Annotated in this window: 59 protein-coding genes, 1 tRNA gene, 1 pseudogene and 1 other annotated feature (1 of these 62 running past the window's edge); of the genes and pseudogenes, 9 read left to right on the top strand and 52 right to left on the bottom strand. The window is 36.4% G+C overall.

The genetic code is table 11. The features are described 5' to 3' along the window. The 3 genes from efaR to BCR22_RS12960 all read left to right on the top strand — a co-directional run. Positions 1-211, top strand: the end of a protein-coding gene (efaR, locus tag BCR22_RS12970) for a transcriptional regulator EfaR (RefSeq protein WP_069655301.1). Its footprint begins 437 nt before the window's first position; the window shows 211 of its 648 coding nt (coding positions 438-648); its start codon lies off the left edge, out of view; its stop codon occupies positions 209-211. A 72-nt stretch (positions 212-283) separates the two neighbouring features. Further along, a complete protein-coding gene (gene zwf, locus BCR22_RS12965) occupies positions 284-1,801 on the top strand; it encodes a glucose-6-phosphate dehydrogenase (RefSeq protein ID WP_069655300.1) in 1,518 nt (505 codons plus the stop codon). 16 nt (positions 1,802-1,817) lie between these two features. Next, positions 1,818-4,016, top strand: coding sequence for a GH25 family lysozyme (locus BCR22_RS12960; RefSeq protein WP_167351536.1), 2,199 nt, complete (start codon positions 1,818-1,820; stop codon positions 4,014-4,016). A gap of 92 nt (positions 4,017-4,108) precedes the next feature. Here the strand turns inward: BCR22_RS12960 and ileS are convergent, their stop codons facing one another. The 17 genes from ileS to BCR22_RS12875 all read right to left on the bottom strand — a co-directional run bounded on the left by ileS (position 4,109) and on the right by BCR22_RS12875 (position 22,170). Beyond that, on the bottom strand, positions 4,109-6,898 hold the full coding sequence (ileS, locus tag BCR22_RS12955) for an isoleucine--tRNA ligase (RefSeq protein WP_069655299.1): 2,790 nt from the start codon (positions 6,896-6,898) through the stop codon (positions 4,109-4,111). Positions 6,899-7,318: 420 nt separating this feature from the next. Further along, positions 7,319-8,023: a DivIVA domain-containing protein gene (locus BCR22_RS12950; protein ID WP_069655298.1), complete on the bottom strand. Its 705-nt coding sequence runs from the start codon at positions 8,021-8,023 to the stop codon at positions 7,319-7,321. Between the two features lie 19 nt (positions 8,024-8,042). Continuing rightward, complete coding sequence (locus tag BCR22_RS12945) at positions 8,043-8,825, bottom strand: YlmH family RNA-binding protein (protein WP_069655297.1); 783 nt, start codon at positions 8,823-8,825, stop codon at positions 8,043-8,045. A gap of 22 nt (positions 8,826-8,847) precedes the next feature. Continuing rightward, a complete protein-coding gene (locus BCR22_RS12940; RefSeq protein WP_069655296.1) occupies positions 8,848-9,120 on the bottom strand; it encodes a YggT family protein in 273 nt (90 codons plus the stop codon). A 10-nt stretch (positions 9,121-9,130) separates the two neighbouring features. Beyond that, a complete protein-coding gene (locus BCR22_RS12935) occupies positions 9,131-9,736 on the bottom strand; it encodes a cell division protein SepF (protein WP_069655295.1) in 606 nt (201 codons plus the stop codon). A 13-nt stretch (positions 9,737-9,749) separates the two neighbouring features. After that, positions 9,750-10,427: a YggS family pyridoxal phosphate-dependent enzyme gene (locus BCR22_RS12930; RefSeq protein ID WP_069655294.1), complete on the bottom strand. Its 678-nt coding sequence runs from the start codon at positions 10,425-10,427 to the stop codon at positions 9,750-9,752. A 15-nt stretch (positions 10,428-10,442) separates the two neighbouring features. After that, positions 10,443-11,693 carry a cell division protein FtsZ gene (gene ftsZ, locus BCR22_RS12925; protein WP_069655293.1) on the bottom strand — a complete coding sequence of 417 codons (1,251 nt, stop codon included), beginning with the start codon at positions 11,691-11,693 and terminating at the stop codon, positions 10,443-10,445. A gap of 26 nt (positions 11,694-11,719) precedes the next feature. Beyond that, entirely contained in the window at positions 11,720-13,042 is a 1,323-nt protein-coding gene (gene ftsA / locus BCR22_RS12920; protein ID WP_069655292.1) for a cell division protein FtsA, read from the bottom strand. A 161-nt stretch (positions 13,043-13,203) separates the two neighbouring features. Beyond that, positions 13,204-14,157, bottom strand: a complete 954-nt coding sequence (locus BCR22_RS12915; protein WP_069655291.1) for a cell division protein FtsQ/DivIB — start codon at positions 14,155-14,157, stop codon at positions 13,204-13,206. Positions 14,158-14,250: 93 nt separating this feature from the next. After that, complete coding sequence (murG, locus tag BCR22_RS12910; RefSeq protein ID WP_069655290.1) at positions 14,251-15,342, bottom strand: undecaprenyldiphospho-muramoylpentapeptide beta-N-acetylglucosaminyltransferase; 1,092 nt, start codon at positions 15,340-15,342, stop codon at positions 14,251-14,253. Positions 15,343-15,349: 7 nt separating this feature from the next. Further along, on the bottom strand, positions 15,350-16,720 hold the full coding sequence (murD, locus tag BCR22_RS12905) for a UDP-N-acetylmuramoyl-L-alanine--D-glutamate ligase (RefSeq protein ID WP_069655289.1): 1,371 nt from the start codon (positions 16,718-16,720) through the stop codon (positions 15,350-15,352). 76 nt (positions 16,721-16,796) lie between these two features. Then, complete coding sequence (gene mraY, locus BCR22_RS12900; protein WP_069655288.1) at positions 16,797-17,762, bottom strand: phospho-N-acetylmuramoyl-pentapeptide-transferase; 966 nt, start codon at positions 17,760-17,762, stop codon at positions 16,797-16,799. A 45-nt stretch (positions 17,763-17,807) separates the two neighbouring features. Further along, the gene (locus BCR22_RS12895; protein ID WP_069655287.1) at positions 17,808-19,673 is read right to left on the bottom strand and encodes a peptidoglycan D,D-transpeptidase FtsI family protein; all 1,866 of its coding nucleotides are present in this window, start codon (positions 19,671-19,673) and stop codon (positions 17,808-17,810) included. Between the two features lie 24 nt (positions 19,674-19,697). Then, positions 19,698-20,099 carry a cell division protein FtsL gene (gene ftsL / locus BCR22_RS12890; protein WP_069655286.1) on the bottom strand — a complete coding sequence of 134 codons (402 nt, stop codon included), beginning with the start codon at positions 20,097-20,099 and terminating at the stop codon, positions 19,698-19,700. A 16-nt stretch (positions 20,100-20,115) separates the two neighbouring features. Next, complete coding sequence (gene rsmH, locus BCR22_RS12885; protein WP_069655285.1) at positions 20,116-21,075, bottom strand: 16S rRNA (cytosine(1402)-N(4))-methyltransferase RsmH; 960 nt, start codon at positions 21,073-21,075, stop codon at positions 20,116-20,118. 13 nt (positions 21,076-21,088) lie between these two features. Then, on the bottom strand, positions 21,089-21,520 hold the full coding sequence (gene mraZ, locus BCR22_RS12880; protein ID WP_069655284.1) for a division/cell wall cluster transcriptional repressor MraZ: 432 nt from the start codon (positions 21,518-21,520) through the stop codon (positions 21,089-21,091). A 278-nt stretch (positions 21,521-21,798) separates the two neighbouring features. Continuing rightward, positions 21,799-22,170 carry a DUF3397 domain-containing protein gene (locus BCR22_RS12875; RefSeq protein ID WP_069655283.1) on the bottom strand — a complete coding sequence of 124 codons (372 nt, stop codon included), beginning with the start codon at positions 22,168-22,170 and terminating at the stop codon, positions 21,799-21,801. Positions 22,171-22,354: 184 nt separating this feature from the next. Between BCR22_RS12875 and BCR22_RS12870 the strand changes: the two genes are divergently transcribed. Next, the gene (locus BCR22_RS12870; RefSeq protein WP_069655282.1) at positions 22,355-23,311 is read left to right on the top strand and encodes a magnesium transporter CorA family protein; all 957 of its coding nucleotides are present in this window, start codon (positions 22,355-22,357) and stop codon (positions 23,309-23,311) included. 70 nt (positions 23,312-23,381) lie between these two features. Then, positions 23,382-23,495 carry a DUF4044 domain-containing protein gene (locus BCR22_RS15110; RefSeq protein ID WP_071868151.1) on the top strand — a complete coding sequence of 38 codons (114 nt, stop codon included), beginning with the start codon at positions 23,382-23,384 and terminating at the stop codon, positions 23,493-23,495. A gap of 228 nt (positions 23,496-23,723) precedes the next feature. Here the strand turns inward: BCR22_RS15110 and recN are convergent, their stop codons facing one another. The 10 genes from recN to BCR22_RS12820 all read right to left on the bottom strand — a co-directional run bounded on the left by recN (position 23,724) and on the right by BCR22_RS12820 (position 32,669). Continuing rightward, positions 23,724-25,415, bottom strand: coding sequence for a DNA repair protein RecN (gene recN / locus BCR22_RS12865; protein ID WP_069655281.1), 1,692 nt, complete (start codon positions 25,413-25,415; stop codon positions 23,724-23,726). 17 nt (positions 25,416-25,432) lie between these two features. Further along, positions 25,433-25,882, bottom strand: a complete 450-nt coding sequence (locus BCR22_RS12860) for an arginine repressor (RefSeq protein ID WP_069655280.1) — start codon at positions 25,880-25,882, stop codon at positions 25,433-25,435. A 277-nt stretch (positions 25,883-26,159) separates the two neighbouring features. Further along, positions 26,160-26,975: a TlyA family RNA methyltransferase gene (locus tag BCR22_RS12855; protein WP_069655279.1), complete on the bottom strand. Its 816-nt coding sequence runs from the start codon at positions 26,973-26,975 to the stop codon at positions 26,160-26,162. Between the two features lie 16 nt (positions 26,976-26,991). Continuing rightward, entirely contained in the window at positions 26,992-27,879 is an 888-nt protein-coding gene (locus tag BCR22_RS12850) for a polyprenyl synthetase family protein (RefSeq protein ID WP_069655278.1), read from the bottom strand. Then, positions 27,879-28,118, bottom strand: a complete 240-nt coding sequence (locus BCR22_RS12845; RefSeq protein WP_069655277.1) for an exodeoxyribonuclease VII small subunit — start codon at positions 28,116-28,118, stop codon at positions 27,879-27,881. The genes BCR22_RS12850 and BCR22_RS12845 overlap by 1 nt, the downstream gene beginning before the upstream one ends. A 4-nt stretch (positions 28,119-28,122) precedes the next feature. Then, complete coding sequence (gene xseA / locus BCR22_RS12840) at positions 28,123-29,466, bottom strand: exodeoxyribonuclease VII large subunit (protein WP_069655276.1); 1,344 nt, start codon at positions 29,464-29,466, stop codon at positions 28,123-28,125. A 9-nt stretch (positions 29,467-29,475) separates the two neighbouring features. Beyond that, positions 29,476-30,321 carry a bifunctional methylenetetrahydrofolate dehydrogenase/methenyltetrahydrofolate cyclohydrolase gene (locus BCR22_RS12835; protein ID WP_069655275.1) on the bottom strand — a complete coding sequence of 282 codons (846 nt, stop codon included), beginning with the start codon at positions 30,319-30,321 and terminating at the stop codon, positions 29,476-29,478. A 99-nt stretch (positions 30,322-30,420) separates the two neighbouring features. Continuing rightward, positions 30,421-30,870 carry a transcription antitermination factor NusB gene (gene nusB / locus BCR22_RS12830; protein WP_069655274.1) on the bottom strand — a complete coding sequence of 150 codons (450 nt, stop codon included), beginning with the start codon at positions 30,868-30,870 and terminating at the stop codon, positions 30,421-30,423. After that, positions 30,863-31,288: an Asp23/Gls24 family envelope stress response protein gene (locus tag BCR22_RS12825; protein ID WP_069655273.1), complete on the bottom strand. Its 426-nt coding sequence runs from the start codon at positions 31,286-31,288 to the stop codon at positions 30,863-30,865. The genes nusB and BCR22_RS12825 overlap by 8 nt, the downstream gene beginning before the upstream one ends. Positions 31,289-31,604: 316 nt before the next feature. Next, positions 31,605-32,669: a M24 family metallopeptidase gene (locus BCR22_RS12820; RefSeq protein ID WP_141706580.1), complete on the bottom strand. Its 1,065-nt coding sequence runs from the start codon at positions 32,667-32,669 to the stop codon at positions 31,605-31,607. Positions 32,670-32,840: 171 nt separating this feature from the next. Here BCR22_RS12820 and BCR22_RS12815 point away from each other — a divergent pair, with 171 nt between their 5' ends. Continuing rightward, complete coding sequence (locus tag BCR22_RS12815) at positions 32,841-33,650, top strand: metallophosphoesterase (protein ID WP_069655272.1); 810 nt, start codon at positions 32,841-32,843, stop codon at positions 33,648-33,650. A gap of 68 nt (positions 33,651-33,718) precedes the next feature. On the opposite strand, the gene BCR22_RS15495 is transcribed toward BCR22_RS12815, so the two are convergent. The 9 genes from BCR22_RS15495 to rplU all read right to left on the bottom strand — a co-directional run bounded on the left by BCR22_RS15495 (position 33,719) and on the right by rplU (position 39,407). Next, entirely contained in the window at positions 33,719-33,865 is a 147-nt protein-coding gene (locus BCR22_RS15495; RefSeq protein WP_167351535.1) for a hypothetical protein, read from the bottom strand. Between the two features lie 265 nt (positions 33,866-34,130). Beyond that, on the bottom strand, positions 34,131-34,535 hold the full coding sequence (locus BCR22_RS12810) for a pyridoxamine 5'-phosphate oxidase family protein (protein ID WP_069655271.1): 405 nt from the start codon (positions 34,533-34,535) through the stop codon (positions 34,131-34,133). Between the two features lie 160 nt (positions 34,536-34,695). Then, entirely contained in the window at positions 34,696-35,163 is a 468-nt protein-coding gene (locus BCR22_RS12805) for a DUF2798 domain-containing protein (protein ID WP_069655270.1), read from the bottom strand. Between the two features lie 178 nt (positions 35,164-35,341). Next, positions 35,342-37,117, bottom strand: coding sequence for a hypothetical protein (locus tag BCR22_RS12800; protein ID WP_083241839.1), 1,776 nt, complete (start codon positions 37,115-37,117; stop codon positions 35,342-35,344). Between the two features lie 124 nt (positions 37,118-37,241). Then, positions 37,242-37,460, bottom strand: a complete 219-nt coding sequence (locus BCR22_RS12795; protein WP_240485888.1) for a hypothetical protein — start codon at positions 37,458-37,460, stop codon at positions 37,242-37,244. A 12-nt stretch (positions 37,461-37,472) separates the two neighbouring features. Further along, positions 37,473-38,111 (bottom strand): hypothetical protein, encoded by a 639-nt coding sequence (locus BCR22_RS12790; RefSeq protein WP_069655269.1) that lies wholly within the window; start codon positions 38,109-38,111, stop codon positions 37,473-37,475. A gap of 308 nt (positions 38,112-38,419) precedes the next feature. Next, positions 38,420-38,707, bottom strand: a complete 288-nt coding sequence (gene rpmA / locus BCR22_RS12785; RefSeq protein ID WP_010762831.1) for a 50S ribosomal protein L27 — start codon at positions 38,705-38,707, stop codon at positions 38,420-38,422. A 12-nt stretch (positions 38,708-38,719) separates the two neighbouring features. Beyond that, positions 38,720-39,064, bottom strand: coding sequence for a ribosomal-processing cysteine protease Prp (locus BCR22_RS12780; protein ID WP_025873320.1), 345 nt, complete (start codon positions 39,062-39,064; stop codon positions 38,720-38,722). Between the two features lie 34 nt (positions 39,065-39,098). Further along, positions 39,099-39,407, bottom strand: a complete 309-nt coding sequence (rplU, locus tag BCR22_RS12775; protein WP_010762829.1) for a 50S ribosomal protein L21 — start codon at positions 39,405-39,407, stop codon at positions 39,099-39,101. A gap of 19 nt (positions 39,408-39,426) precedes the next feature. Beyond that, positions 39,427-39,504: a sequence feature (ribosomal protein L21 leader region), on the bottom strand. A gap of 171 nt (positions 39,505-39,675) precedes the next feature. On the opposite strand from rplU, the gene BCR22_RS12770 reads away from it, so the two are divergent. After that, a tRNA-Arg gene (locus BCR22_RS12770) sits at positions 39,676-39,749 on the top strand. Positions 39,750-39,811: 62 nt separating this feature from the next. Here the strand turns inward: BCR22_RS12770 and BCR22_RS12765 are convergent. The 15 genes and pseudogenes from BCR22_RS12765 to BCR22_RS12695 form a co-directional block, all read right to left on the bottom strand. Beyond that, complete coding sequence (locus BCR22_RS12765; RefSeq protein WP_069655268.1) at positions 39,812-41,701, bottom strand: ABC transporter ATP-binding protein; 1,890 nt, start codon at positions 41,699-41,701, stop codon at positions 39,812-39,814. Then, positions 41,694-43,430, bottom strand: a complete 1,737-nt coding sequence (locus BCR22_RS12760) for an ABC transporter ATP-binding protein (RefSeq protein ID WP_069655267.1) — start codon at positions 43,428-43,430, stop codon at positions 41,694-41,696. The genes BCR22_RS12765 and BCR22_RS12760 overlap by 8 nt, the downstream gene beginning before the upstream one ends. Next, positions 43,427-43,891: a MarR family winged helix-turn-helix transcriptional regulator gene (locus BCR22_RS12755; RefSeq protein WP_069655266.1), complete on the bottom strand. Its 465-nt coding sequence runs from the start codon at positions 43,889-43,891 to the stop codon at positions 43,427-43,429. The genes BCR22_RS12760 and BCR22_RS12755 overlap by 4 nt, the downstream gene beginning before the upstream one ends. A 235-nt stretch (positions 43,892-44,126) precedes the next feature. Further along, a pseudogene (tnpA, locus tag BCR22_RS12750) lies at positions 44,127-44,600 on the bottom strand (IS200/IS605 family transposase). Between the two features lie 230 nt (positions 44,601-44,830). After that, entirely contained in the window at positions 44,831-45,349 is a 519-nt protein-coding gene (locus BCR22_RS12745; RefSeq protein ID WP_069655264.1) for a hypothetical protein, read from the bottom strand. Then, positions 45,349-45,615: a hypothetical protein gene (locus BCR22_RS12740; RefSeq protein ID WP_069655263.1), complete on the bottom strand. Its 267-nt coding sequence runs from the start codon at positions 45,613-45,615 to the stop codon at positions 45,349-45,351. The genes BCR22_RS12745 and BCR22_RS12740 overlap by 1 nt, the downstream gene beginning before the upstream one ends. Continuing rightward, positions 45,612-45,842, bottom strand: a complete 231-nt coding sequence (locus BCR22_RS12735; RefSeq protein ID WP_069655262.1) for a hypothetical protein — start codon at positions 45,840-45,842, stop codon at positions 45,612-45,614. The genes BCR22_RS12740 and BCR22_RS12735 overlap by 4 nt, the downstream gene beginning before the upstream one ends. Further along, positions 45,842-46,717, bottom strand: coding sequence for a phage baseplate upper protein (locus BCR22_RS12730; protein WP_069655261.1), 876 nt, complete (start codon positions 46,715-46,717; stop codon positions 45,842-45,844). The genes BCR22_RS12735 and BCR22_RS12730 overlap by 1 nt, the downstream gene beginning before the upstream one ends. Positions 46,718-46,742: 25 nt before the next feature. Then, positions 46,743-49,595 carry a phage tail spike protein gene (locus BCR22_RS12725; RefSeq protein WP_069655260.1) on the bottom strand — a complete coding sequence of 951 codons (2,853 nt, stop codon included), beginning with the start codon at positions 49,593-49,595 and terminating at the stop codon, positions 46,743-46,745. Next, positions 49,592-50,359, bottom strand: coding sequence for a distal tail protein Dit (locus BCR22_RS12720; RefSeq protein WP_069655259.1), 768 nt, complete (start codon positions 50,357-50,359; stop codon positions 49,592-49,594). Before BCR22_RS12720 ends, BCR22_RS12725 begins: the two co-directional genes overlap by 4 nt. A 13-nt stretch (positions 50,360-50,372) precedes the next feature. Continuing rightward, entirely contained in the window at positions 50,373-52,673 is a 2,301-nt protein-coding gene (locus BCR22_RS12715; protein ID WP_069655258.1) for a phage tail protein, read from the bottom strand. Positions 52,674-52,688: 15 nt separating this feature from the next. Then, on the bottom strand, positions 52,689-52,973 hold the full coding sequence (locus tag BCR22_RS12710) for a hypothetical protein (protein ID WP_083241838.1): 285 nt from the start codon (positions 52,971-52,973) through the stop codon (positions 52,689-52,691). Positions 52,974-53,029: 56 nt separating this feature from the next. Further along, positions 53,030-53,371, bottom strand: a complete 342-nt coding sequence (locus tag BCR22_RS12705) for a tail assembly chaperone (protein ID WP_069655257.1) — start codon at positions 53,369-53,371, stop codon at positions 53,030-53,032. Positions 53,372-53,468: 97 nt separating this feature from the next. Continuing rightward, positions 53,469-53,978 carry a phage major tail protein, TP901-1 family gene (locus BCR22_RS12700; RefSeq protein WP_069655256.1) on the bottom strand — a complete coding sequence of 170 codons (510 nt, stop codon included), beginning with the start codon at positions 53,976-53,978 and terminating at the stop codon, positions 53,469-53,471. Continuing rightward, on the bottom strand, positions 53,975-54,202 hold the full coding sequence (locus BCR22_RS12695; RefSeq protein ID WP_240485887.1) for a hypothetical protein: 228 nt from the start codon (positions 54,200-54,202) through the stop codon (positions 53,975-53,977). Before BCR22_RS12695 ends, BCR22_RS12700 begins: the two co-directional genes overlap by 4 nt. A gap of 377 nt (positions 54,203-54,579) precedes the next feature. On the opposite strand from BCR22_RS12695, the gene BCR22_RS12690 reads away from it, so the two are divergent. Further along, positions 54,580-55,122, top strand: coding sequence for a GNAT family N-acetyltransferase (locus tag BCR22_RS12690; RefSeq protein ID WP_069655255.1), 543 nt, complete (start codon positions 54,580-54,582; stop codon positions 55,120-55,122). 8 nt (positions 55,123-55,130) lie between these two features. Continuing rightward, positions 55,131-55,883 carry a MurR/RpiR family transcriptional regulator gene (locus tag BCR22_RS12685; RefSeq protein ID WP_069655254.1) on the top strand — a complete coding sequence of 251 codons (753 nt, stop codon included), beginning with the start codon at positions 55,131-55,133 and terminating at the stop codon, positions 55,881-55,883. A 24-nt stretch (positions 55,884-55,907) separates the two neighbouring features. On the opposite strand, the gene BCR22_RS12680 is transcribed toward BCR22_RS12685, so the two are convergent. Further along, positions 55,908-57,227, bottom strand: coding sequence for a 6-phospho-beta-glucosidase (locus BCR22_RS12680; protein ID WP_069655253.1), 1,320 nt, complete (start codon positions 57,225-57,227; stop codon positions 55,908-55,910). Positions 57,228-57,671 lie beyond the last annotated feature (444 nt).

The following is a 57,671-nucleotide window of genomic DNA, read 5'->3' as shown; positions in this document are numbered from 1 at the left end:
TTATCCAATTGGCACTAAGATACGCATTGCGCGTGTACTAGATGAAAAAGAATTACTTGATTATCTAGTATCGATCGATCTAAAAATCCACGAAGAATATATGATCAATGAAATCGCAGCTTATGAAGGTCCAATCAGTATCAGCAACGGCAACAAAACATTAGCAATCAGTTATAAGGCAGCAAGTACAATTTTTGTTGATAAATTATAAAAAAATAACAACGACGCGGCAGGTACAAAATTCCATAGGACCTAGCCTCCATCAAGAAAGCGGGGAAATGAAATGAATGAAAAGATCGCTCTATTTACTATATTTGGCGGTACTGGTGATTTAGCCAAAAGAAAACTTTATCCATCTTTATTCCATCTATATCGTAAAGGAAATTTAGCTGAACACTTCGCAGTGATCGGTACTGCAAGAAGAGAATGGTCTGACGAGCACTATCGTGAGATCGTTCGTGACACAATCAAAGACTTGGCTCCAACAGCTGAAGAAGCAGAGGCATTTTCAAGTCACTTCTACTATCAGTCCCACAATGTCAATGATTCTGAACACTACGATACCTTAAAAAAATTATCTGATACTCTAAACGATAAATACCAACTAGGTGGCAACCATATTTATTACTTAGCAATGGCGCCACAATTTTTTGGCACTATCGTACAACACTTGAAATCACAAGAAATTCTAACGGACAACGGTTTTGATCGTTTAGTCATAGAGAAACCATTTGGCTCAGATTATGACTCTGCTTATAAATTAAATGAAGAAATTCGTGCCGTTTTCCCAGAAAAAGATATTTTTAGAATCGATCATTACTTAGGAAAAGAAATGATCCAAAATATATCAGCGATTCGTTTTGCGAATAACATCTTTGAATCACAGTGGAATAATCGCTATATCGATAATGTACAGATTACCTTTGCTGAAAGTCTTGGTGTTGAAGACCGTGGTGGCTATTATGAACACAGTGGTGCCCTAAAAGATATGGTTCAAAATCATATCTTGCAAGTTGTTGCCTTATTAGCAATGGAGCCACCCGTTGCTTTTTCAGAAGCTGAAATTCGTGCAGAAAAAGTCAAGGCATTGCAAGCTATTCGTCTTTATTCAGAAAAAGAAGCATTACAACATTTTGTTCGCGGTCAATATGGTCAAGGCAAACTAGATGACCAAGTATTTGTTGGGTATCGTGAAGAACCTAATGTTGACGAACACTCTCAAACTGAAACCTTTGTCGCTGGTAAATTCCTGATCGATAATTTCCGTTGGTCTGGCGTTCCTTTTTATATCCGTACTGGCAAGCGTTTAACAGAAAAAGGGACACGGATCAACATCGTTTTCAAACAGGTCCCAGTGAATGTCTTCAAAGATGATGTTGACAAATGCGGTGAAAAGACCGATCTACCACCAAATGTCCTAACGATTTATATTCAACCAACTGAAGGTTTCTCTATGACACTAAATGGCAAAGAAATTGGTCAAGGCTTTACAACGACACCAGTAAAATTAGATTACCGTCACAGTGCAGAAACAACTGGCAATAGCCCAGAAGCTTATGAAAAACTATTATTGGATAGCTTGAACGGGGATGGCACAAACTTCTCTCACTGGGATGAAGTGGCTCAATCTTGGCGTATTGTCGATATCATTCGTCATGCTTGGGATAAAACATCTGTAGATTTCCCAAATTATGAAGCAGGTTCAATGGGACCTGATGCTGCATTTAAATTGTTAGAACAAGATGATTTCACTTGGGATTGGCAGCCTGATATTTGGTATCGTGAACGGGGAAAACTTTAAAATAATGGGGGAACTAATGAAAATAATAAAATTTAAAAGCACGATCCTTTGCGCCTTTACCGCATTGACCATCAGCATGAACTTACCAGCTTACGCAGAGGAAACTTCAAATGTAGACAGTTCAATTTCAAGTACACTCGAGTCGACTCAAAGTACAACAGAAACAAGTTCTAGTGTAGTTGAATCAACTGAAAGTAGTTCTGAAGTGAATTCTTCTACTGACTCTGTTGAAGTTGATTCTGAAGAGGAGACAACTCAAAGTTCTGTAACTGAACCTGATGAAACGCTCTATTTTGAAGATTATTATCTTCCATCAGGTCGATCAGATTCAACTCCTGTAGCGCGAAGTAGCAATCTACTTCGCAACTCTATGGATATTGTCTATGCTGGTGAAGCAAATAGACCTAAATCACATTTTATTGATATATCCTCTCACAATAGTTCAATATCTGTTGCTAATTTTAAAAAAATGAAAACATACGGCATTAAAGGTGTGGTTGTAAAACTTACTGAAGCGGATTATTATACTAATCCTTTTGCGCAAGAACAAATAAATAATGCTACAGCTGCTGGATTAAAAGTATCAGCCTATCATTATGCACATTACACAACAAGCAGCAGTGCTGCAAAAGAAGCGAATTACTTTGCTTCACTTGCTGACCGCTTCAAATTGCCAAAATCTACTATTATGGTTATTGATATTGAAGAAGGAAAAATGCTGAACTCTTCTTTAACGCCTAATACTACGACTTTTGTCAATACACTAAAATCTAAAGGGTACTCTAACCCCATGTATTACATGAATAGATCATACGCAACAAGCGGTTATTTTTCTGTGAGTAAGTTTGGGGCTAAAAATATGTGGGTTGCTCAATATCCATATACACCAACGGCTGCTATGAAATGGAATAATGAATTCTCTGCCTGGCAGTGGTCTTCTCAATATTACATTCCTGGAATTGCTCATCCTTTTGATATATCCATGGACTATTCTGGCTACCTTGAAAGCGGAGCTCAAGGAAGATGGCTCAGTGCTAATCAATATGTAACGATCACTAAAAAGAACTATTCAATTTGGTCAAACTTTAATTTTAACTCAACGACGAACTCTACAACAAAAGTTTACAATAAAACGTTTAAAGTCAACGGTAAGTATAAACATATGAATGGTGCTACATATTACTCACTTTATGATAATAACGGCAACTGGAAAGGTTACTTGAACGCAGAAGCAACGACTAACGCCTCTGGTCCTCAAGGAATTTGGTTAAGCGAAAATAAATATATTACCCTTACCAAAAAAGGACAAACCCTTTGGGGAGATATCAATAAATTCTCTAGCAAAAAAGGCAACTCAACTAACCTTTATCAACAAACATTCCAAGCTAAAGGGAAATACAATCATGTTTCAGGTGCTGTCTATTACTCACTTTACGACAATAAAGGAACATGGAGAGGCTATCTAAATTCTGCATTGGCTACAAGCGCTACTGGGGCTCAAGGAGCTTGGTTAAAAGAGAACAAGTACGTCACGCTTACTAAAAAAGGACAAACGTTGTGGGGAAATATCGATAAATTCTCTAGTAAAAAAGGCAACACTACGGCTCTTTATCAGCAAACGTTCCAAGTGAAAGGCAAGTATAAACATTTTTCTGGCGCCGTTTATTACTCTCTCTACGATAATAAAGGCAAATGGAAAGGGTATCTAAATTCTGCATTGGCTACAAGCGCTACAGGACCACAAGGGGCTTGGTTAAAAGAGAACAAGTATGTCACACTTACTAAAAAAGGACAAACACTGTGGGGAAATATTGATAAATTCTCTAGTAAGAAAGGCAATACCACTCCTCTTTATCAACAAACATTTCAAGTCAAAGGGAAATATAACCACGTTTCTGGCGCCGTCTATTACTCGCTCTATGATAATAAAGGAAAATGGAAAGGGTATTTAAATGCTGCTGGAGCAACAAGTGCTACTAGCGCTCAAGGAGCTTGGATAAAAACGAATAAGCAGGTAACTATCGAAAGAAAAAAATATACCGTCTGGGCAGATATCAATACCTTTTCTAAAAAGAAAGGCAACACGACTGACCTTTATAAAAAAAACTATCAGGTGCAAGGAATGTACAATCACTTTTCCGGTGCTGCCTACTATTCAATTTATGATAAAAATGGTACTTGGATAGGTTACTTAAATTCAAATGCTACTAAATAACTCTCATACATTGCGAAAAAGTTTTCAGTCTCTAAAACAAAAGAGTATTAAACAAAAATTGTTTAATACTCTTTTTATTGTTTTAACGATTTTTACGCTTCAAATCCTTCAGCAACAGCCTCAGGATAATTTTCTTCAACGATAGTGGCACAACGCCCACATAAATGCGGAAGTTTTTCATTTTCACCAACGTCTGTGCGCACGGCACGACAGCGTTCACACGTTTCCCCTGCTGCTTTTTCCACAAGAATCGACATATCCTCAAATTTTTCAACATTTTCAGGAATTTCAGCTGTTAAAGCCGCTACCTCAAAATCAGAAACAATCAATAATTGTGCGACATCTGCATCCACAGCTGTTAACAATTCTTTGATTTGTTCATTCGGATAAACCGTTACTTTCGCTTCTAACGATTTACCGATCAATTTAGAATTACGCGCTTCTTCCAACGCTTTTAAGACATTATCTCTAAAGTCCATGAACGCAGCCCAAGTATCTAATAATTCTTGTTGATTTGTAAACTCTTCATAACCTGGGAATTCAGCCAATTGAACATACTCTTCGTCTTCTTTCAAGAAGCTCCAGATTTCCTCGGATGTATGCGGAATAATTGGTGTTAACAATTTTGTTAATGAAACAGCTATTTGATAAAAGACTGTTTGCATACAACGTCTTTGGTAGTTATCTTCTGCTTCAATATACACTACATCTTTAGCAAAGTCTAAATAGAAAGAAGATAAGTCTACCGTTAAGAAATTCATCACTGAACGATAAATTTGCATGAAATTATATTTCTCATACCCTTTTTCACGAATTTCTTGGATTACTTGATTTAAACGAACCATCATATATTTATCCACAGAACGTAACTCTTCATACGCAACAGTATGTTCTTTGGGTTCAAAATCACTTGTGTTTGCTAATAAGAAGCGCATTGTATTACGGATTTTACGGTACACTTCAGACACTTGGTTTAAGATATCCATAGAAACGCGTACATCAGCTTCATAATCTACACTACTTACCCACAGGCGCAAAATATCCGCACCCATTTGTTTGATTACTTTATCTGGTAAAATTGTATTTCCCAATGATTTACTCATTTTACGGCCTTCGCCATCCAGCGTAAACCCTTGTGATAAAACAGCTTTATAAGGCGCTACACCATTGATAGCAACACTTGTTGTAATACTCGAATTAAACCAACCACGGTATTGATCAGAGCCTTCTAAATACATATCAGCTGGGAAAGTTAGTTCTGGACGTTGACGTAATACGGCTTCATGAGAAGAACCTGAGTCAAACCAAACATCCATGATATCATTTTCTTTTGTAAATTCACCATTTGGAGAACCTGGATGTGTATATCCTTCTGGCAATAATTCTTTTGCCTCACGTTTGAACCAGATATTTGATCCATGTTCAGCAAATAAAGTTGCCACATGTTCGATTGTTTCTGGTGTAATGATTGCTTCACCGTTTTCAGCGTAGAAAATTGGTAATGGTACGCCCCACGCACGTTGACGAGAAATTACCCAGTCACCACGATCACGAATCATGTTGTAAAGACGCGTTTTTCCCCAAGGAAGAATCCAATCCACTTTCTCAACTTCATCTAAGATATTTTGGCGGAATTTATCGATTGATGCAAACCATTGTGGTGTTGCACGATAAATGACAGGTTTCTTTGTACGCCAGTCATGTGGATAACTATGTGTAAAGAAATCCAATTTCAACAGCGCATCTTTTTCATCCAGTAAGGCCGTGATCATGGGGTTTGCTTTATCGTAGAAAACTCCTTCAAAGCCTGGTGCTTCATCTGTATACACCCCACGATTATCCACAGGTGAAAGAACGTCTAAATTGTATTTTTTCCCTACGATATAATCATCTTCACCATGTCCTGGAGCCGTATGAACTAACCCAGTACCTGCATCTAATGTTACATGATCCCCTAACATAACTAATGATGTCCGATCATAAAATGGATGCTGTGCTGTCATATATTCCATGTCTTTACCAGCAATTGTTTCAAGAACCTCAACGTCATCCCAACCGATTGCTTCTTTGACTGTCTCTAAAAGATCTTTAGCAACAACGTATTTTTTACCATAGGCTTTCACAACAACATATTGATACGCTGGATTCACGGAAATTCCTAAGTTTGCTGGAAGTGTCCAAGGTGTTGTCGTCCAGATTACAAATGACGTATCTGTATCTAAAATTCCTTTGCCATCTACTACTTTAAAAGCAACATAAATAGAAGCTGATTTAACATCTTTATATTCGATTTCTGCTTCCGCTAGTGACGACTCACTTGATGGAGACCAGTAAATTGGTTTCAATCCTTTATAGATATAGCCTTTTTCCGCCATTTTACCAAACACACGAATTTCAGCTGCCTCATAAGTTGGATCCAGTGTGATATAAGGATTTTCCCAATCTCCCGCAACCCCCAAACGTTTAAAATCAGCACGTTGAGTATCAACTTGCGAACGAGCATACTCTTCACATTTTTCGCGATATTCAGCTAAGGTCATTTCTTTTCTTTTAATCCCTTTATTTGTCAATACTTGTTCGATCGGCAATCCATGTGTATCCCAACCAGGAACGTAAGGTGAGCGGAATCCTGACATAGATTTTGAACGGATAATGATATCTTTACTAATTTTATTTAACGAATGACCTAGATGGATATTTCCATTGGCATATGGCGGTCCATCATGTAAAACAAATGTTGGTTTGCCTTCGTTTAATTCTTGACGTTTTTCGTAGATTTTTTTTTCTTCCCACTCTTTTTGCCATTCTACTTCACGATTTGGCAAATTCCCACGCATTGGAAAAGCTGTTTTTCCCAACTGTAATGTTTCTTTCATTTTCATTTTTATTTCCTCACTTTCGTTTATTGCTATTATTTATAAAATATTGATTGTGGATAAATTAATTATTGTGTAGTCCAAATCATCTACTCTGGCAGAACCAATCGTAGTCTTTCAATTCTTAGTGCTTTAGCGCTTAGAAATTGATGAGATCGAAACGAAGTGTAGTGATTCTTAGCAAAATAAAAAGCACCTTCATCCCAAGGGACGAAAGTACTCGCGTTACCACCCAAATTTAAAATAATCGATCAACTCAATTATTTCCTCTGTTAATTGGTAACGAAATCACTCGTCAAGTTTTACTTTATTCAAACTTGAAGTAAAATAGAGGATCTTTTCAATACCAGGGTCTGTCAAACTTTCACTATCATTGACTCGCTAAAAGAATGGTTATTGACTTTTCTGTTCTATTTATCTACAGAATTATTTAGGATCTTGATTTAATAAATCAAGCATTGCTTTTGGATCAATTGCAGCTTTTTCAAGTGTAGGTTGTTCTTCTGTTACAATCGGTTCTGTAGCAACATCATCGCTTTTATCAAGTTCTTGTGCTAAAACTTCTTTAATAACAGTATGTGAGTCACTTACGTAACTTGAGAAGGGTTTTAATAGTTCATTCCATTCTTCACTCTTCACCTGTTCCAGTTGTGCTTCTAACATTAAGCTTAAACGTTGATGGAAGACACGTGTTTTCTTCTTCAAATCATCGGTTTCAGCAGCTAATTGACGTGCACGGTCCGTTGCGTCAGTTAGAATTTCTTTTGCTTTTTCTTCTGCAGACGTAATAAGATTGCTTGAACGTTTTTCAGCAGAAGAAATCATTTCATTTGCTGTATTTTCAGCAGAAGTAACGATTACTTCTGACTCTTTGTTCGCACTCGTTTTTACTTTATCAGCAGTGTCTTGTGCTACAATAATAGATTGATTCAATGCATCTTTTAATTCATTGAAATATTGTAATTTTTCTTCTGCGTGTTTTAATGATTTTTCAAGCTCACGTGTTTTTTGAAGAGAATCTTCATAATCTTTCGTTACTTGATCTAAGAAATCATCGACATCATCTTGGTTGTACCCTCTCATTTTTGTAGAGAAGTTCTTATTTTGAATATCTAATGGAGTTAATGCCATATTCCTTCACCTCTTTGGATTATTTTCGTAGAACTCCCAGTAACAAACGAAACTTGTCCTTTTTCGTCTTCCCCTCTAACTCTTGAATTTGGATTCGCCCAAACCCTCTAATAGATACAATATCTAATAAATCTACTAAAAAATCTGGTCTTGTATTTTCTGTCCAATTCACTTTGACTTTTCCAGATTCGATCAATTGTTTTGATCTCTGTCTAGATATATTATATACGCTAGAGATCAAATTATCCAGACGTAACGAACTTATTGTTGTCCGCTCATGCATCCAATCATCTTTAGGAAGAATCATCTCTGTATATTTTCTTTTTTCTACTCTTACTGATATTTTCCCGATTTTTTCTACCTGATTTTCAACGAAATTTGCTATTTCTTTAGCAATAAAAACTTGCCATTGATTGCCATCAGAAATAATATCGCCAAAATAATCCCGTTTGATCCCAGTGTTGACTAAGGTACCCAATACCTTACCGTGGGATAATGTGGAAAACTTTACAGGATAAACGATTTCTAATAATTCTACTTCGAAATCTTCTTCCTTTGGTTCGTAATAATCAGGAAAAATCAAACAGCGTCTTCGTTCAGCTTGTCCATATCCACCATAAAACTGAAATTCAAGTTCACTATTTTGACGAATCAACGTCTCTAAGATGTATGCTTGCCTCGGATCTAAGAAATCCGATAAGTAAGGAGCGTACTGACTTTCAACTTGCTCCAACCAATCACCAACGGAATCAATAAAAGGATGCTCATCTTTGCGAAAATGTTGATACACATTTGCGTTCATAGATAAATCATCCTTTCTTTTATTAATACAAGATTAGTTGTAAAATTCGTCCCAGTCCACTCGCGGCTAAATTCAACACAATGATTGCAATCATTACATTAAAACCAACCATACCTATTCTCAAATTTAATCGATCAAATAAGCTTAAGTAAGGTTCGGAAATTCTTGAAATCAAACGACCAAACGTAGAATCATAAGCTCCTGGAAACCAAGATAATAGTGCATATATGATTAAAACGCCTGAATAGATTTGAACACCTTTGTATAATAGAAATATAAATAGAGCGATACTCATTACCTCCTAACTAGAAATCAAACATTTGTTTCTTAGCTAACGATTGTGCTGTAGCACTATCGATTTCTATGTTTGACGGCGTACAAAGAAAAATTTCATCGCCTACTCGTTGAATGTCTCCATCTAATGCATAAACAGTTCCTGTAAGAAAGTCCACAATTCTTCTTGCTTGATTTTCTTCCACTAAATGAAAATTAATCAACACAGCGTCACTTGCAATAATATGTTTAGCGATATTCATTGCTTCAGAATAAACTCTTGGTTCAATAATCGTGATTTTTCCTGGTTTAACTGAACTATGTGTTTCTTGCGAACGTTTAGAATTTGAGTTATTAGAACTACGCATGGAGACAACCTTTTGCTCATTAAATGCTGTTTCCTGACGGCTTTCTTTCTTATCTTGTTGTGTTTCTGTTGAACGATAACGAGCAGATGGTTTTTCGGTTAAAGGCTCAGTTACAGTCGGTCTTTGTACCTGTGCTTGTGATTGTCGAACCGCCTGTCTGGGCTGTTCATTCACAACCTTTTGCTCTTCGTATTCATCATAATTATCATATTCATCTTCACCAGATAATCCAAAAAAGCTCGATAACGCATTTTTACTAAAAATTGACATAGATTCCCCTCCTTTACGCACCTCTGAAAATTGCTGTTCCGATTCGTACAAAAGTTGCACCTTCTTCAATAGCAATTGAGAAATCATTACTCATTCCCATGCTAAGCTCTGTACATGGTGCATATGACAGATGCTGATTATTTACTGCTAGTTGCAATTTTTTCAACTTAGAAAACACTTCGTGAAGAACTTGCTCTGAAGCATTCAACGGCGCCATAGTCATTAACCCTACGACTTTGATTTTATCAAATGCTGCTAATTGCTGAATAAACGCGATAACATCATCTGAATTTAATCCGTGCTTACTTTCTTCGCCAGTAACATTCACCTCAACGAAACAGGCAAGTTGCTTCTCAGCTCGTTTTTGGATTTCTTCGGCTAATTTCAAACTGTCCAAAGCGTGAAAATAATCTATCTCATTTATTATTGATTTTACCTTCCTACGCTGTAAATTACCAATCAAATGCCACTTAATAGATGGAAAGTTTTTAAGTGCTATTTTTTTCTCTAGTAACTTATCGACTCGGTTCTCAGCCATATTCTCAATACCAAGTTCAGCAAGCTCCTTGGCAATGTCTTTTTCCACTGATTTGGTTACGGCAATCATTGTTATATCATTGTCTGAACGAGCTGCTTTTTGGCATGCAAGCTGAATGTCTTGATTTATTTTTTCTATGTTATCAACAAGCATGCTTAAAAATCGCTCCTATCTTTTTCTGCGGAAAAATGGTGGTGTATTTAATTCATCGTCATTATTTTGTGATGGCTCTTCACGATGAAATGTTTCAAAATCTTTTTTCTCAACATTTTCAAATGTTGTATCTTCAACTTTTGGTCGTACGTTTTGCTCACGTCGGATATCCCAATCACCAAAAGCACTTGTCTCTTCTTGAGGTTGCGGTTGTGACGGTTTTGATTGTTCCATATCCAAAACGGGTGCTTGTTGCACTGTTTGGATTTGTGTAGGTCTGCTTTGACGTTGTGATTTACGATCTTTTTTTGAAGGATCGATTCCTGTCGCAATAACAGTAACACGAATTTCGTCGCCTAGATCTTCATTGATTGACGTACCTAGAATAATATTTACATCACCAGTTGCGGCACTTGTCACGATATCAGAAGCATCTTGTGCTTCAAACAATGTCATATCTAAACCACCCGTGATATTTAGCAATACTTGTTCAGCGCCATCAATAGATGTTTCTAATAATGGAGAAGAAATAGCTTTTTTAGTTGCTTCGATAACACGGTCTTCACCGCTAGCAACACCGATCCCCATTAAAGCAGTGCCTTGGTTTTCCATTACAGTCTTCACATCGGCAAAGTCCAAGTTAACATAGCCTGGAGCTGTAATTAAATCTGAAATACCTTGTACGCCTTGGCGTAATACATTATCTGCTTCACGGAATGCTTCAAGCATTGGTGTCTTTTTATCTACAACTTCTAATAGACGATTGTTTGAGATAATCAATAATGTATCGACATTTTCTTTTAAAAGAGCAATTCCTTCAGCTGCGTAGCGTCCGCGTTTTGGTCCTTCAAAGCTAAATGGTCTTGTGACAACACCAACTGTTAATGCACCTAATTCTTTTGCGATTTTAGCAACAACAGGAGCAGCTCCTGTTCCTGTTCCGCCGCCCATTCCAGCAGTGATAAAGATCATGTCAGCACCTTGTAAGGCATCTGAGATTACTTGTTCACTTTCTTCTGCTGATTTTTGGCCAACTTCGGGTTGAGATCCTGCACCTAAACCACGTGTATACTTAGGTCCAAGTTGGATCACTGTTTCTGCTTTTGAGTTTTTGAGAGCTTGTACATCTGTATTTGCAGCGATAAATTCAACGCCTTTGACGTTTTCATCGATCATGCGATTAACAGCATTGCCGCCACCGCCGCCTACACCGATAACTTTAATGACAGCGCCATTGTTAATGTTATTGTCTAAAGAAAATTCCATAGTATCGTTTCCTCCTGTTTGAATTGTTAGTCAAAAATGTTTGAGAAGAAGTCTTTTATTTTACCTGTAACTTTTTCACCAGATTCGTGAATTTCAGAATCGTCGTAATCATCTTGAGTTGTATCTGTATAAGTATCATATTGTACTTCTTGTTGAACTGCAATTGGCTGTGATGACTTGATCTTTTCGCCTGGAATCGCACCCTTGGCAATATGATAAATGTCATTCAGCTGAGCAGAATATTCTACAATACTGATCACATTTGTAAAGACTGGGTTACGTAATCCCATATGGTTCGGTACATATAGTTTCACACTTGCATCAAAAATTTCTTGTGCTAAATCAACGACACCCGGAAGGCTTGCGCCACCGCCAGTTAAAATTACTCCACCAGGAAGTTCTAAAGCATCGATTTCGTCTAATACTTCTTTAGATTTCTTAAAGATTTGTTCAACTCTCGCTTCAATCACTTCGGAAAGATAACGTTCATCAACTTTTACAGGTTCAGACTTACCAATCACATCTACTGGAAATTCTTCACTTACTGATGTTCGTTCAGGATAAGCATCACCATAATTGATTTTTAGTGCTTCCGCGTTATTAAATGATGTATTCAATACGATCGAAACATCTTTAGTGACAAACTCTCCACCTTCTTGGTTTACATGAGTAAATTTCAATTGTTTATCATGCATCACAGATGTTGTTGTTTGTCCGCCACCCATGTCAATCACGATAGTACCAAAATCTTTTTCACCATCAGAAAGAACTGTTTCAGTTAGGGCTAATGGCATTATCACTAATTCATTAACTATTAAGCCTGCTTTTTCAACGCATTTTCTAGTATTGTGAATAATTGTTTTCGGACCTGTAAAGACCACTCCGAACATTTCTAAGCGAACGCCAATCATTCCCCGTGGATCTTTAATCCCTTCGAATCCATCCACCGTGAATTCTTGAGGCAAGATTGCTACGATTTGACGTTCAGGAGGAGTTGAACGAACCAGAGCTGCAGATGCTACGTTTCTTACATCTTCATCAGTGATTTCTTTTGACTCACTACTTACAGCGATCATTCCTTGGCAATTTTCAACTTCAAGTAAGTTTGCTGGTAACCCCACATTCACACTTTTAATTTGAATTCCCGCTTTTTCTTCTGCTTGTTTTACTGCTCTTTGAATCGCATTAACTGTTTTATCTATATCGACAATGATCCCTCGATTTAATCCATCAGATTTTGCGTTTCCTACGCCGATGATATTCATTTGACCTTCGATAAACTCAGCAACTACAACTTTCACTGATGTTGTACCGATATCAAGGCCTACATACATTCCTGTCTTTGCCATGAATGGGGTTCCTCCTCCTATTAATTCCAATATGTAAGCGGGCAAAAAACACCTGTTTACATATATATTTTTTATGAATACTCACTTCTTTCAATTTTACCATAAACATAGGCTTTTTAGAAAGTAGATTCTACTAATTTGTTGTTTTATTTTTTTTTATATTATTCTAAGACCTGTGAAGATTCTTCCACACTTTCTTCTGTCTCCTCATTCTTAAATGGATATGAGAAGATTCCCACTTCCATATCGATGATTCCTGGTTTCTCCATTTGGCTCGCTACCTTGCTATAATACGCCATTTTCTCATCTAATTGAGAGATATTTACGATTACTTCATTGGCATCTTTCATATTAATATTAATCAACTCTTTGTTTGCTTTTGATGGAGCATAACGAATTTCCGAGATATTTTGTTTCAATTCCTCAGGCAGTTTGTTATAAGAATTCATTAAATTTTTTATGATCGACTGATCTTTGAAGTTTAGAAAAATGGGCATACCACTTATAGGTGCTTTCATCTCTTCAGGTAAAATTTTCCCATTTTCTAAAATCGGATGATAATTAGGATGAACAGATTCTAAAGCAACTACTTTATATTCTTCAATTTTTATATTGAATGAATTGATCCCACTTAATGAAATCGTTGCTTTTTTTACACGAGGGATTTGACGCTTGATCTTATCTTCATAAATTTTTCTATCCCCAAACTGTTCCCACAAACTTTGGTCCTTCTCTAATTTAGACTGAGCAATGATCTCTTGACTATTAACATCTTTAGTTCCTGTCACACTAATCTTACCTAACTTACTAAGTGGCGAAACAAAATAAAGTACAATGAGAATTGCTATCAAAAAGACTGAAACGATCAATGTCAATCTACGAAACAATCGTGTATTTCGTACTTTTTTTATTTTTGGTAAGCGGTCTGCAAAAGATTCGTAAGTTTTCTTTTGTTTTACTTCCGACTCCTCTGAAGGCGTTTCGTCGTCTGTTTCAGTGTTTTCATCTTCAACAGGCTCTTCTTCTTTTTCATCTGAAACCACAGAAGGGTTCCATACTGGCTTGTCGCCTTGCTTTTTTAAATATTCTAGATTTTCTTTTTGCCATGGGGTCAGATTTTGCTCATCTATTTGTTCAGAATTATCTAATTTTTGGTCTTCTTGACCCCCTGAATTGTCTTTTTTCTTACTAATCTTTTACACCTCCTATCAAGTTATCTCTTTCACCACTTTGTACAGTCTTTCACCGGCATCTGGAATTCCTTCTTTTTTAGAAGCCTTAGCCATAGATTGATGGCGGGATTCATTTAACAAAATTTCATCGATTGTTGTTGCTAGATTAGAACCAGTAAGTTCTTTGTCCGCGATCATCTCAACTGCTCCAGATTTGACTAAACTTTGGGCATTCTTTGTTTGATGATCATTTGTGACGTATGGACTTGGTACTAAAATCGCAGGTAATCCTAACGCTGTAAATTCTGCGATAGAGGTCGCTCCAGCCCGTCCAACCATTAAATCTGCTGCGGCTAAAACCTCAGCCATTTTATCAATATAAGGCTGAATACTGATGTTTGTCAATTTTTTTTCTGAAAGTTTTAATGTTTCTTGTAATTCTTTATAATATCGCTCGCCTGATGCGTATAGAACTTGATACTCACGCTGTTCAAATAGAGAGAAGGCTTCAATGAACGCTTGATTTATTTTCAATGCACCACGGCTTCCACCAAAAATTACGACTGTTTTTTTGTTAGGGTCTAGTCCATATTCTTTTAAAACATCCGTTTTCTCGATCATCACGACTTCTTGAGCTCTTGGATTCCCTGTCAAAACGACCTTATCTTTAGGAAAATATTCAGCAACATCAGGAAAACAAATGGCTACTTTAGTCGCATATTTACTTAAAAACTTGTTTGTCATTCCAGGTATACTATTTTGCTCATGTATGATGGTTGGGATGTTTAACTGCTTTGCAGCATAGACCACCGAACCTGAGACATAGCCACCTGTTCCAATGACAACATCAGGTTGAAACTCTTTAATAATTTTTTTAGCTTTTCCGATACTGTTTAGGAAAAGATAGACTGTTTTAATATTCTGAGGACTGAGCGAACGACGAAACCCTTGGATTCTGATCGTTTCAAACGGAATATTGTATTTTGGCACAATTTTGCTTTCTAGGCCTATTTGTGTTCCAACGTACATGAACTCAGTATCAGGATTTATTTGTTTCATATAGTTCACAAAGGCTAAAGCTGGATAAATGTGTCCACCTGTTCCGCCGCCGGTTATTAATATCTTCATAATTATCTCACTTTTCTATGTCTTTTAGCTGGTGCATCGCTTGGATAAACGCCTCTCCGCGCAGTTCAAAATTAGGATACTGATCCCAACTTGCGCACGCAGGCGATAATAGAATAGTATCATTTTTTTCAGAAAAATCATAGGCTTCTTGTACAGCCGTTTGAACGTTTTCTGTCAAATAGATTGTTTTGATTCCGGCTTCGACTGCTGCTTTGTGCAGTTTATCTTTTGTTTCACCGAAAAGAATAATTGCCTTGATTCCTTTTAGTGAGGGAACCAACTCATCAAAGCTATTTCCTCGATCTAGGCCACCGGCTAATAAGACAAGCGAAGAGTGATCAAACCCGCTTAAAGCCATCTCCGTAGCCAAGATATTAGTCGCTTTTGAATCATTGTAAAATTTTCGTCCTGAGATTTCTCCAACATATTGCGTGCGATGAGGTACTCCAGTAAACACCATTAAAGTTTTTCTGATCACCTCTGTTGGAGTATCTTTTAATTTAGCAACAGAAATCGCAGCCAATGCATTCTCAATATTATGACTGCCTGGTACACCAAGTTCTGCTGCCAGCATGATATATTCTTCTTTGAAGTAAATTTTCCCGTCTACAAGATAAGCACCGGCAACTTTTTCTTTCGTTGAAAATGGAATAATTTCAGCTTTTGTTTGCTTGCTTAACTCTTGTAATTCTTGCTGGTTCCAATTTAAAACAAGAAAATCATTTTCTTGCATATTTTCTTGTATTGCCCATTTGGCTTTTACATACTCTTCTCTTGACCCATGATAATCTAAATGTGCTTCGTAAATATTTGTGATTACAGCTATTTGTGGACGAAAAGTTTGGATTCCCATCAATTGAAAACTTGATAATTCCATAACAATATCATCTGCTGCACTAGCTTTTTCAGCAACTTCGCTTGCTGGATAGCCAATATTCCCAGCTAAACGAGCAGTGCCATTTTTACGCTCAGCATTCAGCAGCAACCCAATCATTGTAGTGGTTGTTGTTTTCCCATTTGTTCCCGTAATCCCAATAATAGGACATTCTGCGATTTGATAAGCAAGCTCTACTTCTGTAAGCACAGGTAATTGTATGCTTATTGCTTTTGCTACCAAAGGATTTGAATAAGGAATCCCTGGATTCTTTACGATCAAAGAAAAATCTTCATCTAAAAGTTCAATTGGATGCCCTCCTGTAACAACACGAATACCCAAGGTTAATAAATCTTGGGCTTCAGGGTTTTGATCAAATTGTTTAAAGTCATTTACCGTTACTAATGCACCTAGCTCATGCAACAACTTAGCCGCACTAACACCACTTTTAGCAAGTCCAAGAACAAGGACTTTTTTATTTTCATACTCTGTAATTTTTTTCATTATAATTTCCCCTTATCTTAGAAAAGCTGAATGAAGTGTTGCTTCTTGATGCTAGACTTTTTTTATCTAGGACTCTCTAAAAAATAATCCATAATGTGATAGCTGAACAAATAGCACCGGTTAACCAGAAGACAATATCAATTTTCCATTCAGACCAACCACACATTTCAAAATGATGATGAATCGGCGACATTTTAAAGATTCGTCTACCAAACAGCTTAAATGAAGCAACTTGTAAAATAACACTCGCTGTTTCACATACATAAACCAATCCGATCAACAATAATGTCCACTCTTGACGCAATATAATTGAAATCGCCGCCAACAAGCCGCCTAAGGCAAGTGAACCAACATCACCCATAAAAATTTTAGCTGGTTTTCTATTATACGGGAAGAAACCTAATAGCCCACCGATCACACTTAGACATATGATCACAACATCAAATTGTTGCTGCTTCCAAGCAATGATGGCATATGTACCAAAGGAAATCGTCCCTAAACCTGCGACCAATCCATCGATCCCATCAGTTAAGTTCACAGCGTTGGAAAAACCAACCAACCAAAAAATGACGAATACGCCATAAAAAATACCTAAAGGCAACGTCATAACACCAAATAAATCTAACGTATCAGGTAATCCTTCTGAACGGTAAACAAAATAAAATACTAACCCGCCAATGATTTGACCAATCAATTTTTGACGGGAATTTAACCCCATGTTTCTTTTTTTAAATACTTTAATAAAATCATCTAAAAATCCCAATAAACCATAAAGAACTAAGATGAATAAAATAATCAGTAAAGAAGGAGTGAGTTCTTGTTTCCATAATCCCACTAATAATGACGTGATAAAACTTGCAACTAAGAATACTAAACCACCCATCGTTGGCGTGCCTGTTTTTACGTTATGCCAAGTCGGACCGTCTTCACGTGTTGTTTGTCCTTGTTTCTTCATTTGGAAGTAACCGATAAACATCGGCATCACCGCCACTGTTATCGCAAAACTACATACTATGGGAATAAAAATTTGTGTCCACTCCATGATATCTCTCCTAATTATTCAACTCGTATTGGTTTACTTTTTCATTTATTTCGCCACATCTTCAGTTGCAGCTGAGTCACTATCCATCGAATCCATTACAACTTTCATCAACGGATTAGCAATTTTAGCAAGTGCATCTCTAGTGTAGGTTTGAGGTTTTTTCATTGTAAGATACAAAATATATTCTGGATTATCTGCTGGTACCATTTCTACAACAGAATAGGTATAATCTGTTAAACCAGCCATGTATCCATTTTTTCCAGTGATTTGAGCTGTACCTGTTTTAGCCGCTACATGATATCCTGGAACTTTGTAAACGTCATAAGCAATACCATAATTAGGATCTTCTACTGTATCGATCATATATGTTCGAATATCACTTGCAGCTTGTGGTGTAATGACCGGTTGCCCTACTTTTTCTGGTTGAGTAACTTTTTCTTCTCCAGTATTTTTATCTACAATTTTACTGATATACTGCGGCTTCAACATTGAACCGTCATTGGCAATTGCTGTATAAGCTTGCATCATTTGGAAGTTTGTAACAGAGATTGCTTGACCAAATGAAGACATCGCTTGATCGACCCAGTTATCTCCTGGAAGTTCCCCTGCTGACTCCCCTGCTAGATCTGAATTCGTTGATTTACCAAATCCAAATTTTTCCAGATACTCTTTCCACTTGTCGCCACCAATCATTTGCTCTAAAGTAAGCATTCCTACGTTACTAGACCAAGAAATAGCCTGACGGAACGTCAAAGGCCCCACTGCACCAAAATCATGATCGTTTACAGTTCTGTCATCTAATTTATAACCGCCAGCTGGATAAGCAAATGTTGTATTGGGGTTAAACTTCCCTTCTTGCATTGCTGCGGCTGTAGTGAAAAGTTTCATAGTGGAACCTGGTTCGAACCTGTCTTCTACTAACAAGTTACGCCATTCTTTTATTCCTTCTTTTGTTTCAGGATTGAATGAAGGTCGTTGTGACATGGCAAGTATTTCACCAGTTTTTGCTTTCATCAGCATTGCTGTCATATCTTCTGGTTTGTATTCTTCAACAACTGGATCTAATAATGATTCCAATTGGCTCTGTATACGACTGTCGATCGTTGTATAGATATCTTTGCCATCTACAGCTTCTTTTTTACTAGCAACTGTACCAGGTAAAGGATTTCCATATACATCTTTTTCATATTCGATTTTGCCATCTTGCCCTTTTAAAATATCATTGTAAGACTCTTCTAAGCCCATTTTCCCAACTAACCCTTTTGAATCGTCTTCAGCATCGACAGAATCTGTATACCCGATAAAGTGAGAAGCAAAGACACCATTAGGATAAATTCTAGCTGGATGTCCTTCAAAATAAAGTCCTGCAAGTTTTTTCTGTTTTAATTCATCTTCAATTTTTTGTCTAGTTTCTAACGTGATGTTTTTCCCTTTGCTTCCAAATTCAACTTGAAACTTCACGGTACCATCTTCGTTGACACCTTTATTTAAGTAATTTAGTGCTTCATCTTTAGATAATTCTGTGTTTCTATCTAAGATTTCAGCTAAAGCATCAAAATCTTTTTTCTGTGCATAAAGTTTTTTATTATCTTCGCCAAGATAGGTTTCTGACAAAATAGCGTAGACGGAATATGAAGTAGCATCTTCTGCGATTACTTCGCCGTTACGATCTAATATCGCACCTCTTTTGGCTTTAACAACTTTACTACCTTGATAAAGGTCCGCTGTTTTTTCTGGCAAAGAAACACCAGCGACTTTACCAACAGCCACAATATACGTTAATCTAAAGGCAAATAAAAAGAACAATCCAATACTCGTAGCAAATAAAATAATGCCTACTTTTTTACGATTGTTCATTGGATTTAAGTTCTTCTTTTTGACAAAATTCTTTATTTTATTTTTTGTGCTCATCTATTTCACTTTCCTTATATTTCCTTATTTTACTTTCTTAATATTCTCAATATTATCAGAAAGACCTTTGCTTTTTGCAACTTCCTTAATACGATCTGCTTTTGATAATTCATTTTTTTGTTGCTCTAATTTCAAAGCTGATTCTTCTTTTTCTTGGATCGTTGCTTGTGTTTCAGTGATTTGGTTCGTCATTTGTGTAATAGATGTACGTACTTGAATGGTGAGAATTGCTATTCCAATAATCGCTACTAACAATAAAAAGCCGATTGCCTTTTCTAAAAGTGAGATATTTCTCAACTTCCTTTTCGGTGATTGGGGTAGGTCTACATTTTTTTGAACTTTAGGTTCATTATTTGGACCTTTGACTGGTTCATCCATCACTGGAATATCATATTGAAAATCTTCCATTTTTTTTAACTCAGCCATGTCAGTACCCCTTTCTTTATAAGTTTAATTTAACTTTTTCGGCAATTCTTAATTTAGCACTTCGTGAGCGATTATTTTCAGCCAATTCAGTCTCACCTGGTAAAATCGGCTTTCTAGTTATTACATTTAATTCTGGTTGAAATTCTTCTGGAACTACTGGTAGCCCAGGTGGTAAATCCTGCATTGTACTATATTCTTTAAACATGCTTTTTACAATCCGGTCTTCTAAGGAGTGAAATGTAATCACGCTGATCCGACCGTTTTTGTTTAATAAAGCAATCGCTTGTTCCAAAGACTCTTCTACGACTCCCAGTTCATCGTTGACCGCAATTCGAATTGCTTGAAAGATTCGTTTTGCTGGATGTCCACCTTTGCGTCTAGCAGGTGCTGGAATGGCAGATTTTATAATTTCTACTAGTTCGCCAGTCGTTTCAATCGGTGCTTTCGCACGTACTCTTTCGATCTCTCGAGCAACTTGTTTAGAAAATTTTTCTTCGCCGTAACGGAAAAAAATCTTCACTAATTCATGATAAGTATAGTCATTAACGACTTGGTAAGCAGATAACTCTGCTTCTTGATCCATCCGCATATCTAACGGTGCATCTTGGTGATAGCTAAATCCACGCTCAGCTTCATCCAACTGAGGAGAAGAAACACCTAAATCGTATAAAATACCATCGACATGATAAATCTCCTGATTCGCTAACTCTTCTTTTAAATATCGAAAATTCGACTTGATAAAGGTTACCATCCCTAGATCAACATATTTTTTTAATCGTTGTGCTGCAAAATCCAATGCTTTTTGATCTTGATCAAACGCATATAAATGCCCTTGCTCGCTTAGTTGTGAGAGTAAGTACTCACTATGACCTGCGCCGCCCAATGTGCAATCGACATAGATGCCATCTTCTTTCACATGTAAGCCATCAACTGTCTCTTTTAATAAAACAGTATAATGCTGAAAATCTTCTGTCATAATGCTCCTCTTTCTAAAAGCCAAAATCAATCATCGATTCTGCAATTTCATCAAAATTCTCTTCAGCTTCTGTAGAAAATTCTTGCCAACGTGCTTCATCCCAAATCTCAATTCGATTTGAAACACCGATAATCACGCAAGCTTTTTCCAAACTACCATGCGTTCTCAAAGTAGCTGGGATATTAATCCTGCCTTGCTTATCGATTTCACATTCTGTAGCAGCCGAGTAAAAAAAGCGGACAAATGTACGGGCATCCTTCTTGGCTAGAGGCATTTCTTTCAACTTCTCCTCTAATTGCTCCCATTCGGACATTGGATAACCAAATAAACAGCCATCCATTCCCCTAGTTACCACAAATTTCTCACCTAATTGGTCTCGAAATTTAGCTGGTACGATGAGTCGGCCTTTGGCATCTATATTATGTTGAAATTCACCCATAAACATAGCCAATTTCCCCCACTTTTCCACTTGATAGAAACAGTCTACCACATCCCACCACTTTCTACCACCAAAAACAATAAATCTTCCACCTTTTAATGGTTATTTAAAAAATTTGTAATATTCAAGTGTGTAGAACAACTATATGAAAAAGCGGTACCAATTCCTATACAACGGATTTTATAAGGATTTTAACTTCCAATTTTCAAGTGAGATTTCTCATAAAAATATTTCAAATAAAAAGGGTGGGGACAAGTGGTGAGATGTCTGCCACCCTTTTAAATTTATGAAAAATAATGAACGATGTTCAGCAAAATAAGCACTGCATATAAGACTAAGCTTAAAAGAAAGACTAAGCGCCAAAACATTTTAAAATATCTGCCATAAAGAATCTCTCCATAGTAGTATGCTTGGAAAACAGCCACGCAAATCCCCAATAGCAAAACTGAAATGATCATATAAGGCACAATTGTTTGTCCGTAACTATCTTTTGATAATTCGTTTAATCCTATGAATAAAAATGGAATTGAAATATCTGGCGCTTTTACTTTAAAACGCTCTGTCAATGAGAACGTTGAAATAATAAAATTACTCGCAAATAAGACAATTACTGGGAAAACATACCAAAAAAGCATAATGATTGAAAAAGACACCATTTACTAACAATTCCTTTCGTAACACGCTTTATTAACTATACTTTATTTTCTTTACACAGATGTTTCATTTCGTTTAAAAGTTCATGCCTAAATAATACTAAATTAAGAGAGCTTTGTTTCCCAAAAATACACTACTTCTATTATAATGGAGCTATAGTAGTTTCATAAAAAAAGAGGTGGCATTTTGATTAATTATTTAAAGATAGAAGATGGTCAACTGATTCCTTCTCATTCCGATACAGATGAAACCATTTGGCTTGCTGTTGAAAAACCTACGGAAGAAGAAATCGACCAATTAGTCACAACTTATAAACTCCCTAAAGATTATATCACAGGTGTGCTAGATGATAACGAAAATTCTCGGTTTGAAGGGTTACATCAAAATACTTTAGAAGAGCCTGCTTTGATGTTGCTTCAATATCCCCATGAAACAATCAGTCCTAGTGGGTACACGCAATTAGATACTTTCCCTTTCGCAATTATTTTGACGACTGAAGGAAAAGTAATCACCGTGATCAATAATTCAGCTGATTTTTTAAAACAAACATTTTCTACCCCAGTCCCTAGTAGTGAATTGCCTATTCATGAAACCTTGATTCTACACTTATCATGGCAAATATCGACTTGTTATAACCGCTTTTTAAAAGAATTGATCCGACAAACAAACATGCTTGAAGGTGAATTAAAAGTGTCAACCGAAAATAGTCAACTATATCAAATGATGGACATTCAAAAAAGTTTAGTTTATTTTGAATCTGCTATAAATTCCAATTTAGAGGTTTTGAATATGCTCTATAATGCTAGAATATTTACTGATCCTAGAGCTCACTTACCGCGGCTCCATGATATTCTAGTGGAAACAAAGCAAGCTGCAACAACTACTAGTATTCAACTTAAACTTGTAGATAAAGTTAGCGATACATTCTCAGCAATTGTTTCAAACAATCTCAATAACGTAATGAAGATTTTGACTTCTTTAACGATCGTCTTGACAATCCCCACAATTATCGGTGGAATCTTCGGTATGAATGTGAAATTACCCTTCGCCAACCGAGCAGATGCCTTTTTTTGGATTACAGTTGTCACAACAGTAACATGTATTTTTGTCATTCGACGGCTTAAAAAACGAAACCTTTTGTAAAATTTTAGTTGCTGATTTTTGTAAAACGATGTAAACTAAAGAAAGTAAAGAATAAGGATGTGTAGAATCAATGAACGATAAAAAGACTAGTACATTTTCTAAAGTCACTAAAGTCGTTGTTTGGTTGATGCTAATTGCCATTGCTGGCTCAACAATATTGACTGCAATAATGAGTTTACGATAATCAACTAAATAGACATTAACAGAGAAGAAGATAGATGCCTTGCATCGTTTTTCTTCTCTATTTTTTTGAGTAACGTTAAACTTATATAAAAACGAGCATGAGGCAAAATCCAAAAATAGTTTTGCTCCATACTCTAAATCTGATTAAACGCAGATAGCTAGCCTATAAGTTTTCTTGATTTCTTTCGCTTTTAAATTAAAGCCTTCTTACCCAAAAAGCAAACCCCTTTTAGCCTTTGCGTTCTTTACCAGCCATATTCAATAATTCTTTGGCGTGTTCTGTTGTCAACTTAGTGATTTCACTTCCTGAAAGCATGCGAGCAATTTCAGCTACTCGTTCAGATTGCTTCAATTTCCTAACTTTTGTTTCAGTCCGTTCCCCAATGATTTCTTTTTCGATGAAATATTGGTAATCTGCTACGGCAGCCACTTGCGGCAAATGCGTGATACACAATACTTGAGAATTTTCAGATATCTGATAAATTTTATCCGCAATTGCTTGTGCGACACGACCACTGACACCTGTATCGACCTCGTCAAAGACAATACTCGTAATTCCTTGAGATTTAGAAAAAATTGTTTTTAATGCTAACATCACACGGGACAATTCACCACCAGAAGCAACTCTTACTAAAGGTTTTAATGGCTCTCCCGGATTCGTAGTGATATAAAACTCCACTTGATCCAGTCCTTCTTCCGTAAACTGCTCTTCCGATAATTCAGTAAAACGAATATCAAAAACCGTTCGTTCCATATACAATTCTTTTAGTTCCCTCAGGATATTTTTTTCAAGTTTTTTCGCAATTTTTTTTCGAATATCCCGCAATTTCAACCCATTTGAGATTACCTGATTTTTCTTTTCGACCAGAAGTGTTTCCAACTCGCCAGTCCGTCCTTCTAGAAAATCAGCATCTGCCAATTCTTGTGTGATCTCTTGATAATAAGCAAGGATCGATTCAATTGATTCGCCATATTTTCTTTTCATCTGACGAATAAGTTCAAGCCTCGTTTCTACTTCGTTCAATCGGTTTTCATCTAATTCTAAGCTATCGATATGGCGAGACAAATCGCCGCTAGCTTCTTGTAAAAGATAATAACTGTTTTGAACTGCTTCAGAAATAGCTTTATACTCTGGATCCAGCATCTCGATCGAGAGTAATTCATTCATCGCATAGCCGATCTTATCTAAACTGCTATCCCCATCCCCATTGACTGCTTCATAACTGGCAGCTAAAGCGTCTGCTATTTTTTGGAAATTCCCTAGCTTATTTCGTTCTTCGATCAATTGTTCTTCTTCACCTAAAACAAGTTGTGCTGCAGCTATTTCATCACTTTGAAATTGTAACATATCCATCCGTTGTGCAAATTCTTTTTCGTTCTTTTGTCTGTTTCTGACTTTTTTTTCGATCATGCGGTACTCTGAGTAAATTTCTTGATATTGCTCTTTTATCTTGAATAATTCTTTGCCGCCAAAGTCATCCAACATGCCTAAATGTTTTTCACTTTGCATCAATTCTTGGTGTTCATTCTGACCATGAATATCGACTAAAAATTCACCAATTTTTCGTAGATTTGAAATATTGATGATTCGGCCATTCACACGACAAACATTTTTCCCCGAAGTTGAAATATCTCTTTGGATTACGATTGATTCTTCATCGGTCTCAATCCCCAATTCTTCTAAAAGGGTCACTAATTCTTGATTTTTTGGCATTGTAAATAGGCCTTCAAGCGTACATTTAGTAGCGCCTTGGCGTATATAATCACTTGATCCTCGACCACCTGTCAACAATCCCATCGCATCAATAATGATTGATTTTCCCGCACCTGTTTCCCCAGTCAAAACGGTCATTCCCATTTGAAATTCTAATTGTAAGGAGGATATGATCGCAAAATTCTTTACAGAAAGCTCTTGCAGCATGTTTATTCACCTCGATTTTATAAATATCGGAAAAACTCATTCTTTAAAAATTCAGCATCTTTTTCAGTTCGTGCAATGATCAAGACACTGGCATCATCATTAAGTGTTGCAAAAACAATGTCTTTGTAATGCTTTTCTATTAATTTAGATGCTGCTGCAGCGTTCCCTGGTATAGTACGCAAAATAACTTGCTTTTCCATTTGATCGACTGAAACAAATGCATCTTTCATCAATTTTTCTAGTTTGACCGACGTATCTTCCTTTGTTTCTGCCGGAATACTGTATCGATAGCCGCCATCTACAGAAGGTACTTTGATTAATTTCATTTCTTTGATGTCACGAGAAATGGTTGCTTGTGTCACCTCGATCCCTTTTTCTTCTAGATATGTCACAAAGTCTTCTTGTTTTTGAATATTTTTTTCAGCTAATAAGCGAGTAATCAAACGATGCCGATCTTTTTTTCTCATACTAATATGCTCCCTTTCCTAATGATTCGTCTTTCCAAACATCGCTTTTCAGCACTTAGAAATAAAAGCTAGTGTTATTTTTTTCTACCATTATAACGTACTAAATAGGCACACTTCTTTTTCGATTCATTTCCATTTTATAATAGCGTATTTTTATTCATTTTGAAAGGATAAAAAATAAGGCTGAAAATAAAACACTGAAGGCTTTATCTCAGTCTTATCAATAAGATCTTGTGTTTAACGAGCAACTAATCGTTCTTTCGTCTAATTTTATAACCTAGCCTTTCAACTTTTTATGCGCAGCTTCAACAACTGCCGTAGTTTCTGCCGAAAGATCTTTAGGCTCTGATGTTTCTTTAGAGGTTAAATAGGCTAAAAATTCGATATTTCCTTCTCCACCAGTGATTGGTGAGTAATCTAATCCGCTAACAGAGTATCCATGTTCTTGCGCAAATGAAAGAATATCATTTAAAACAAGTGTGTGTGTTTCTGGTTCACGAACAATCCCTTTTTTACCTACAAGCTCTTTGCCAGCCTCAAATTGAGGTTTAATCAAAGCGACTACTTTACCACCTGGTTTCAAAATTTTATGCAATGGAGGTAAGATCAACTTCAGCGAAATAAAGGATACGTCGATCGTAGCAATATCAGGAACACCTTCATGAAAATCTTCTGGTGTACTATAACGAAAATTGGTCCGTTCCATCACAACAACTCGTTCATCTTGACGAATTTTCCATGCTAATTGATTATATCCGACATCCAAGGCGTAACTCAAGCAAGCACCATTTTGCAACGCTACATCCGTGAACCCTCCAGTCGAAGCACCAATGTCCAACATGGTCTTATCTGTCACATCTAATTCAAATACGTCCAACGCTTTTTCTAGTTTCAATCCCCCGCGGGATACATATGGCAGAGTTTGACCTTTTACTTGCAAGGGGGTTTCACTCAAAATCTTCTCCCCCGGTTTATCTAATCGTTCGTTTTTATCATTGTACACGAGCCCAGCCATCACTGCACGTTTGGCCTTTTCTCTTGTTTCAAATAATCCTTGAGTAAACGCTAAAGTATCGACGCGCTCTTTTTTCATAAGTGCCTTCTTTCTATTATAACTGCAATTGTTCTAATAATTCTTGTAATAATTCTGAATGAAACTCCGAGCTTGTTTCTTTTATTGCTTTTAACGTATTACTGCCCTTAGTTAATTGTTCGTTCAAGGCTTCTTTAGCACCTTCTAATCCAAGTAAATTTGGATAAGTACTTTTGTTTAGTGCTTCATCTCGCCCAACTTGCTTACCTAATTCTTCTTCTGTACTTGTCGCATCCAGCAAGTCGTCTTTGATCTGAAAAGCTAACCCTAAATGTTGAGCAAAAATACCCAGTAAATCAACTATTTCTTCTGGCTGCTCCGCCAAAATCCCACCAGCTAAGAGAGCAAATTCAATCAAAGCACCCGTTTTCTTTTCATGAACATTCGCTAACTCGGATAATGACAACGAGCGTTTTTCTCCTTGTAGATCACCTGCTTGCCCTGCGACCATTCCTTGAGTTCCAGCAGCCTTACTTAGTATCTGAATCAACAATATTTTTTGATTTGACTCTATTTGACTGAGGGCTACGAGTTGAAAAGCCGCAGTAAGTAAGCCATCGCCGGCTAAAATTGCCTGGGCTTCACCAAACACTTTATGATTTGTTGGTTTTCCGCGACGCAAATCGTCATCATCCATCGCTGGCAGGTCGTCGTGAATCAATGAGTACGTATGAATCATTTCCAGAGCTGCTGCAACTTGATAATCATGCGTTTGCGCTTTTTTATTAAACGAACGAATGGTTGCTAACACTAAAAGCGGGCGAAATCTTTTACCTCCAGCATGAATCGAATACAGCATAGCTTCTTTCAACTGGTCATTTGCAGTGTATTCATTGATAAAATTTTCCATTTCCTTTTCAATAAGCGGTAAACTTTGCTTACGAAAATCACTGAAAGCTTCCATCAATTACCCTCACTCTCTTCAAACGAAATTTCTTCATTATTTTCGGTCATGACTTTTGTCAATGTCTTTTCGGCTTTTTGCAACGTATCTTGGCACTGTTTACTCAAAATCATACCTTCTTGAAAAGCGGCTAATGCTTCTTCTAAAGGTACATCTCCACGTTCTAAACGTTGGACGATTCCTTCTAATTCAGTTAATGATTCTTCAAATGTTTTTTCAACTGCTTTTTCTTTGGCCATTTTTTTACTCCTCTTCAGCGGGTGTTATTTTTTCAATCACCGTATCTACTATGCCATCCATATAATGGATTTGAATTTTTTCTTTTGGTTTCAGTTCGTTAACTGATTTGATTACTTGCTGTTCTTTCGTTGTATAACTATAGCCTCGACCCATGATTTTTAATGGACTCAACAAATCCAATTGCTGAACAGCAGAAGTAAATTGTTTTTCCCTATCCTTCATGTATTGCGCCATCCGATCATGAAGTGATTGGTTCAAAAACTTTAGTTGCTGTTGCCCTTCTCTAATTTGCCCAAGAGGCGTTTGCTGTCTAAATTGTCCAATAATCTCTTGTGCTGTCCGTTGTTTCTGATGGTAAACAGTTTCCATTGATTGAATTAACCGTTGTGTGATTCGATCTAATTTGATTGTTTGACCTTCATACAAACGATCTGGTTGTTTGAATACATATGAATTTCTTAACCGTTGATACCGTTCATTTTTTTGTTGTAATTGATAGAGGAAACTTTGCTCTAAACGAGTTTGTCGGTCTTTGATTCTTAGTAATTCTTCATTCAGTACCGGAACGGCTAATTCTGCTGCAGCGGTCGGTGTTGCAGCTCTGACATCCGCTACCATGTCGGCAATCGTTACATCTGTCTCATGACCTACTGATGAAATAACAGGTGTGTTTGCCTGATAAATTGCTCTAGCTACTCGTTCTTCATTAAACGGCCACAAATCCTCGATCGAGCCACCACCACGACCAATGATCATCGTGTCAAAAGTACCTAATTCTTCAATGCGCTGAATATTGCGAACAATATCATCAGCTGCTTGATTGCCTTGAACTAATGTGGGAAATAACACCAGCTGTGCAATCGGATATCTTCGTTTGACTGTCGTAATAATATCTCGGATGACCGCACCACTTGGACTTGTAACGACCGCAATTCGTTTAGGATATCTCGGCAATATTTTTTTGGGTCCTTCAAATAAGCCTTCTTTGCCTAACTTCTCACGCAATTCTGCCAAAGCTTGATATAAAGCACCAACGCCATCTGGTTCCATATGCTCTACATAAATTTGATAAGAGCCGCCACTCTCATATAATGAAATACGACCAACTAGAAGAACCTTCATCCCTTCTTTTGGTTGAAATTTCAACTTTTGAAAGGCCGACTTAAACATGATCGCGGAAATCTTCGCACCATCATCTTTTAGGCTAAAATACTGATGAGCATTGGGGCGAAGACGGAAATTGGATATTTCTCCCGTCAAATAAACCCGTTCCAAGTATGGATCAGCATCAAATTTACGTTTTAAATATTTTGTTAAGGCTGTAACTGTTAAATATTGCTGCTCCATCTTCTCACCTTACTTTTGTTTTTTCGCGGCTTCGACCGTTTGATACATCAACATTGTGATCGTCATAGGTCCAACACCTTTTGGAACTGGCGTGATAAAGCTTGCAACAGGTGACACTTCATCAAATTTTACATCGCCGATCAATTTTCCATTCTCGTCTCGATTCATCCCGACATCGATCACGACTGCACCAGGTTTTACAAATTCTTTTGTCACGAAATGACCACGGCCAATCGCAACAACTAAAATATCTGCTTCTCTAGCTATAGCTGGCAAATCAACGGTTCTTGAGTGTGCAATCGTAACCGTAGCATTTTTCATCATCATAAGTTGCGCCATTGGTTTTCCAACAATATTGCTTCGTCCGATCACAACTGCTCGCTTGCCCTCTAAATCAATATTATAAGCTTCAAACATTTTCATGATGCCGTAGGGTGTACAAGGTATCATCGTGGGCTCCCCAATAAATAAGTGTCCCATGTTCATCGGATGGAACCCATCGACATCTTTTTTAGGATCCACAGCTAATAAGACTTTTTCTTCATTGATATGCTTTGGTAACGGTAACTGAACTAAGATTCCATGGTATTCTGGGTCTTGATTATAATGTTCGATAACAGAAAGTAGTTCAGTTTCAGAAATTGTTTCAGGTAAACGTTCAATTTTTGAATGGATTCCGATTTTAGCTGCTGCAATGTCTTTATTTTTCACATAGGTCTGACTGGCTGAATTTTCACCAACTAACAATACAACTAACCCTGGACGAATGTCTTTTTTTTCAAGTTCTTGCACTTCTTCTTTGATTTGCGCTTGCATCTTATCTGCTAATTCGCGGCCATTGATTAACTCTCCCATATGCACACTCCTCGTTTTGTCGATATTCTTTTATTTTAGCATAATTCGGCTAGTCTTAACACTCTATGATTTCTAAATGAAAAAAGATTCAAAGCATCTCTACTTTGAATCAATTTCTTTCATTACATTCGCTAAAACACCGTTAACGAATTTTCTAGAACGATCATCGCTATATTTTTTAGCAAGCTCAATTGCCTCATCTAAAGCAACCGTGTTGGGAACATCTCCAACATACAGCATTTCAAAAATCGCCATACGCAAAATGATTAAATCCATCTTAGCAATACGAGTGATCGACCAGTTATTCCCTAAGTGTTTTTTGATAATCTCATCAAGTTCTGCTTTTCGATCACAAACGCCGCCTACCAATAAATCTAAATAAGTTGGGACAAATTCTTCCCCATCTTCACTAATGATTTCTTGATTGTCTAACTCTAATGCATATGAAATCGCATCTTGCTTTGTTAAGTCAACATTAAAATCTAAAGGAAACAACGCTTGGAGCGCTTTTTCACGAATCTCATGACGAGTGAAACTTGGCTTACTCATTTTCTCCCTCATCTTCCGGGAATAATTCATCGAAATCTGGTTCAGGTAGTTTTTCTGGAACTACTGCTACAACATGGATATTGACTTCCACTAAATCGATATCTGTCATGAACAACACTTGCTGTTTGACACGATCTTGCATTTCTAATGCTACTTTAGGTACAGAAATACCATAATTCAAGTAACAGTAAATATCCACCTTCAGCCCTTCTTCTTCCGCTCTTAAATAAACACCTTTACCGTGAGCAGCACGGCCAAGAAATTCCGTTACATTATTAGCAAATGTTCCACGCATGCCATAAACGCCATCCACTTTAGATGCAGCAATACCAATAATGACTTCAATTACTTCTGGTGCGATAACAATTTCACCTAAAGAATCTTTTGTATTGATCACTAGATTTGTTTCTTCAGTCATTTTAATCCTCCTTATAATAAAAGCGCAACAGGCTCACGAATGTCTCTTTGGTTGTAACATTTCAAGAGACAGCCTGCGAAGCTAGATAATAGAACGGTCATAACGTACAGCCCTGACAAGAAAATAAGAGAATAACGTTTTTTCGTTTAAATTCAATTACCTATCTATGTTTCTATTCCCTCATAGTTTATCATTAATCCGCTCGTTTCGCTACCAAAAAAACTATGAGAAAATGAGTTGAAAAGGGTTTATTTAAATAAAATAGCGTCTATTAGACTATCTACTAGTTCTTTCCTCATCGATGGTCTACTCACTTTTATAAAATGATCAATTCTTTAGGTGAGTGTGTTAAAACACGATTCCCCTCATTAGTAATCAATAAGTCATCTTCGATCCGAACACCGCCAAGACCAGGAATATAAATTCCCGGCTCATCTGTGATCACATTTCCAGCAACAAATTGTTTGTCTGCTCTAAAGGAAACATTTGGACCTTCATGTATTTCCAAGCCGATACCATGCCCCGTGCTATGCCCAAACGCCTCACCGTAGCCGTAAGATGCAATGTGATCTCGAGCAATCGCATCTAATTGAATGCCAGTCAGTCCTGGTTTTGCTTCATCTAAGACTTTTAACTGTGCTTCTAAAACGATTTGGTAAATATCTTTCAATTGACTATCTGGCTCACCAATTGCAAAAGTTCTCGTCATATCCGAAACGTAGCCTTGATAGTAACAACCAAAATCTAATGTGATTAGATCCCCTTTTTCGATAACTTTTTCGCTGGCAACACCATGCGGCATCGCGGAACGCAAACCACTGGCTACGATTGTTTCAAAAGAGACACCAGAAGCACCTAAAGAACGCATATAAAAATCTAATTGATTGGCGATTTCAATTTCCGTCATACCAGGTTTGATCACAGTTAAAATATGTTTAAATCCAAGGTCGGCAATACTGCAAGCTTTTTCGATGATCGCAATTTCTTCTTCATCTTTAACTTCACGCAATTCTTCAATTAACCCCGCTACCGGAATTAGATCACATGGCGTGATTTCTTCTAACAAACTATATTCTGCAAAACTAACAAAAGTTTCTTCAAAAGCTAAATTAGTCAACTCTTCTCTTTCTGCGATAGCTACCACTTCATCATAGATTGGACCAGCATTTTGAATGATCTCAAAACCTTGTGCTTGCTCCGCTGCTTGTTCTGTATAACGAAAATCCGTTACAAAAAAAGCCTTATCTAACGTAATCAGCGCAAGTCCAGTTGTTCCTGTAAAATTGGTTAGATAACGTAAATTGTACGGACTTGTAATTAAAAAACCTGAAAGATCATTTTGTTTCATTAACGCTCTTAATTTATTTACTCTTACCATCATTGTTTCATCCTTCTTTCTAATAAGTTCTTCTCTATTATAGCAAATAATGATTTTGAAAAACACCGAAGACCTACAACCTCTAAATTATTCTAAAGTTTCTATGCTACAAGTCTCATTTTACCATTTTTTAATTTCTTTTCGTTATAGTAAATAGTGAAAGTGAGGTTACTCATGAAAAAAAGATACGTTTTCTATTGCGTTATATTCGTTTTTATCGGCATAGCTCTTTACGCCTTCTTTATAGAACCAAAAAGAATTGTCACTCATCACTACACACTAGGGAATAATGATGGCCAAAAACCAGTCAAAGTAGTGCAACTTTCAGATATTCATATTCAAGAAAAATATCCAGTTGCACAACTAGAAAAAATCGTCACGAAAGTCAATAACGAACAACCAGATATTATTTTATTTACAGGCGATTTATTTGATCATTATGCAAAATATGGACCAATTGATGAAGTGATTGCTGCACTGAGTCGTTTGTCTGCCCCTTTAGGAAAATATGCAGTTTGGGGAAATCATGATTATGGTGGCGGCGCTACTCGTGTTTATCCTGACATTTTAGCAGCAGCAGACTTCCAACTACTGGAAAACTCCGGTGCTAATGTTTCACTTCCTGATGGAAAATCAGTCTACATTGGTGGTTTAGATGACTCTTTGTTGGGAAATTCATCGATTGATGAGACCTTAGCCGCTCGTCAGAGTGACTATACTATTTTATTAAGCCACGAACCCGATAAGGCAGATGAACTAATTGATCACGATATTCAGCTGATTGTATCAGGTCATAGTCATGGCGGGCAAGTAAAGTTGCCCTTTGTTACAATCAAAAATGTATTGGCAGAAAAATACTTTGAAGGTTTTTATACGTTAGCGAACGACACCACTTTATACGTTAATACCGGTTTAGGTACCACAAAAATTCCTGCTCGCTTTAGAGTTCCACCAGAAATTGCTGTTTTTGATCTTTACATTTAATATATTTTTACAAACGAGCAGCCCAAACTAATTATCGTTTAGGCTGCTCGTTTCCTGTATATATAACGTTATCCTAGTACTTTAACACGTCCGCCAATTTTGTCAGCGAATTTTTCTGCGTAATTTTTTGTTTGAAAGATTCGAACATGGTTTTTATCTCTTGTACGGTGTCCGTCTTTACCAATATACCCATGTAATACTTTTACAGCGTACATCGTCATTCCCCCTTTCTTTCATATGGTTAATAGCTTTAAAATCCATTACCATTATTTGTTGATAATTCATTATAACCCCAAAAACTTAACTCAAACATAAAAATCTTCGAATAAATGATGAACACTTCTTAAGAAAAAATGAAGATCGATCACGTTTTATTAAGAACGCTAAATTATACTACAAAAAATAAAAAGAGCAGAGATCGTTCATCATCTCAACTCTTCATACTCCTATTTTAAAAAAAATATCAGCTTTCTATCTATTCTAAACAATGATATCTTTTGTTTTTTTATCCATATGTATCCTAGCGGTCCACGTTTCAAAAGTAACCAATACAGGGTCCGAGTGATTTAATTCTTTTTGGTAGCTTGACAATTTAGGCTCGATCGATTGAACAGACTCAATGTGTTCGATTGTCAACTTCCCTTTTAAAAGCAAGCTTTCATGTTGAATTTCCTCATAACAACAAACAGATCCATTCGGATTACTTTCAATATTCTTAACCGTTTCTCCATTTCCATCCAAATAAAATTGTAACTTTAACAACCCTTCTCTCCACAACGGTTTAGAAACAGCAATAACGGTTGGAAAATCTCGTTTATCAATGGTTGAAATTAAAAATACGGTACTTGAATTTAATAACCTGACAATTCGCTCATGTATCTCCATTGTTGAAGGCCCCCTATTTATCAAGTTTCTATTAATTATAACAACTTTTTATCGATTTTGGAAAGCTCGACCCTCTTTTTAGCCCACTCCTTTTACTTCACCAAAAAAACGAATAAAGTAAACTCCTGTTAATCGGCTTACTTTACTCGTTTTGATTCGTTTAATTATTTGTTTCTTTTAGCCAGCTACTTTGACGACTCATGCTCAAAATCCTTCTACAAATCGGTCCTACAATCAATAATTGCAACGGCAATGCCATAATCAGGTTTTTAAAAAACGCGCCGATATAATAGCTCAAAAAATTCTCTGTAAAGCCAAATTGCACAATAACTCCATACATCGACATAAAAAAGACCATTCCTAAAACCATACAGCTTGAAACAGCAATGATCATCTGGATTTTTTTCTCTTTATTGATAGGCAGAGCAAATGCAATTTTCTTAGCTGGTAATGAGACAATCAAGACGTCAAATATAAACGCTACAATAAATCCTGGCACTAATCCACCCAATAAATTGCTTAATGAAAATTGTCCGTGTAATAAAAGATTGTAAGCACTCATTGAAAGCACCATCGAAAAACAGACAATTGTTGTGAAGAATATTCCTTCTTTTTTGTTTTGTGGCATACATACACTCCTCTTTTTTAATAACAGAGTTTATGCTACCATAAAAAAAATTTTCTCGTAAGTTAAAATTACAAAAATAATTTGAAATGTTGCTTTTTTCTAAAAAAGTATGTCTATGCGGCATATTTTAAAAATTATTCCTCTTATTATATCAAGCTCATAATATCATTTTTTTATACTATACATTTTTATTAGATTTATTAATCCAAAGATACCTTATCCCATAAATTAGTAACGCAACCATAGAAACTATTTTAACAACTATTGATAACTTAAAGAATAAACTCGGTTGATACCCCACTACAAGTCTATTTTGACCAATCGGTGCATCTATAATCAAACTACCTATCTTTGAAAGTTTATATTCAGATTTTAATAATTTTTTCCCATTCAATTCTACCGTACTATGATTATAAATTATTATCGGAAGTAAAGAACTATTCTTATCTTGTTTATTTTCCCAATTTAATTCAATCTGATTATCAGACGTAATCTTTTTAATTACGTTGTTTTCATTATGGATGATTTCCGCTGAGTATGTTCCATAAGTATCAAATTTCTCCTTACTGTGGTTAGGTAAATAATCCGAAGTTGGTTTCACGACAATAGAAAATCCTTTCCCAAGCTCGTTACGCCCTCCAAAAGCTTGCCTAATCTTTTCTGGATCAGTTTCAAATATCTCAGATGCTCCCTTATCTTTTATCGGTTGATTCGATTTCCAAGCATCCGAACTGGAAGCCATCTGCAGATTGATATTATTACAGCTAAGAATTGCCATAGTAGCAAAGAAAATTAAAATTGGTTGTCTAATAATTTGACTTTTATCAGAATTGACGTCAAATAATCGTTGTATTCTGATAGCCCAACCTAATAATAATAAGATGCATGCAACACAAGCAAATCTTTGGGGAAATTGCATACCTTGAATAAAAGTAAATCTTGCTGCGATAGCATTCCAAGGAAGTAATTTTGATGAAACAAGTAAAAAGAAAAGCCCCACAGAGTTAATCATCTTTTCCATATTTGAGAGATATCTCCAAGACACAAACGTAGTTACTGATTGAAAAATAAATAGAAATGAAAAAATCAAGCCAAATGTTGCCCATCCTGGTGCACCAATTGAAAAAGAGGTACTATTCGACATCATATCTTGTACAGGATAAGGTCCAATTAAAGTATCGCCAGACAAATCTATTATACTCCCAAATGTATTAGCTGAAAGAGCTACAGCTATTAATATTGCCCAAATAGTATCCTTTATCATAATGGATTTTTTATTACAATTTATGAAGGCATAGATGTAGAAAGGAAGCAATCCTAAGACGGCCAGCACTGTTGAAAACATGTGAACAGATATTATCAAAGCAATCGGAACACCCAGTAATAGTGGTTTAATTGGTCTCTCTTCATTTTGTAACATGCGAATTGCCGGAAGAAATGCTAGCGGTAAAAAGGCTGCTCCCCAACCAGAATAATTTGTGACTAATGCATAATACGCAATAGTTGAAGTGGACATATAAAAAGCAGATGCCACTATGGAATATGAATTTTTGACCATTGCATATTTACACAATATATACATTGAAAAGCCACTGACAAAAAAACATAAGAAAGACGAAACGATTTGAAATTTAAACCAAGTTCCTAATAAAGTTAATATAACAGCTTGAACTATAGCAAAATCCATTCCATACATCGCATTTACTATTCTTCCTGACTGAGCAAAACCATATAATGACTGAAAATAATTAAAATTTCCTGTAGTCATTTGCTGATTTAAATCATAGAAACGATTCATATGAAATAAAAAATCATTTGAAATAATTAAAGCATGTTTATATAGTTGAGGTGAAACCATAAAAAAAGACAGCATAGCTATAATAAAAAAAGCTTGAAAAATCTGTTTTTTTTGAAAAATCATTCGTTCAGTCATAGTTCTTGAAAGCTTCGGCATTTTATCTCCTCCATTTAATATTTGCATCAAATAATTACATAATAACATAAAATACATATTAAACATAATAGACTAGCTAGCAATATAGCAAGCATTTCTACGCTACAGCTTTAAGTATAGTTATTTACTCTTTAGTTCCCTTGCTGTTCACCCCATAAACAAAGTAAGAGATAAACAAAACCGGAATTATCATTAACGGTGTTTTTAAAAATAAATATTGATCACGTACCCCATTAATCACATCTTGATCAACTAATATCCAGTTTAAATAACTCATAGTCTGTAAGATGAACACCATAATTAAGCCTATAACAAGACTTACTAGATACTTTGTTTTAATCACTTATTGTACTCCTTAGATAGATTTGAATGAATAATCCCAATGACTAAACGATTTCACCATAGCCGTTTGAGTAGTGTTTGTTTTAGTACCTGCTAGATATTTTCTTTGTTTAATCTTGGTTAGCTTATAGACTGGTCTAAAAATAATTTGCTCTCTTTTCCCAGCTGGTATCAATCTAGAGTATGATACACCATATGTCTTTGATTGCCCTATCGTTATTCCTAACGATGCACCTATTTTCCCTTTGCCGATAGGATAGTCTCCCGATATACTCGATGAAACTGACCTGCTACTTGTATTTGAATTATTAGCAGATAGCGTCGCTTTTCCTTTTCCAGACGGACCTTTTCTCCACGGACCATACGATGTTCCAGATGATTTTTTCGATTCTATCTTCCAAGTTATGAGGAAAGCTGCTCTAGCTTGAGGAGACGAAACATCTGTTTCATATTCTTTGAAGTCGTCATCTAAATTTATTTCTGGAACATCTAAATAGCCTGCTCCTTCATCGGATAAGATTGATGCATCAGAATCCGGACGTATCTCTTGTATTACTTCTTTTTCGTTGGCGAGCGCTACATTTGCAATTGGAATTACCGCTGATCCTATCAAAAAACTACAACTCAGAACATGAATCAAAACCTTTTTCATACATAACACTCCGTTTTCTTTTAAGTGGAATAATAATACTTTATAGAATATATTTTTGTCAATAAGTTTTTTTATAATAAGTAGAAGTTTAAGAAGTTGTTACGCAAGGTAAAACGAAAACGTTTTGTTATAGGGTGTTTGGTCAATATCATTATACATGTGAATAGAAGCGAATTTAGGTATTAAAAACCGACAGGTCGGAGTCGGTTAAACAATTATTCTATTCAGTATCCAAGAGTCTTTTGACCCTAAACAAAAAAGCCCTATCCCTTTACTTGATAAAAGGATAGAGCCGTTTAGTTCAACTATTATTGAGCTACTGGGTAAACAGACACTTGTTTTTTGTCGCGGCCTTTACGTTCGAAACGTACTACGCCGTCAACTTTAGCAAATAAAGTGTCGTCTCCGCCGATACCTACGTTTGCTCCTGGGTAAATTTTAGTTCCGCGTTGACGGTATAAAATTGATCCACCAGTAACAGTTTGTCCATCAGCACTTTTAGCGCCTAGGCGTTTAGATTCTGAATCACGTCCGTTGGAAGTAGAACCTCCACCTTTTTTGTGGGCGAATAATTGTAAATTCATATTTAATAACATAGTCTGCACCTCCTATTTTTCGTTTATGGTTTTGACTTGAATAAATTCAAGACTTTCTTGCTCAATTGCTTGTAAACCTAGTAAAAGATTTTCCAAGAGAATCTGGGCAATGTTTGTTTGTTCCTGATTTGCATTTGAAATCATCTCGACATAAAGGTAACCACCTTCATCTTCGTTGGTTTCAACAATCGGTTCAAACCCAGCTAAAGCATCGATACCATTGACCGTACTAATCGTTAAAGCAGACACAGCTGCACAAACGATATCACTACCATATGGACCAGACTCAGCATGCCCTGAGACTTCAAAAGAAACGATTTGGCCAGCGCCATTTCGTTTAAAAGAACTTTTAATCATTGATAGGCCTTCTTTCCTATGCAACTTAAAAGAATTATGCGTTGATTGCGTTGATTACAACTTTTGTATATGGTTGACGGTGACCTTGTTTACGGTGAGTGTGTTTTTTAGGTTTGTATTTGAAAGTCACGACTTTCTTTTGTTTGCCGTGTTTTTCTACAGTTCCTTCGACAGTTGCACCTGCTACGGTTGGAGCTCCTACTTTCGTAGACTCGCCACCCACTAAGATAACTTCGTCAAAAACAACTTTTTCGCCAGCTTCTACGTCTAATTTTTCAACGTAAATCGCTTGACCTACCTCAACTTTTACTTGTTTACCACCAGTTTTGATAATTGCGTACATGCTATACAGCACCTCCTTCTTCTAGACTTAGACTCGCCATCCCAAGTGATGACTAGTGTCATGCTTAAAAACTTGTTCTGTGCGGTTGTAGCTGTGGAGTCCACAATTACAACATTAACATTGTATCAAAATAAGAATACTGAGTCAATGAAAACTTCACTTTTCTCTCCTACAAACTCTTTTTCAATTTTTTTCGTTGTTATTTCTAATTTATGATTGACTTTGTTATGTATCTTCATTATAATAAATTTTGTTGCGTTAACATTTTGCGCCAATAGCTCAGCTGGATAGAGCACTCGCCTTCTAAGCGAGCGGTCGGGAGTTCGAATCTCTCTTGGCGTATTATTTTAAACGTTCATATCAAAAAACACCAATCACTAAGTGATTGGTGTTTTTTATTGTTCTCATGAAAGTTCCACTTTCCCTGTATATAACTGATGGTAGATTCCTTTTTCTTCAAGTAAATCTTCATGACTGCCTCGTTCAATAATTCGACCATGATCCATGACCATGATTGCATCTGAATTTTGAATCGTTGATAATCGATGTGCGATGACAAATACTGTTCTGCCTTTCATGAGGCGATCCATACCAGCTTGTACATGCTTTTCTGTTCTAGTATCGATACTAGATGTTGCTTCGTCCAAAATCATTACAGGAGGATCCGCAATCGCTGCTCGAGCGATCGATAACAATTGGCGTTGTCCTTGCGATAATCCTTCGCCGTCACCAGTGATCACTGTATCATATTTATCGGGTAAATTATTGATAAAATCCTCTGCATTTGCTAACTGTGCGGCTTTGAGTACATCTTCATCAGAAGCATTCAATTTCCCATATCGAATATTCTCACGAATCGTCCCTGTAAATAAATGAGTATCTTGCAAAACAATCCCTAATGATCTTCTTAGGGAACTTTTTTTGATTTTTTTTACGTTGATTCCATCATAACGAATTTTTCCCTCTTGAATATCATAGAAACGATTGATCAAATTTGTGATGGTCGTTTTACCTGCACCTGTTGCCCCAACGAAGGCCACTTTTTGACCTGGTTCCGCATAAAGATTGATATCTTTTAATACGCGATTTTTATCTGTATACCCAAAGGATACATCTTCAAAACGAACATCTCCAGTCAATTCAGTATACGTAACAGTTCCATCCGCATGTGGGTGTTTCCAGGCCCAAATTCCTGTTCTAGCTTCACTTTCGACAAGAGCACCTGACGCACGATTTACATTAACTAACGTTACATAGCCATCATCTATTTCTGATTTTTCATCAATCAACATAAAAATACGGTCAGCGCCCGCTAAAGCCATAATCACAAAATTGATTTGTTGTGACACTTGACTGATTGGCATGTTCAACGAACGGCTCAATTGTAGAAACGAAGCAATCATCCCAATCGTCAAACCAGAAACACCATACACTGAAAAGATTCCTCCAATGACTGCCAAGAGTACATATTGAATATTTAACAAATTCATCATGATCGGCATTAAGCTATTTGCGTATTTATTCGCTTGAGTAGCACTTTGTCGTAATTCTTCATTGATTTTTTTAAATTGTTTGATCGTTTGCGGCTCATGGTTAAAAATTTTCACCACTTTTTGGCCATGCATGATTTCTTCAATATAACCGTTTACGCTTCCTAAATCACGTTGCTGCTTACCAAAATGGCGACTACTGCGTCCTGCAATCATCCGAATCGTCACAATCATTATCGAAACAGAAACTAACACAACTAAGGTCAATGGAACACTGATCGTAAACATCGCGATAAATACACTAATAAAACTGACCACAGCAGCAACCAGATTAGGGATACTTTGAGAGATCATCTGACGTAATGTATCCGTATCATTCGTAAAATGGCTCATAATATCCCCATCAGAATTTGAATCAAAATAGCGAATCGGCAATGTTTCAAGATGAGTAAACATTTCATCTCGAATTGTTTTTTGCGTTCCTTCACTGATACGTACCATGATCAAGTTAAACCCTAAGTTTGAAATGATTCCAACGCCATAAATCAGTGCCATCGTTGTAATTGCCTTTAATAACCCAGAAAAATCAGGGTCACTTTGACCAAGTAACGGTGTAATGTAATCATCGATCACCACTTGTAAAAATAACGAGCCCCGAACATTCGCAAAGGTGCTTAATAAAATGAGAATAAGAACAAATAGAAGCTGGAACTTGTAGTTTTTAAACATATATGAGAATAGTCGTTTCAACGTTTTCAAAGGATCTTGACTTTTGCGAATCCCTTTTGCTTGTTCATCACGCATCTTCTTCACCAAATCCTTTCTGTTGAGACTCATAAACTTCTTGATAAATCTGATTAGTCGCTAATAATTCGTCATGGGTTCCAATAGCATTGATTGCCCCTTTATCCATCACGATGATACGATCAGAATCTTGAACAGAGGAAACCCGTTGTCCGATAATGAATGTTGTAGTCCCTGGAATTTCTTGTCGCATTCCTTCACGGATCAAACGATCTGTTTTTGTATCCACAGCACTAGTCGAATCATCTAAAATCAAAATTTTAGGTTTTTTCAATAATGCACGTGCAATACACAACCGTTGTTTTTGCCCACCTGAAACATTATTTCCGCCTTGAGAAAGCATCGTATCATACTTATCAGGGAATTCTTCAATAAAACCATCTGCCTGAGCAATCTTGCACACTCGGATCAAATCTTCATCCGTCGCCTCTTCATTTCCCCAACGAAGGTTTTCTTTAATTGTTCCAGTAAATAATACATTGTTTTGTAGAACTACGCTGACTTGGTCACGCAATGATTTCAAATCATAGTGCCGAACATCATGTCCACCAACTTCTACTGACCCCTGTGTTACATCATACAATCTCGGGATCAATTGAACCAATGTTGATTTTGAACTACCAGTCCCACCAACAATCCCAATCACTTCACCTGACTTGATTTCCATATTCGCATGCATCAGCGCCAATTTTTCAAGATTATTCGCATAACTGAAACATACATCGTTAAAACGAACAGAACCATTTGGAATGTCATAGAGTGGATCTGGATTATTTTTTAAATCACTTTCCTCTGATAAAACTTCAGTAATCCGTTCAGCAGATGTCCGTGCAATCAGTACGATGACAAAAACCATTGACAGCATATTTAAACTCATTAAAATCTGCATTGTATATGTAAACATACTGACCAGTTCCCCAGTAGTCAACGTGCTCCCTACTACAAATTTTGCCCCTAACCATGAAATCAACAACATACACGTATAGACAGCAAACTGTAAAATCGGATTATTGAAGGCAACAATGCTTTGTGCTTTCGAGAATGTTTTGTAGATATCTTTAGAAACCGTTTTGAATTTCTCGTCTTCATGTTCTTCTCTTACATAAGATTTAACGACACGAATCCCTTGTAAATTTTCTTGAACGACGTTATTTAATTTGTCATAAATACGAAAAACTTTATTAAAATTAGGGTGAGCAAAATAAATAACTGCTGCTAAACCAATCATCAAAAATGGCACGACGCCTAAATAAATCAAGGACAGATCCTTGTTGATACTATAAGCCATGGCTAATGAAAAAATCATGATCAGTGGACTTCGAACTAACAGCCGAATAATCATTTGGTACGCATTTTGAACATTGGTCACGTCTGTTGTCATCCGTGTGATCAAACTGGATGTAGAAAAACGATCAATGTTTGAGAATGAAAATCCTTGAGTACGAACAAATAATTGATCGCGTAAATTTTTCGCAAATCCAGCTGAAGCAACTGCAGCATAACGACCTGACATCGCTCCAAAAAATAACGCAATAATTGCACAAATAAATAAAATAGCCCCATACATTAAAATAGCGTTTGTATTTCCCTTTTCGATGCCATTATCGATCATCATTGCCATAACCAAGGGGATGATAATATCTAAAATTACTTCTCCAGTTACATAAATTGGCGTGATGATACTTTCTTTTTTATAGACACCTATGTTGGCGATTAGTTTTTTTATCATGTAACTAGTTCACCTTCCTTATTTATTTTTTTGCTGTTCTCAGATAATTTTTCCAATAATTTGAAAAAGATTGCTAGTTCTTCTTCTGGAATTCCTCGCACAAGTAACTCATCGAATTTATGTAGCTTTACGATGTTTTCTTTGACTTTCTGTTCGCCTAATTCAGTTAACATTATCGTTTTGTAACGATTATCTTTTTCCAAACATCGTCTTTCGATAAACAAGCGTTTCTCCATTGTTTGCAAAACGCCCGTCGCAGTAGAACGTCGAATGTCAAATTCTTGTTCGATGTCTTTTTGATAGACTGGTACTTGTTGGCTATTACGGCGGTGAATGAAGTTTAAAATACGCATTTGGATACTTGAAGAGGCTTCGCCGTCATCTTCTTTTAGAATTTCTGCTGACTTTCGATTGATTTCATTCGCTAAAATTCTGATTTTTAGACCGATTTTTCTGTCCATTATTTACCTCCTCTTTCAATAGTTCGGTTCCTAACTATATTACGATAAGAATTGTAATAAGGTCAAGAAAATAATCTCAAAAACAATGACCTAATGCAATCAAAACCTCCAGTTCTCACTGGAGGTTTGCTCTTCGGCTGAAAGCCTCTTTTACCGGACACGGCCTGAAAGGCCTTCTGAGCGGATCTCCCTCACGCACCACTTCTTCTCGCTGATTCTTAAAGAATTTCATTTTTTATTTTTTGCTATTTTTATTACCTGTGAACGGATCATACTCCTCAAACAATGTCAGCTGATCTGCTATATAATCTTCCTAAACTTGATTGCGAATATATTCTTCTATTTGTTTTTTGTTTCGGCCAATGATATCGACATAATAGCCACGACACCAAAACTTACGGTTGCCATATCGATACTTTAAATTCGCATGTCTATCGAAGATCATTAAACTACTTTTTCCTTTTAGGCAACCGATAAAACCCGAGACACTTACTTTCGGGGGAATACTGACCAACAAATGAATGTGATCTCGACATGCATTTGCCTCGATGATGTCGACGCCTTTTCTTTCACATAAAAGTCGAATGATTTCTCCGATACTTTTCTTGTATTTGCCATAAATGATTTGGCGACGGTATTTTGGCGCAAAGACGATGTGATACTTACATTTCCATACGGTGTGTGATAAACTTTGATTGTCCTTTTTCATAAAGGAACCTCCTTTAATGTTGATGATACGGTCGGGAAACCTATATCAGTTTAACATTTTAGGGGGCTTTTTTATTACCTCGCTGGAAGCTCTATGGAACCACCCGCATAGCAGGTGGTTTTCAGAACACACAAAAAAGTCTGTAGAAAACTACCCGAATAGTTTTTCTACAGACTAAATATTCACTTTTTAGTAATTATCACCTAAAAAATCGAATTCTATTTTTATTATTAAGTGTGCCAAGAAGCTGATAAATAGTGATTTCCAGTTTTATTGGTATAAACAAGCAAACTCTTCTTTGCACCATCAATGATAGAAATTCTAGTCGCTTCAGCGTTACTTAATTGGTTGATTGTGACCGCTACGTTCCAATAACCTGTAGAGTTAGGTAGAAAATTAGAAGGTATGGATAATATTTCCAAAAAACTGCTGGTTTCATTTGCTATAGAAATATTAACTCTTCCGTTAAAAGTAACTACGTTTCCTGTTTTAACGAAAACTCCCGCTAACTCAGAGACGTTCTTTTTCGCTTCCGTATTGATCATCGTGTTTTTGAGCGTATATTTTTCATATCCCTTAATTACTTCTTTACCAGAAATTTGTAATCCGTCCTTAAAATTCTTAACCCCAGCAATTTCTTCATCTCCACTTTTCTTGACAACTGTTTCATCAAAATTATCAATCGCACTTACGTGTGTTTTAGGATAAAGTAAATTTCCTTTTTCTTCTAATTGTACAATATCTGCCATTATACTGCTCCCACCTTACTGAATGTTATTGTTGGTAATGTATCTAATTTTTTCTTATCAGCTGCACTCATCAATCCTTTAACTGTTTGCGTTGCATCAGCTGTCGTTGTTGCGTTTATTCCTGCTGGTCCTTGTAATCCAGGTACACCTTGAGGCCCTGTATCCCCTTTTTCACCTTTGATCGTTGTCATTCCTTCAATCGCACTGACATGGGTTTTAGGATAAACAACGAATCCATCACTTTTTAATTCAACGATATCCGTCATACTGTTCCCACCTTCTCTATTTTTATTCCTGTTCCCTCAACACCTAAATCTTTAGCTGTTAAGGTGATGTCGCCTGTTTTTCCGTTGATCGATCTAACACCAATTCCTACTGTTGCGATTTGATCTAAACCAAGAACTGCACTAACATGGGTTTCAGGAAAAACTTGACGTTGTACACCTGATTCATCTGTTTCCATTACTTTTTTGATTTCTACTTCATTCGCCATTAAACTGAACCTACCTTTCTTATGAAGAAAGTATTTTGTTTTTCACTATCGATTTCAGCGACAACTAAAGCTGCAGCTTCTTTTTGGTGTGTGATTGTTCCTACCTTAGTCACACTATGATTCAAGCTGAATTTATCGTCTCGAATCGTTCTAAGAATCCCTGTTTCGCCACTCTTCAAAGTAAAATGAGCTTGCTTTAATTCTTCGATTAGATTTAAAAGATTACCAGCAACATTTTCATCTAAAATTTCTTTGATCGTAGCAAACCATTTATCGAATTCTGCTCTTTTAACTGTCGTCCATTGATCATATCGTTCTTGATTTGTTGTGATCCAACCCTGAAACTCTGCAATAATCCGCTGCAACTCTTCTTGTGCCACTATATACCAGTCATCATAAATCTCCTGACACGTTTTCACCCATTCAGTAAAATATCGTAAAATTTCTTCAAACGTCCAGATATAGTTGCTGTCTTTAATCCCCTCACTGTACATACTTTCTTTCACTTGATAAGTAAAATCTCGTGTGGAAAATTGTTGTCGCCAACTTAAATCTTTTTGAAGTTCTCTAAAACTGAAATAAGCAGTGTTTTCTCCGATATTTTGCATATCGTAATTTGTTAATGTGTATTGCAGTTTCCCTTTTTTTGCATCGATGATTTTAGTAACTTTTTGCTCAGACAAACCGAGTCCAGCATGATGTCCTTGTTTGACGCAGAAAAATGGGGTTACATTTGAAATGTCTTTTGGTTTTCCATGTTCTGTTACTGTCACATCCAAGACTTGGGTTCCTTCATCATATTGACGAATCATGATTGTTGGAATGTTATCGTTTGGTTGTGTGATTGATAAAAAAATTGGATAGACGATTGACATTTACTCACTCCTTTCTATAAATTGATTATTTTGGCGGGATGACAATTGAGCTGATTTCGTTTGATCCGACCCAAGCTCTGTCGTATTTTCCGACAACTTGTCCTAAACCGATATTTTGTTCATAGGTTTGGAAGCCGCCGTTTGTTAAACCTCGGATGACGCCTGTATGGCCATAAGTATAGTCCACGTTAAAGCCTCCAATATTGCCACCGCGTTTCCAGTTGATAATAGCTCCTGGTACTAACTGTTCATAGGTTGGATTAAAAATGACTTTCCAACCAACCGCTGCCCAATCGTAACCACTCCCAATTTCAGCTGCTGCTTCTGTATTTCCAATAACGTGACTTAATGGATAGCCCGTATTTGCACCTAAACCACAGCCTCCTAAAAATCCAGAATACTCTGCTGAGACTGCATAACATTGTTCATTTCCTAAAGGCTGTTTGTACAATGTTTCTAAATGAGCCAAGCCTGCTGCTCCAGTAGCAGCTCCAGGTTTTAAATTTCTTAATTTGTCATACCAATACTGAGCTTGCTGTGCTCTGGCTGGTTGATAAGGATCTCCCGGATGCTCATACAATGCGATAAAACATTCGGCTGCATGTTTCAGATCCGTAAGTTTCGTAAAGTCTCTAAAAGGTATATAAGAAATATCTGGACGTGAAGGGTTGTAAAACCATTGCACATTATTTTCCATTTCCCATTGAATCCGTTGGCATTGAGTATCAAGTGTTCGGTGATCTAATCCATGTTCGTTACACCAACTAACAAGCTTAGATTTAGGAGTCCATTGGGTTAACCCATAACCACCTCCACCACTTAATTCGTCAATATCAGGCATGATTCCCGATTCTGATTGGATATTTCCAAGCATTCCAGCGATAGATTGCTCCGTCCAGCCTTTATTTTTAAAGAATTGCCAAATTCCCCAAGCATTTTTTTCTTGATCTGTTGTCAGTTCTGGGGGTATTTCGCCGCCTCCATCAGAGCCGCCGCTGCCGTTACCTGTTATTAACTTACCATTCACTCGTAACTCCCCAATTACATCGACGTTCTGGAATACTGCCGTAGACTTTCTTCCATCTCCTTCTTCTCCATTAAAAAAAGAAAATCTAGTACCTAAAAACATTGTTTGTCCAGAATTAAGTATAATTCCTGTTTCTTTTTTAGTAGATAATCCTATAATTCTGTCACCACCAGTCGTAGTAATTAAAATTGATTTTCCGTCAGTCACTACCGGGCGATCTACATTCCCATCTGCGGTCATCAATCTAGGAAAAGGATTTCCTCTTGTACCAATAGTTCCAATACGGTCTTTCCCATCCCAAAATTCTAATCCTTGCTTTGTCAGTTCCATAATTTTTACAGATTCATTCCAAATTTGTAGCATTCCTCTTACAAGCTTAAGTGTGTCTCCAACCCCATTAAATGACGTTTCAAAAATTTCCGACATAATTTTTCCTGCTTTAATAAAATCTGCATTAAATTTACCATCTATTGTCCAAGCAGTTTTAAAATTATCCATATTGAACTTACCATCTATAAACCCAATTCCTTCACTATTCGCTACTAAGAAATGATTGCTCTTATCAATAGTTTTTCCATTCATCCAAACGGTTTGAAATGGTTCTCTACTATCTGAGATCCCCAAATCTTCTGGATTCATTACAATTACAGAACCACCTTTAGCTCCACGAATAATATCTGACTGCCACTTAGAAATCTCTTCTGAATCATAGAAAGTCATCTTCTTTTCTTCCAAAGTATCAACATTTCCTTTTAAATCAGAGGTTGCTTTTGAAATACTTTTCGTAATATTATCTCCTAAACCCGCTTCGACTTTTCCTGTTAAACGATCGATTTTGACTTTAAAAATTCGTGTTTGATAGTGATAATTTCGATCATGGCGATGAATTGTTACAGTATTTCCAATCGCATCTCCACCTAAAATTTCAGTTTTAAATTGAACGAGTGGACGAGAATATTCAATGAGTGAATCGTATGTTTTTTGTAGTAATTTTTCTGGATTCTCTTCTTCATCAAATGTAATGACTTTTTCTCGTCTTCTCATCCCACCATTTTTTAGTGGAATACCATATTGTTGGGTCATTTCAGGAAATTCCAACCAATTTTGTCCCTTTGGTTTATTCAACGGTTTCCCTTTTGCTTTTTTCCATTCTATAGTTGTGAACTCGATTCGCTTGCCTTTTCCATCCCCAACGTCTTCGCCACGACCACGACCGATCAAGCTTGTGTATACTTGATTACGATCTTGTTCTTTCACAATGCTCAATGCTTTGTCACCATAAGTAAAACGCTGTTTGCTTTTTTCACCGATTTCACGATAAACTTCTATCCATTTATCTGTGATTCCAATGCCATCTATCTTATATTTAAAAAGAATTTCACAGCCTTGTGTTTGAATATTTTTTAATGCATCTCGTACAGATAGAAAACTAAAATCGTCTGTTATTGCAGGTAAATTTGCGTTTACTTCGCCTACACGCCATTCTGTTTCAACTAACAATTTCTTTAGAGTATTTTTGATTGATTCATTTTTTACTTGTACATTTTTGATAACGTAAGAATCTAACTCATCTGGTGCAAAGCTAATGCCGACAAAGGATAAACTATTTTCCTCTTCACTGTCTAAAACAATTCTGTATAAACTATAAAAAGATCCTTCTTCTTTTACAGCCATGTATGCCGCTTGTTTCAACTCTTCATCATATATGGTGGACACATTTAAAGTATCATTCATCAATTCATTTTTACTTGACGTAATTTCTTTTTCTTGAATGGCTTCTATCAATTCATTTTCTTTAACGATTCGGAGTAAGTGCTGACGTTCATCAAAGAAATAAACATTCTTATTCATAATTGTACCTCCCGGTAGGAAATAGTCATTTTGCCATTGTTGCATTGAATAATTTGGCCTTCTTTAATAATAAAATTTTCGAAATCACTTTCTAAATCTAGTAAAAAAGTTTGATCTAGCTCATTGACAAAGACTTTTCCCTTTAAGAAATCAAAAACAACCTGGTCACCAGCACTTAAATTATAACTTGTGATTTTAATCGTCTTTGCTCCATTTGTAATCATCAAAGAACCAAATACTGCAACTGTTACTTTAATTTGTTCAGGCGTTGTTTGATAAGGTAAATACGTCGTAATGATTCCGTCTGTTTTCAACAAAACAGAATATTTTTTTGGATCTGTACAAAGTATTTCAAAACTTGCAATAATACTATTTGTATCTCCCCGAACATCATCTGTCGTTATATATTGTCCATGATAATGGTAGTCCAATTCGTCTTTGAAACGAATCTCGACATCTGACTCTTTATAAAGTAAACGCATCAATTGATGGTATTTCTTCTGTACATCGTTTGCATCTTTCCCAATCAATTGATAGCTTACTTTGATTGTTCGAGCTGGTAATTTTTGATTTAGTTTGATGCTTCCTACTTGTGTTTCTTGTGTTTCAATATTCAGTGATAGCATTTCTCTGCCTGTTACAGCTAACGTACGGTAGCCATCAATCCTTTTTTCTAGATACACACCGTCATACATCATGGCTGAAGAAGGAAGGATCAACTCATCTTTGTGGACTTTTTTCGTTGTGTCTTCAAAATAATACATGTTTTCCCTCCTTCTAAAATGCTAAGTTAATAGCAGAATCTTGCCCCATTGCTTCTGAGATATCTGAAACAAAGGCTTTGAATTGTTGATTGCCGAGTTTGATGTTGAATGTTGCTGGTTGTTTAGTTTGAACTTGCATTTGTTTACTACTGGATTGGACGGATACATCTTGGACTGTTGCCAAATGCTGATCTAAACTGTCTAGGCTTGGTAGCATGATTTGTGAAGCTAGTTTGTCCATTGGTTGATCTACTACATGAGCATTTCTTTCGATCCCAATGGCAAGCCCTGCTGGCAGCATTGCGCCGATTTCATCTCGCATCCAACGGGATGGTGAGTGGATTTTAAAGTTTCCTGTAAAAAAGTCTTTAATCCCGTTCCCAATATTTTCAAGAACTTTCCATATTTTTTTTGCCTTTTCTGTAATACCATCAATAAATCCTTGGATGATATTCCCTCCAATTTCAAATAGATCAATGTCAAATAGAGCCTTAGAAAGTTCATTAATAATCTGATAGCCAACTGTTGCGATGGATGGTAACGCACCTAGAATTCCTTTGACTAGTTCCCATATCAACTTTCCTGCTGCTACTAAAATACTTGGAAGCTCCTTGAGTAAACCAGCAACAAGAGTGGAGATAATTTTTACTGCAGCAGAAATGATTGTTGGCAACTGTTCAGACAAAGTTCTTACTAACGTAGCAATAGCCTCAATTGCGACTGGAATTAAAACAGGCAATATCGAAGCAATTCCCTCTGCAAGTTTTGTTAATATTTCAATACCTTTTTTAATGATTTCAGGTAGTTGTCCTGTAATATTAGTAGTAAATGATTCAATGATTCTTGTGACTGTTGCAACGATTTGATCTTTGTTATCTACAATTCCACTAACCAAAGCCATTAATAAATCTAATCCTGTCATTAACAACTTAGGAGCTGCAGATAATAAACTCGTAGCCAAGGATTCAATTAACATTAAAGCTGCTGGAATCAACGTTGGTAAACTTTCAATTACCCCACTAACTAGAGCATTAATTAGGTTAACTGCACTTTGCATGATAACAGGTAGATTTCCTGTGATTGCTTGTGCCAAGCCCGCTATTAATTGTGTGCCTGTTTCCATCAATGCTGGAAGCTTATCTATGATTCCCTGAACAAAACCTGCAATAATAGCTGGTCCTTTTGTAGTTGCTGTTTCTATCATCTTACCGATTTGTCCATCAAACTGACTATCTAATAAACCAAAACCAGCTAATGCAACACCTAAAATAGCCGCTGGTCCTAAAGCTTTTAGTGCAAAACCAAAAACAGAAGATAATCCTTGAACCATGGAAGTCATAGCTGTTGTTCCCACATTAGCAGAACCTTGTAAGGTTGTTCCTATTCCGCTGAAGGTAGATTTTAACAGTTTAGAATTTGTAATTGTATCAGCAAATTTCCCTCCTAAAGCACCAAATTTAGAAGTAACAGTAGAAATCGTTCCACCTACTTGAGAAGACATATCTGAAAACTTGGTTCCTAATTCAACCAACGCTGGATGCTCACTTCTTATATGCATCCCTAAAAGCTTCATTTGATATCTTGCACTTTCAGGTAGTCCACTCATATAATCTTTTACACCGTTAAATCCTTCACCAACTTGTCTAAATGCTGAGCCCATCATTCCAGAGCTTTGATACATTTTTGAAAAACCTGATGAAACTTTAGTAGAAACTGCATCAAACGCTGTACCTAACTTATCGATAGGAGACCCCTCAGTTCTCATGGCCATCGTAAACAACTTCATTTGGTATTTAGTATTTTCTGTAAATCCAGTAAGATTTTGTTTCCAATTCGACATACCTGAAATCATTTGTTTCTGTTTATCACCAAAGCTTTGAGTCATTCCGCCAAAAGACTGCGTTACTTTATCTATATTACCGTTGATTTTCCCAAAAACAGAGTCATCCCCACTCATCATTTTTCCCAAACTAGGCATATGAAATTGTTCCAGCTTGCTGTTGATATCATCAATTGTTTTATCAACAGTATCTATCATTCCAGTCAAATTTGGCTTTTCAATAACTGGAGTAAATCTTTTTTTTAGCTTTTCCCCAAGGTTATCCACCATAGTTGAAGCATCTTGTGCACTTTGCTTGAATACCTCGAAACTCTGAGTAGGGATATTATATGATGCTAATTTAGTAAAAGATTCATATAAACGATCTGATGTTCCTTTAGTACTGTTAAGCGCCCCCTCAGCACTAGCTAATGTTTTAAAAAAATTATTGTCTATAGCTGATAAGACTGTCGTTACATTTTGTTTTTTCTCCATTTTCCCCCTCCTTTCCTATGAATTAAAATTAGCGATCCAATTTTGAAGTTTTTCTTTATCAGGAGTAGTTCTTTTTTGTCTACCAAGTATTTTCTCTTCTGCCTTGCGATAATCGAAGAACTTATCAAAGGTTCTGAAAATCGGTTTGCCCTTGCGTGTTTGTCCTGCCATAACCGTTGCCCAAGCTTGCAGATGGATTTCATATTGTCGATCTAACTGTTTTAATTGATAGGCCTTCATCCGTAATTCGTAATCTGGAATCGTCAGTCTTGCAATTTCATTAAAATCTTCAATCTGCAAAAAACGTAAACAGTTTAAGCGAACTTGCTCATAGACTTCATCAAAATGTATGTTGGTTACGCTTGTGCTTCTTCCAACATCTTGCTGGTCATCGTCCCGGTATATTCCGACTTTTTTAATTCATCAATCACTTCTTCAAACAAATTTTTTGTACCATTTTGTTCAACATAATCTTCTAAAAATTTAACCGTCATACGAGGTTTCTCTGTCATATTTGCAATCAATAGGACTTCAAAAAGAGTATCCACATCAGATAAAATCAGGTTTGAAACAATTGCGCCTACACCTAATTTCAACTGCATACCGCCGCGTTCTATTGAGTACCGTTTGTTGATTTCTTTTAAGAATCCATAACCAAATCTACAATCGAATGTTTTTTCGTTCATCGTTAATTCCATATTATTTTCCTCCTAATGAAAAATTGTCTAGCTACACTAAACTATGTGAAAGAGGCTAAAATTTAACCTCTTTCAAGTATTTTATAGAATGAAGTGCTTATGCTTTTGGTTCCACTTTTACAGTGTCTTTAAATTCATAATCGCCGCCTTCTGATGTATCTAACTCTAATGCTGCAAAACCATTCTTCCCAGCACCTTCGATTGCCCATTCTAAAGAATATTCAACTTTATTCTCTGCTGAATCAGTTTCTTCAAATGACGTAAAATAGCCTTCAAAATATTTCGCTTTAAATTTCCCTTCGTCGTTGCCAGTACCGATTTCTTTCGTATTGATACGCCAAATTTGAACACGTTTGTTTTCATCCATCGCCGTTTCTAATTTATCAATTTGTGTCGAACCGATTTTGTACAATGTTGTGGCAGTTACTGTTGTTTCAGTAGCGCCTGGTGTCACTACGCTGCCATCTTTGGTTACAGTTGATTCACTTTCTTTTGATTTTGAATACCCATTTTCTGTACTATAGGCTAATCCCCAAGCACTTTCGTTTCCTTCGTCTTCAGCTAAACGAAAACGCCAAACCACATCTACTCCACTTAATGCTGTCATCTGTTTATTTCCTCCTTAGTGTTTTGTTGCTGTTTTAGTTCTTTTAGTTGAGAAGCAAGCTGATTTTTTCGTCGTTGTTCTGCTTTCACCCTTTTTTGCAGCTTTCCGATCACTTTCAATTGTTTTTTGATTGCCTGATCTTGCTGCTCAAAAGTTATATGCTGACTTTCTCTCACAAAAATAGTACTCAATCCTACTTGGCATCCCCTCTCATTTAAAGTCACGGGCGACTCTTTATCAAATAGTCACAGCCATTCGTACTTGATGAACCTAGTATACAAAGAAATAGTGATTCTAAACTCCCAGAATTCTGTTAAAATTATCCCAAGATTCTGTTACTTTTCTTTCACTGTTTGGATTTTTAAATCGTTTTTTTTATAGCCTTGCCTATTTACTATGGTAAAATAAAGAAAAGTCATTTTGTCTTATAACTGAAATAAGAGTAAGAGAAGATATACTACAGATAATCTTACAGAAATACACCAATGACTTTTCAAAAATAATCCAGCAATACCAGTTAGATAAGGAACAATTTCTGTTTAAAGGGGAATATGGTCCTTTGTGCGTCATGAATTTATGTCTAAATTAAAGGAAGTTTCGTATGAATAAAAAAATAGTTGAAAATGAAAAGCTCTATTTAAGAAATTTCACATCCGAGGATTTTGAGGATCTAAGTTTGATTCTACAAGATGAAGAAACGATGTATGCGTATGAAGCAGCCTTCACAGAAGAAAAAGTAAACGATTGGTTGCGTTGGAATATAAAAAGCTATCAAGAAAATGGTTTTGGTCTCTGGGCGATCATCGATCAAAAAAGTAAAGTTTTTGTCGGTCAATGTGGAATTGTCTATTCAAAGGTCGAAGATGAATCCTTATTAGAAATTGGCTTCCTAGTCAATAAACACTATTGGAATCAAGGTTATGCAACTTCAGCTAGCCAACTATGCATTGCCTATGCTAAAAATGAATTAAAAGCGAAAAAAATTTGTTCTATCATTCGAGATACGAATCTCTCCTCTCGAAAAGTTGCTGAGAAAAATGGTATGACCATCGTCAAACAATTTGATAAAAATTATTCTGGTCTGCCCGTTCGTCATTTTGTGTATAGTCTTGATTTAACGAACGAATATGAACAAAGAAAGTAGGGAATATCTTGTTATTTTTAGATTATAGTCCTGATCTTAGTCCCATTGATTTAGAAATCTATAAATATATTGCCTCTCATATCGATGAAGTAGTATATATGCGGATTCGTGAATTAGCCAAAGAAACCCATAGTAGTACCGCCAGTATTTTGCGATTTTGCCGAAAATTTGGCTGTGAAGGGTTCTCAGAATTTAAAGTTAAATTAAATTTGTATCGAAAATCTTTAGCTGAACCCGTTACAACACATGCTGTAGATGAAACATCTTTTACCAATTTCATCCAGCGTTCCACAGAAGCTTTTTATCAAGAACGAATGCAGGCTGCAGCAAAAATGTTAGCTAAAAGAGAGCTTGTCGTTTTTATTGGAACCGGCTCATCAAAAATCATTGCTGAATATGGTGCCTTATATTTTTCATCTATTTTCAGTATGGCCTTCCATATAGAAGACCCAATTAATCATCCGGTAAACTTTTTTAATAAAAGTATGGCAAAAAATGTTTGTGTGATTGCCTTGTCTGTAAGTGGTGAGAACGATGCAATTATCGATTATTTGAATCATTTTATTACGAATGACTGTTCCATTATTTCGATTACTAACAGTGAAAAATCAACAATAGCCGCTCTTTCAGATATAAATATCCCTTATTATATTTCAACTGAAAGAATTGGTGATAGCGATATTACATCCCAGGTGCCAGCACTTTATACGGTAGAATATTTGGCAAAAGAAGTACAAAAACAAAAGCAAGACAACTCATAAAAACGAGTTGCCTTGCTTTTTATCTTATTTAAAGAAAGCTGGTAAATATTGTTTGTGCGCTTCTAATAATTCATCCATTACTTCTTTAGCAACATCACCACTTGTAATCAACGGATTCATTGTAAAAGCTTGTAATAATGTACCGTAATCACCTGTAACAGCCGCTTCGATCGTTAATTCTTCCATTGATTTCATCACTTGTAACAACCCACGTTCTTGCGGTTTAAAGCTGCCGAAGTTATAGGGAACTGGACCTTTTCCAGTAATCGTACACGTTACTTCTACGGCACTTTCAGCCGGTAAGTCTGTAATCGTCCCGTTATTTCTAGTGCTGACAGTCATTGTTGTACGTTTGTCATTGTGAATCGAGTTGATGATTTCACACGCTGCGTCACTGTAACGAGCGCCACCACGTTCTGCTAATTGTTTTGGCTTGTAGTCTAAATTAGGATCTTTGTATAATTCAAATAATTCATGCTCGATTTCTTTCACTTTTTCAGCACGCGTGCCATTGTTTTTGAAGTCTTCTAATTCTTCAGCTAACATTTTATCTGTATAGTAATAATAATTGTGGTAGGGACATGGAACCATGTGTAGATTTTCAACTTGTTCCCAGATTAGGTTGTTGTCTTTGATATTCGCTACGATTGATTTAGCATCATCTTGACCATACATTACCTTAATTAATTCATCCGTACGATCTTTTCCATTTTTATCTGTAATTGTATGCCAATGTAAATGATTGATTCCTGCAAACTGGAAGAATAGATCACGATTGTTTTCACCTAATAATTCTGCTTCTTCAAATACGGCATTAACTGGAATGTTGCATAAACCAACAACTTTATCCCAATTACCATAACGTAAAACAGCTTCTGTTACCATACCAGCTGGGTTGGTAAAGTTAATTAACCAAGCATTTGGACAAAGTTCTTTCATATCTTCTACGATATCTAAAATCACAGGAACAGTTCTCAACGCTTTGAAAATACCACCAGCACCATTGGTTTCTTGACCGATTAGGCCATGACTTAATGGAATGCGTTCATCTAAGATACGTGCATCTAAAAGTCCCACACGTAATTGTGTTGTCACGAAATCAGCATCTTTCAATGCTTCACGACGGTCTAATGTTAAATGTACTTCACAGTCAACACCTGCGGCTTTAACCATACGTTGCGCCATTGCGCCAACGATTTCTAGTTTTTCTTTTCCAGCTTCAATGTCGACTAGCCATAACTCGCGTACTGGCAGTTCATCGTATCGTTTAATAAACCCTTCCACTAATTCTGGTGTATAACTTGATCCTCCACCGATGGTAACGATTTTAATTCCCTCTGACATCTCGTTCAGCTCCTTAAGCGTTTTATCTGACCCTAGTATAGCCTTTTACTGTGAGAGAATATATAGAAAAAAAGAAAGTGGTTACATAAAAAAGAAGATGTAAATCGTGACATTGGTGTATCAAGGTGTTACAAAAAAAGAGCGGTGTGGGACAAAAGTAAACATCACTTTTGTTTCACACCCTAAATGCGAATAAACGGTGGGAGGAGAAGCAATCCTTTCGGAAATAATCTGAAATTGTTCTAAAACACAACAAAGAACGAGTTGATATTGCACGGTACCTACTTGGGCACAAAAATTCGAAAAAACAATTTTCGTGAATTCCTTCTTAGTTCTCGGGATTAAACGCTTCTTATACGAAAACTAAACTTGTAAAAAAAGCAAAAAAAGCTACCTCCTACCTAATGCGTAGTTAGCTATAATTGGTCTAGAACACTTTAGCGA

Source organism: Enterococcus plantarum, assembly GCF_001730295.1.
GTDB lineage: Bacteria > Bacillota > Bacilli > Lactobacillales > Enterococcaceae > Enterococcus_L > Enterococcus_L plantarum.
The sequence above is the reverse complement of the archived record's forward strand: the minus strand, read 5'-3'. Positions and strand labels throughout refer to the sequence as shown.

What these genes read in the sequence shown, in the direction of transcription:
- BCR22_RS12800 (WP_083241839.1), bottom strand. Translation starts at nt 37,117, where the DNA reads ATGCCGAAGCTTTCAAGAACTATGACTGAACGAATGATTTTTCAAAAA.
- BCR22_RS12935 (WP_069655295.1), bottom strand. Translation starts at nt 9,736, where the DNA reads ATGTCAATTTTTAGTAAAAATGCGTTATCGAGCTTTTTTGGATTATCT.
- BCR22_RS12810 (WP_069655271.1), bottom strand. Translation starts at nt 34,535, where the DNA reads ATGGAGATACATGAGCGAATTGTCAGGTTATTAAATTCAAGTACCGTA.
- BCR22_RS12960 (WP_167351536.1), top strand. Translation starts at nt 1,818, where the DNA reads ATGAAAATAATAAAATTTAAAAGCACGATCCTTTGCGCCTTTACCGCA.
- BCR22_RS12715 (WP_069655258.1), bottom strand. Translation starts at nt 52,673, where the DNA reads ATGGAGAAAAAACAAAATGTAACGACAGTCTTATCAGCTATAGACAAT.
- ftsL (WP_069655286.1), bottom strand. Translation starts at nt 20,099, where the DNA reads ATGGCTGAGTTAAAAAAAATGGAAGATTTTCAATATGATATTCCAGTG.
- BCR22_RS12850 (WP_069655278.1), bottom strand. Translation starts at nt 27,879, where the DNA reads ATGGAAGCTTTCAGTGATTTTCGTAAGCAAAGTTTACCGCTTATTGAA.
- ileS (WP_069655299.1), bottom strand. Translation starts at nt 6,898, where the DNA reads ATGAAAATGAAAGAAACATTACAGTTGGGAAAAACAGCTTTTCCAATG.
- BCR22_RS12760 (WP_069655267.1), bottom strand. Translation starts at nt 43,430, where the DNA reads ATGATAAAAAAACTAATCGCCAACATAGGTGTCTATAAAAAAGAAAGT.
- zwf (WP_069655300.1), top strand. Translation starts at nt 284, where the DNA reads ATGAATGAAAAGATCGCTCTATTTACTATATTTGGCGGTACTGGTGAT.
- BCR22_RS12855 (WP_069655279.1), bottom strand. Translation starts at nt 26,975, where the DNA reads ATGAAAAAAGAGCGCGTCGATACTTTAGCGTTTACTCAAGGATTATTT.
- murG (WP_069655290.1), bottom strand. Translation starts at nt 15,342, where the DNA reads ATGAAGATATTAATAACCGGCGGCGGAACAGGTGGACACATTTATCCA.
- BCR22_RS12705 (WP_069655257.1), bottom strand. Translation starts at nt 53,371, where the DNA reads ATGGAATTAACGATGAACGAAAAAACATTCGATTGTAGATTTGGTTAT.
- BCR22_RS12950 (WP_069655298.1), bottom strand. Translation starts at nt 8,023, where the DNA reads ATGGCATTAACTCCATTAGATATTCAAAATAAGAACTTCTCTACAAAA.
- BCR22_RS12895 (WP_069655287.1), bottom strand. Translation starts at nt 19,673, where the DNA reads ATGAGCACAAAAAATAAAATAAAGAATTTTGTCAAAAAGAAGAACTTA.
- BCR22_RS12940 (WP_069655296.1), bottom strand. Translation starts at nt 9,120, where the DNA reads ATGAGTATCGCTCTATTTATATTTCTATTATACAAAGGTGTTCAAATC.
- BCR22_RS12820 (WP_141706580.1), bottom strand. Translation starts at nt 32,669, where the DNA reads ATGATGGTAAGAGTAAATAAATTAAGAGCGTTAATGAAACAAAATGAT.
- BCR22_RS12780 (WP_025873320.1), bottom strand. Translation starts at nt 39,064, where the DNA reads ATGATTAAAAGTTCTTTTAAACGAAATGGCGCTGGCCAAATCGTTTCT.
- mraY (WP_069655288.1), bottom strand. Translation starts at nt 17,762, where the DNA reads ATGGAGTGGACACAAATTTTTATTCCCATAGTATGTAGTTTTGCGATA.
- BCR22_RS12875 (WP_069655283.1), bottom strand. Translation starts at nt 22,170, where the DNA reads ATGGTGTCTTTTTCAATCATTATGCTTTTTTGGTATGTTTTCCCAGTA.
- BCR22_RS12700 (WP_069655256.1), bottom strand. Translation starts at nt 53,978, where the DNA reads ATGACAGCATTAAGTGGAGTAGATGTGGTTTGGCGTTTTCGTTTAGCT.
- murD (WP_069655289.1), bottom strand. Translation starts at nt 16,720, where the DNA reads ATGAAAAAAATTACAGAGTATGAAAATAAAAAAGTCCTTGTTCTTGGA.
- xseA (WP_069655276.1), bottom strand. Translation starts at nt 29,466, where the DNA reads ATGGAGCAGCAATATTTAACAGTTACAGCCTTAACAAAATATTTAAAA.
- BCR22_RS12730 (WP_069655261.1), bottom strand. Translation starts at nt 46,717, where the DNA reads ATGTCAATCGTCTATCCAATTTTTTTATCAATCACACAACCAAACGAT.
- BCR22_RS12735 (WP_069655262.1), bottom strand. Translation starts at nt 45,842, where the DNA reads ATGGCGAATGAAGTAGAAATCAAAAAAGTAATGGAAACAGATGAATCA.
- ftsA (WP_069655292.1), bottom strand. Translation starts at nt 13,042, where the DNA reads ATGGCAAAGACAGGAATGTATGTAGGCCTTGATATCGGTACAACATCA.
- rsmH (WP_069655285.1), bottom strand. Translation starts at nt 21,075, where the DNA reads ATGACAGAAGATTTTCAGCATTATACTGTTTTATTAAAAGAGACAGTT.
- BCR22_RS15110 (WP_071868151.1), top strand. Translation starts at nt 23,382, where the DNA reads ATGAACGATAAAAAGACTAGTACATTTTCTAAAGTCACTAAAGTCGTT.
- BCR22_RS12930 (WP_069655294.1), bottom strand. Translation starts at nt 10,427, where the DNA reads ATGCTTGTTGATAACATAGAAAAAATAAATCAAGACATTCAGCTTGCA.
- recN (WP_069655281.1), bottom strand. Translation starts at nt 25,415, where the DNA reads ATGCTGCAAGAGCTTTCTGTAAAGAATTTTGCGATCATATCCTCCTTA.
- nusB (WP_069655274.1), bottom strand. Translation starts at nt 30,870, where the DNA reads ATGAGTAAGCCAAGTTTCACTCGTCATGAGATTCGTGAAAAAGCGCTC.
- BCR22_RS15495 (WP_167351535.1), bottom strand. Translation starts at nt 33,865, where the DNA reads ATGTACGCTGTAAAAGTATTACATGGGTATATTGGTAAAGACGGACAC.
- BCR22_RS12805 (WP_069655270.1), bottom strand. Translation starts at nt 35,163, where the DNA reads ATGCCACAAAACAAAAAAGAAGGAATATTCTTCACAACAATTGTCTGT.
- BCR22_RS12835 (WP_069655275.1), bottom strand. Translation starts at nt 30,321, where the DNA reads ATGGGAGAGTTAATCAATGGCCGCGAATTAGCAGATAAGATGCAAGCG.
- mraZ (WP_069655284.1), bottom strand. Translation starts at nt 21,520, where the DNA reads ATGTTTATGGGTGAATTTCAACATAATATAGATGCCAAAGGCCGACTC.
- ftsZ (WP_069655293.1), bottom strand. Translation starts at nt 11,693, where the DNA reads ATGGAATTTTCTTTAGACAATAACATTAACAATGGCGCTGTCATTAAA.
- BCR22_RS12745 (WP_069655264.1), bottom strand. Translation starts at nt 45,349, where the DNA reads ATGGCAGATATTGTACAATTAGAAGAAAAAGGAAATTTACTTTATCCT.
- BCR22_RS12755 (WP_069655266.1), bottom strand. Translation starts at nt 43,891, where the DNA reads ATGGACAGAAAAATCGGTCTAAAAATCAGAATTTTAGCGAATGAAATC.
- BCR22_RS12790 (WP_069655269.1), bottom strand. Translation starts at nt 38,111, where the DNA reads ATGAAAAAGGTTTTGATTCATGTTCTGAGTTGTAGTTTTTTGATAGGA.
- BCR22_RS12825 (WP_069655273.1), bottom strand. Translation starts at nt 31,288, where the DNA reads ATGACTGAAGAAACAAATCTAGTGATCAATACAAAAGATTCTTTAGGT.
- BCR22_RS12945 (WP_069655297.1), bottom strand. Translation starts at nt 8,825, where the DNA reads ATGAACGCAAATGTGTATCAACATTTTCGCAAAGATGAGCATCCTTTT.
- BCR22_RS12815 (WP_069655272.1), top strand. Translation starts at nt 32,841, where the DNA reads ATGAAAAAAAGATACGTTTTCTATTGCGTTATATTCGTTTTTATCGGC.
- BCR22_RS12860 (WP_069655280.1), bottom strand. Translation starts at nt 25,882, where the DNA reads ATGAGAAAAAAAGATCGGCATCGTTTGATTACTCGCTTATTAGCTGAA.
- BCR22_RS12740 (WP_069655263.1), bottom strand. Translation starts at nt 45,615, where the DNA reads ATGACGGATATCGTTGAATTAAAAAGTGATGGATTCGTTGTTTATCCT.
- BCR22_RS12720 (WP_069655259.1), bottom strand. Translation starts at nt 50,359, where the DNA reads ATGTATTATTTTGAAGACACAACGAAAAAAGTCCACAAAGATGAGTTG.
- BCR22_RS12690 (WP_069655255.1), top strand. Translation starts at nt 54,580, where the DNA reads ATGAATAAAAAAATAGTTGAAAATGAAAAGCTCTATTTAAGAAATTTC.
- BCR22_RS12845 (WP_069655277.1), bottom strand. Translation starts at nt 28,118, where the DNA reads ATGGCCAAAGAAAAAGCAGTTGAAAAAACATTTGAAGAATCATTAACT.
- BCR22_RS12725 (WP_069655260.1), bottom strand. Translation starts at nt 49,595, where the DNA reads ATGAATAAGAATGTTTATTTCTTTGATGAACGTCAGCACTTACTCCGA.
- BCR22_RS12765 (WP_069655268.1), bottom strand. Translation starts at nt 41,701, where the DNA reads ATGCGTGATGAACAAGCAAAAGGGATTCGCAAAAGTCAAGATCCTTTG.
- BCR22_RS12680 (WP_069655253.1), bottom strand. Translation starts at nt 57,227, where the DNA reads ATGTCAGAGGGAATTAAAATCGTTACCATCGGTGGAGGATCAAGTTAT.
- rplU (WP_010762829.1), bottom strand. Translation starts at nt 39,407, where the DNA reads ATGTACGCAATTATCAAAACTGGTGGTAAACAAGTAAAAGTTGAGGTA.
- rpmA (WP_010762831.1), bottom strand. Translation starts at nt 38,707, where the DNA reads ATGTTATTAAATATGAATTTACAATTATTCGCCCACAAAAAAGGTGGA.